We start from the raw sequence: 52,228 nt of genomic DNA, 5'->3' as shown, positions 1-52,228 counted from the left end.
GCCGCGACGAGATGGGCCTCCTCGGGCGGATGCTCGGCGAGGTGATCGCGGCGAACCTCGGGCAGCCGCGGGGCGCGGCGCTCGCGCAGAAGCTGCGGGGCGCCGTCGCCGTCCGGGCCGGCGGCATGGCCGTGACGATCCGTTTCGATCGCGGGCGGGTCACGGTGGCGCGGGGGAGCGATCCGCGGGTCACGGCACGCGTCAAGGGGAGCCTCGACGCGCTCCTGCAGGTCGCCCTCGGCCGCGGCGCGATCAAGTCGTTCCTCGCGGGCGAGATCGGCTTCGGCGGGAACCCGTTCTTCCTGCTCAAGGCGCTGCCGCTCTTGCGCGTCGCATCGGCCGGCGAGCGGGGCCGGAGGTAGGGGATGGACGCAGAGCGCCTGATCCACCTGTTCCAGGCCGCGGTCCCCCGCGAGCGGCTCGACGTCGATCCGGCGGCGCTCGAGGGCGCCGCCCGGGACCAGACCGAGTGCCCGGCGGGCCGCCCCGACATCGTCGTGCACATCGAGAGCGCCGAGGAGCTCGAGCGGGCGGCGCGGATCGCCATCGAGCACGGGATCCCGCTGACCCCCCGCGTCGCGGGAACGAACCTGGCCGGGCTCGCGATCCCTGCGCGGGGCGGCGCGCTCCTCGATCTCACCGGGATGAAGAGGATCCTGGCGATCAACGAGACCGACATGCTCGCCGTGATCGAGCCGGGCGTCACCTTCCAGCAGCTCGTGGACGAGCTCGCCGCGCGCGAGCTGCCGCTCACGATCGGCATTCCGCTGTCGCCGCCGGAGACCTCCGTCCTGGCCAACTGCCTGCTCGACGGGCTCGGCAACCTGTCGCTCCTGCACGGGACGATGGGCGAGTGGATCGCCGGGCTCGAGGTGATCCTCGGCACGGGGGAGGTGATCCGGACGGGCGCGTGGGCGCTGTCGGACGTCCCGTTCTCGCGGGCGCCTCTTCCGGATCTCACCGGGCTGTTCGTTTCCTGGCAGGGCGCGACCGGGATCGTGACGAAGATGGCGGTCCAGCTCAAGCCGAGACCGCCTCTGCGCAAGCGCCTGTTCATCCTCACCTACGAGCGGCGCACGACCTACGAGCTGATGCGGCGCCTCGCGAGGATGAAGCTGTTCGACGATATCGGCGGGCTCTCCTGGCCCACGGGCAAGATGCTGTACGGCGTGGCGAAGCCGCGCGCGAAGGATCCCGACGAGCCGGAGTTCTTCACCTACCTCGACGTGTCCGCCTTCTCGTCCGTGGAGCTCAGGCTCAAGCTCGAGACGGTGCTCGCCGAGCTGCGCGAGCTGCGCGAGCGGGGCGCCGCGATCGAGGATCCGTTCGACATCGAGACGCTCTGCGCGCTCAGCCCCCGCTTCGAGAAGTTTGCGGTGTTCCCGACGCGGCTCGAGTTCCTGGTCGACAACCCCGGCGGCGGGCTGACGTGGGTGGGCACCTACGGGCCGATGAGCCGTTTCGACAAGGCCGCGGATCTCGGCATCGAGATCATGGAGCGCCACGACTTCCCGCCCGTGATCGTGTCGCGGCCGATGAAGGGCGGGCACTTCGGTGTGCTCCGGTTCATCTCCACCTTCGCGCGGGACGATGCTGGCGACGTGGCGCGCGTCAGGCGGTGCAACGGCGAGCTGCTCGACATGGTGCTCGACCAGGGGTTCATCCCCTACAAGACGCCGGCGTGGGCCGTGGAGAAGATCCTCCCGCGGCTGTGGCCGGGGACCCACGATCTCATGCGCAGGATCCACGCGCTGCTCGATCCGAAGGGCGTCATGAACCCCGGTCGCTGGCGGCTCGATCCGTGAGCGGAAGGGGGGCGGGTGCGATGAGCCGGGCGCGGCCTGTCGGGATCGGCGACCCGGCCCCCGCCGCCGAGGGGCGCACGGACGAGGGCACGCCCATCTCGATCGCGGACTTCAAGGGACGAGCGCTCGCGGTGTTCCTGCTCGGGCGGGAGCTCAACCGCGCGGCGCGGGCGCTCCTCGCGCAGCTCGCGAAGCGCACGCCCGACTTCCTCGCCGCGGAGTGCAGCCCGCTCGCGATCTCCGCCGAGCCCGCCGAGATGCTGGCGGAGCTCCGTGACGCCTCGGCGCTGCCGTTCCTCCTGGTCTCGGACACCGAGCTCGGCATCCACCGCGCGCTCGCGGGAACCGTGCCGCCCGGCCCGTCCGGCGCGTGGCTGTTCGACCGAACGGGCGCCCTCATCGCCACGGTGCCGGCGCTCGGCGCCAAGGAGCAGGTCCCGGCGGTGCTGGCGGCGCTCGCGCGCCTTCGCGGGCGACAGGCGCCCTGATCGTTCGTCAGATGAAAAACGTGCCGGCCACGCCGAGGCCGAAGTAGAAGGGGAAGCTGTCCGCGCTGATGGTCGCGCACTGTTTTGTGGCTTCCTGCTCGGGGACCCCCGTGGCCGTGTTGCCCGACTGGTAGGCGAACTCCGTGCACTCCGCGACCCAGAACGGCTCGAAAACGTCGAGTGCGACGCCGAGCGAAAAGGCCGGCGCCACGTTGAAGTCCAGCCCCACGGTATAGGCGAGGTGCACCGCGTGCATGGAGGCGCTCGCGACCGTCGTGTTTTCGCTCTCTTGGTTCTTCGTCCAAGAGAAAAAGTACCCGACGTGCAGGCCGAGGACCGGATCGACGAGGTGTCTTCTCGCGAGCGGAAGGAACCGCGCGCCCAGGCTCGCGGCGAAGAGGAGCGCCTTGTCCACGAGCGGGTCGTCCTTCATGAAGAGCGGCGAGAAGGAGAGATCCAGATCCGCTTCGAGCCAGGAGAGGAAGAGGTACCCGCCGCGCAGCCCGGCGTAGACGCCGGTGTCGCCGTCGGTCGTGTGACAGCCCCAGCTCTCGGCCGACGCGCACAGGAGCGCTCCCGCGGTCAGGCCGAGGACTCCCCCCTTCGGCCGGTACGGCGGTTTCTGCGCCTCGGGCGCCGGGGCCGGCTCTGGCGTCGCGCCGGCTGGCGCCTTGAGCACGCACTCGCCTTCGGCCGTGCACCTCTCGTCGTCCGCGCACACCGGGTTGCAGCTCGAGACGCAGGCGCCCTCGTGGCAGAGGAACCCGGATCGGCACTTGGGGAAGCACTCGGCGGCCGGCGCCTCCTGCGCGCGCGCGCCGAGCGACGCCAGCGCGACGGCGACGGCGAAAGCGAGCGAGGGTCCGAGTCGATGGTTCCGCATGTGCGAGCCGCCTTTCACTCGTTGACGCGGCCGGGGTTCAGCTTCTTCTCGGCGTCGGCAGCCGCCTCGGGGGTGAGCGCCCACCGCGGCCGCACCGCCTTCTCGCCCTCGGTCCAGTCTAGGAACCTGAGCGAGTCGAACGCGCTCGCCGTCGGCTCCGCCCCCGGCCGCAGGAGCGCGAGGTAGTCCGCGAGGCTGGTCGTCGTCGGCCCGAACCCGTGGTTGAACAGGTACCCGCCGAGGTCCTGGAGCGCGCGGTCGGCCGAGGCGTAGCGATCCTCGGGGGCGCGCGCGAGCAGCCTGAGGGTGATCCGCGAGATCTCCTCGTCGATCCCGGCGACGAGCTCGTGCGGCGGCCGGAGGGGCTTTTCGAGCGCCAGCATCACCTCGGTGATCGCGCCGATGACGCTCCCCGAGAACGCGGGCCGCATGTTCGGGTTGAAACCGGTAAGCAGCTCGTACATGACGAGCCCGAGCGCGTAGAGATCGGATCGGGCATCGACCGGATCCCCGGTGAGCACCTCGGGCGCCATGTACGGCACCTTGCCCGCGATCTGGCCCGCGCCCTCCACGTCGCCGAGCACCGCGGCGATCCCGAAGTCGGACAGCTTCACGAAGCCGCGCTTCTCGTCGAGCAGGATGTTACCGGGGGAAACGTCCCGGTGCACGAGCCCGACGACGCCCCCTCCGAAATCGTAGTTGTGCGCGTAGCTGAGCGCGCGGAGCGTCATGAACGCGACGAACCCGACGATCTGCTCCGGGAGGCGGTGCTCGACCTGCCCCTTGAACGCGCGGTCCGTGCCGACGCCGCATAACTCCCGCAGCCCGTCGAGATCGAGCCCCTCGACGAACGCCATCGCGACGAACACGCGGCCCGCCTCGTCGACGCCCGAGTCGAGGTACTGGACGATGTTGTCGTGGGTGAGCCGCGACATGCGCAGCGCCTCGGCCGCGAGCGAGGCCTGGCCGGTCGTCGTCTCGGTGAGGAACTTCACGGCCACGGTCTGCGTGTGGCCGCCTGCGCTCGTGCGCTCGGCCTTCCAGACCTCGCCCATGCCGCCGCGCCCGATCCGGGAGAGGAGCTTGTAAGTCGACTTCGACGCGAACGTCGTGTCCTTCTCGAGCTTCGGCGGATCTCCGAACAGTCGTTTCATGAAAGGCATGACGATGTTTATGGCACAGTTTGAGGAAAGTGGCGACGGGCGGCGGTCACCCTACCACCCCTCTCCCCACCCGCACCCGGAGCCCGCCGTGGGAGAAGGTGAGGGCGGTGTCGAGGTCGAGGCGGGTGCGGCGGAGCAGATAGAGATCGGAGCACAGGATCGTGACGCGCCACCCGGCGCAGCGCTCGCGCAGCACGTCGCCGAGCCGCGTGTAGAGATCGCGCAGATCCCGATCCGCGCCCAGGCGGCGGCCGTACGGCGGGTTCGTGACGATCCAGCCGGGGCCGGCGGGCGGCTCGATTGCAGACACGGCGCGGTGCGCGAAGCGGACGAGCCCATCGACCTCGGCGCGCGCGGAGTTCTCCCCGGCCGCTCGGATCGCGCCCGCGTCCCGATCCGAGCCGACGATGAACGGCGCTGGTGCCGCCCTTCGGATCGCCGCCTCCGCTGAAACCGCTCGCCACAGCGCCTCGTCGAAGCACGGCCAATCCATGAACGCGAACCGCCGGTTGCGTCCGGGCGCGAGACCCTGCGCGAGCAGCGCGGCCTCGATCGGGATGGTGCCGGAGCCGCAGAACGGATCGAACAGCGGCGAGGCGCGATCCCAGCCCGACGCGAGGATCGCCCCGGCCGCGAGCGTCTCGCGCAGGGGCGCCTTGGCCACCGCGAGCCTGTAGCCGCGGCGGTGGAGCAGGGCGCCCGAGGAGTCGACGCTCGCCTCGCAGAGGTCGTCGACGATCCGCACGAGGACGAGCTGCGCGGGATCCTCGGCGTCGTCACCCGCCGGCTTGACCCGGGGCGACGCGATCCCGAGCCGATCCCCGACGGCCGCCGCCACGCGCTCCGCGACCGCGTCCGAGTGGTAGAGCTTCGATCCGCGGCACGTCGCGCGCACCGCCAAGGCTCTACCAGGCGGGAGGAAGCGCTCCCAGGGCAGGCGCGCCGCCTTCTTGCGCAGCTCCGAGAACGCAGCCGCGTGGAACGCGGGGAGGCGCACGAGCACGCGGCTCGCGGTGCGCGACAGGAGGTTCGCGCGGTACAGCGCGGCCGTGTCACCCTCGAACGCGGCGCCGCCCGCGAGGGTCAGAACGGCCCGATCCTCCGGCACGACAGCTGCGGTGCGCAGCTCGTCGGCGGCCAGGCGCTCGAGGCCCGGTGCGGTGACGGCGAAGAGCGTTTCCATGCAACAAAAGCCGGGCGGGCGATCGACAGGTGCGGAATCGGCCTACTGCTCCGGAGCCTCCTGCGCCTCGCCCTCACCCTCCTCCTCCTCCTCTGGCTGCTCCCCCGGCTGTTCCTCTGGCTGCTCCCCCGGCTGCTCCTCGACGCGCTCCGGTTCGGGCTCGAGCAGCGGCTCCTCGACCTCCTCGGCGGGCGGCTCCGGCAGCGCGCGGGCTTCGGCGTCGAACCGCCGCCCTTCGTCGGGCTGGTTCTGGGGTCGATCGGTGGCGGTCGGCAGCGGCACCGGATCGACTCCGTACGGGCCGCTGCCGGAAGGCGGCTTGAGATCGGGAAACCGCTCCTCGCGCGTCATCCCCGAAGGATCGACGTCGCCCGCTCCAGCGGCTCTCTCGTCCAACGCCGTGCCGCGTCCTGCCGTCCGATCCCCTGCGCGTGCGCTCGGTGTGGCGGCCGTGCGCTTCGCCCTGCGCTCCGCCCGCTCCGCTTCGCGGGTGCCCTTGCCGCGATATACCTTCGCCGGCGTGAACTGCGCCGACCCCAAGACGCCGCGATACCTGAAGCCGAAGTACCCGTCCGAGCGCAGCGCGCGCCTGAAATCGCTGCTCAGCTCCGGGAGCGTCGATACCACCATCTGCGCGGTCGGGCTCCTCTTGGCGTAGCCCTCGAGGAGCTTGAACGTGAGGTAGAGGTCCAGGCGGCTGCGCGAGAACGGATCCGCAAAAGAGATCGTGCCCTCAATCTTGGCGTCGAAGTCGGCCGACGCGACGGTGAACTTCTCCACCGCGCCGACGCCCTTCTTCACGTCGATCTCCCACGCCAGCTCCGAGACCAGCACCTCGTCGACGGTCATCGGCATGCCGCCGATGGTCGCGGGGTTCTTGCTGTCGCCGACCTTCAGCTGCCTCGCCGCGACGGAGATCCGCCCGTCGAAGTCCGCGAGCCGGCCGGTCTCCGATGTCAGCTCGACGCGGACATCGAGCGCGCCGCCGACCGCCACGGGGACCTTTCGCCGCAGATCGTGGATCTGGCGGAGCTGGATGCCGGTGGCCTGGACGGACAGGGCGACCGGCTCTCCGCCCTCGGCCTCCGCCTCGGCTTCCGCGTCCGGCGTCTCGCCGTCGGGCGCCGCAACGGGAGGCGCCGCCTGGCTGCGCCGTGCGATCTCCGCCGCGCGCCGCGCCGCGCCGGTTCTCGGCGGGAGCACCTCGTCCTCGCCGCCGAGGGGCCCCTCGTACGAGATCGCGATCTCCCCGCCGAGCAGCTCCGCCTCCACCTCCACGTCGAGCTGGCCAAAAAGGAAATCGATGAATCCGACGTCGATCTCGATCTCCTCGATGAGGTACTTCGGCTTGGGCGCCGGCTTCTCGGCGGGCTTGCCGTCCTCGTCGGTGTCCCCGCCGGCGGCGATCCGCTCGAACTCGGCCATCGCCGCGGCCTCCCTGTCCACCTCGCCCGCCTCGGACGCCGTCCCGATCTCGACCGCCTCGAGCGTGAAGGAGCCGGTGAGCGACATCGACACCTCGCCGATGCCCACCTCGCGCCCGAGCGTCGCCGCGAGCTTCTCCTCGATCTGCGGCTTGAACCTGTCGACCGGGAAGGTCCAGAACATGAACACCGCGAAGCACAGGAGGAAGAACGCCGGGTAGCCGACGAGCTTGACGATGCGCCACTGTGTGGAGGAGAGCATCATCGGCGCGCCTCCGGGGCTTGCTTCTCGTCCTCGTCGTCCTCGGGAGCGGGGGCCTCCGTGGTGTTTTCGTACGTCGAAATCGCGATGGTCACGTCGAACGCGTTCTCGCCGGGCCGGCGCTTGCGGACCTCGAGGTGCGTGACGGCGATCGGGAACCTCCGCCGGTTGCCCTCCACCTCCTCCATGAACTCGGTCAGCTGCTCGAGGGAGACCTCGCGCCATGCGACCTCGACGCCGTGCTCGGTCCACGCGTTGTCGCGGCTCTGATCGGGCAGCTCCTTGGTGTCCGGATCCGGCATGCCGATCTTCTTCACGACGCCGTCGACCAAGGTCCGCAGCGGGGGCGGCTTCTCCTTTCCGCGCGCCTCGGCCCGCTGATCCGCCGCCGCCGCCAGGCGCTCGGGCCCCTTGAGGGCGACGTAGCGCAGCGTCGTGGCGCGGCTCGCGTTCTCCTCCTCGATGTCGTCGATCGCGGATTGGACGAAGAAGGCGACGAGAAAAACCGCGACGAGAACCATGGCGGCGACCATGCCCGCGGCCATCTTCCGCTCTCGGGCGGACATCCCGGCAATCATGTTTCGCACGGACAAAGCCATCGGCTCACACTCCTAAGGGCACTTGCTGTCGATGTCCATCTGGTAGCTGCGTCGTTCGCCGTGGGTCTGCACCTTCCCTATGCGGATCGCCGTGAAGCACTCCTTGAACTCGGACAGCTTCTGCTGGATGAGGTCTGTCGGCGAGAGCTGCAGCTCCTCGCCGGCGGCTTCCCTGTCCTCGTCGCTGTCGCCCGGCTCGGAGGTGTCGTCCGCGTCCGCCGGCCGGAGCTCCGCGTCGACGAGCGCGCGGATGGTGACCCGCTTCGGCTTGATGTCGAGCAGCTCGATATCGTGCACGACGGTCGTCGGGATGCGCTTCGACAGCTCCACGAGCACCTCGAACGCGTCCCGGATCGGGATGGGCGCCTCCGCCGCCTGATTCCCGCCGGCGAGCTTCTTGATCTGCTCCTCGTCGACGAGCTCCCTTCCGAAGTAGCGGAGCGTCTCCTGCTTGAGCCGTTCCTCCTGCGCCTCGGCCGCGCCGACGAGCACGCGGTACTCGGCGTAGCTCGAGAAGATCCACGCCCCTGTCACTGCGAGCAGGAACACCGCGGCGAGGATGAGGCGGCGCCGCATGTGCGCGGTGTCGCCACGGAACGCGAGCGCTCCGCGCCGGAGGTTCAGGCGCTTCGACCGATCCTGGCTCTCGCGCCGCGCGAGGGAGTGGGCGAGCACCAGCGCCTCGGCCGCTATGGATCCGGAGGCCGCCGCGGTCGCAGGGAGCGCCACGCCCCACCTCTCGACCTGGAGGCCGAGCTCGTTCGAGAGGTACTGGTCGAAGCCGACCATCGCCGCGCCGCCGCCGCACAGGAGGACCCGCCGGACGCGCTTGCCGCCAGCGGCCACGTGCCCTGCGAGCGTGTTCCGGATCTCGCGGACGAGGGGCTTCAGCGCCTCGGCGAGGATCTGACCGACCCGTCCGGACAGCCCTTCGCGGTGCTTGTTCTGCTCCGCGAGGTGGAACGGCAGGTGCCCGGCCTCGGCGAGGCGCGTCGTGAGATCGCGGCCTCCGCGGAGGATCGTGCGCGACGTCGTCACCTCTTCACCGGCGACGAGGACGTTGGTCCGCAGGTGGCCGACGTCGACCACCGCCGTCGGCTCCGTGCCTTCGCCTTGCGCGAGGTCGACGGCGTACGCCAGCGGGGCCACGCCGATCTCCCGCGGGTCGAAGCCAGCTGCGGTCACGCCGTCCACGATCGCCTTGACCCGCTCCGTGCGAGCGACCGCCGTGAGGAGCGACACCCCCTCCGCCGATCGCCCGCGCTCGACCCAGTCGAAAACCGCGTCCTCGATGTCGAAAGGCAGCGCCTCGTCGAGCTCGAACTTGAGGACCTGCTCGATGCGCCGCACCGCGCCCGCGGGGAGGACGACCGTGCGGAGGGTCGCCGCATCCCCCGGCACCGCGCAGTGCAGCGATTCGGCCCCGAGCTCGAGCCGCGCGATGAGCCGCCCGGCCGCCGCGAAAACCTCCGCCTCGGACGCCGAGCCGTCGTCGCCGAGGAGCACCGGCTCGACCTGTGCCGCGACGACCTCGCTGCCGCGCAGCCCGAGCTTCAGCGCGACCGCCTTCACGCTGTGGCTGCCCAGATCGAGCCCTATGACGTTCTGGCCCATCCCTAGTCCATCCTCCAGTACAGCACCTTGCCGCCCGAAGCGGAGACCGACTTCGTCGGATCGAGCATGTCGAGCCCCTCCATGTCCACGACTACGTGAATGCGCCGGCGCGCGTTGCCCACGTTCCCTTCCGAGTAGATGGAGAACACGGTGCTCTGCGCCGTGAGCACCTGCCGCGCGCGCTTCTTGTTGGCAAGCGGCACGCCGGAGGTCGGGACGAGCCCGAACAGCGCCTCCTGCGGGTTCTCGATCGCCTTGACGAAATCTCCCGCGCTGCCGAACGGCATGAGCGTCCGGACGAAGAGTATGCCCTGGATGATCTGCATGAGGTTGAGCTGGACGGTGAAATCGCCGCAGGGACTCACGCCGGACTCGTCCGACGCGAGGTAGCACGCCTCGGCGAGCAGGGTCTGCGACGAGGCGGTGTTGACGTTCACGCGCCCCTTGCCCCAGACGGTCATGACGCGGCGTTCCGGATCCGTGGAGTCCGGGTCGACGAACGCGGACCAGAAGTCGTCGCCGATCCCCTCGACGAGGTGCAGCTCCTCGAGGCTGTCGTACGGCGCGTTCTTCCGCAGGTACGGCGCGTCCGGGTTGTCGTAGTACGTGGCGTCCTCGCCGCCGGACAGATCGCACAGCTCCTCGTCCGGATCCGCCCAGTCAATCACCTCGCAGACGATGTCCTCCCGGCCGAAGAACCTGTCGGAGCCCGTGTTGCGGTCGAACATCTCGTCGTACTGCGGCGGCGACATGAGCATGAGGAGCTGCTGCACGGCGAGGTCGCGGGCGTGCGGAACGGCCTGGCTGAGGTTGACCTGGATCTTGCTGTCCTCGTCCGTGATCTTCACGGCGAGCTCCTCGCCGGCGGGCAGCCCGAGCCCCTCCGCGCCCGAAAGATCGATCCCGGTCATGTCCGTCAGCATGCTCCCGCCCTCATCCTCGGCGCCATGCTCGCCGTCCTCGTCGCCTCGGCCCTCGTCCGGCGACGAGGTGAACGGCTCGAGGATGACGTCCGCGAACTGCCAGAACGGGAAGTTGAACTGTTCGCCGAGCAGCGGCTGCACGGACAGCATGAGCCGGCTCAGGTTCACGCCGGATCGAGCGATGTACTCGGCCTTGAGCGCGTCCCGCGCGTTCACCGTCGACATGACGGACACGCTGTTGTCCTCCATGAGGTCGACGGTCATCGCGCCGAGCACCGTGAGCGCGATGAGCACGAGCACGAGCGCCATGCCGCGCTGGCGGCGCATTTGGGTCGCGCGCCTCAATGCGACACCACCAGGGGCGCGCCCGGCACGTAGCCCTCCTTCAGGATAGGCGTGCGCATCGGGATCGGGATCTGCGTGGCGTAGGCGACGTCCTGGCCGCGACGGTCGCGGGCGACGATCCGGATGCGCACCTGCATCGGGAGCACTCCCGCCTCGCCGGTCGCCTCCGTCGTGTCCCAGGCGTCCTGCCACTCGTTCATCACGAAATCGAAGTACTGCAGGTCGAACGCGGTTACGTCCTCGATGAGCACGAGGAGCTGTCCGCCCTCGAGCGGCTCGGTGTCGAGCACCGGCGACTCCCGGCGCACGAGGTTCATCCGCTCGGGCTCCTCCCTGTCGGGCGCGAGGAAGTACCCGACCTCGCATTGATCCGATTCCTTGACGTCGAAATAGCGCCGCTCGTGGGTGAACGCCGCGAAGTCCACGCGATCCGTGTCGCCGTGATCCTCGCCGATGAACACCGTGTCGTGGGTGGGATCGAGCTGCGCGCGGTGCAGGGAGAGGAACGAGGACGTGAGGTCGCGCGTCAGCATGTCGAAGGCCACCCGCACCTGGTGGTGCTTGTCGTGCGCCTCCTGCACGAGCTCTCGCGTGCGCGCCGTCTGGCTCGACGCCGCCCAGATCGCGATGGCGATCATGCTCGTCACCGACAGGGCGATGAGCACCTCGATCAGCGTGAAGCCGCCTTCTGAGCCTCGTCTCTCCACCTACATCCCCTTCGCCCCGCGCTCACCGTCGAGGTTCTCCGTCTGCTCGCCAAGACCCAATTGCTCCGCCAAGTCGCCGGCCGCCTTCGCCCCCTGCGCCATCCCCAGCACCCCCTGCGTGGGGTGCGTGACGAACTGGACCACCGAGAGCTCGCGCTCCGCGCCGCCAGAGAGTTGCCACTCCACGGTCACGGTCACGCGCCGGATCGCCTGCTCGAGCAGATCGGCGACCATGGGGAGGAACGACGACACCATGTCCAGCCCCATCGCGCCCGCCGCCTCGTCGCCGCTCGCCTCGTCACCCATGCCGCCGCCGATCATGTCCCCGAACATCCCGCCGCCAAGGCCGCCGTCCGCGCCGCCCGCCATGAGCTGGCTCGCGTCCGGGAGCACGATCGTCTTGATCTCCCACCGGCAGGTGTAGTCCGCGGCGCTCGGGTCGTTCTCGAGCGCCTCGCAGCACGTGCCGGACTGCGTGACGTCACCCTCCTCGAACCCGCCGTTCTGCACGAACTCGAGCTCGAGCTCGCTCATGCGGCAGCGCGCGAGCTCGGTCGCCATCGTCGTGTGGCGCGCGAACTCGGTCGTGGAGATCGCCGAGAACTGGGCACCGAAGATCGACACGATCGCGACCGCGAAGATCAGCATCGCGACCATCACCTCGATGATGGTGAAGCCGTGACCCATCCCCCGGCCCCTTCCCGTTGCGGGAAAGGGAGCAGCCCGGGTGCCTCCCCCTCCCGGCTCGGGAGGGGGAACGAGGGGGCAGGTTCTCATTCCTCCGCCTCCTGCAGCTTGTCGAGCTCCTCCTCGGGCTCGAGCGCGAAGTCGTGGATCTGGGCGCGGCCGCTCAACGGGTGGATCTCGACCGAGTAGACGTGCGGGTTCTCCTCGTCGCCGTCCGCGAGCTGCACGATCGTGTGCTCCGTGACCCCGCCCGGGAAGTAGTAGACGTACGCCTTGCCGTCCTCGCGCGGCTGCCGCTCGTGGGGCGAGAACACCTTGAGGAAGCCCGAGTCGCCCGAGAGCTCCCGGGGCTCGCCGCTCTTGCCCTCCGCGGGCTGGAATTTCGGGCCGCGGTAGCCCGCCTTGCCGCCGGTCACGTCGCCCGACGCGCCCCGCGCGAGTGCCGCGAGGAACGGGTCCGTGATCTGGCCGCTCGTCATGCCGCCCATTAGCCCGCCGAGCAGCCCGCCACCGGTCGAGGTCGTGCCACCCGCGCTCATGTCGCCGCTCAGGCCGAGCGCGTCACCTGCCGCGTTCCCGGAGCCCGCGGGCATCATCACGGGCGCCGCGACGTCGTCGGTCCCGGCGTCAGGATCGAGGTCCGGCGCGTCCTCCCGGTGGAGCCCGGAGCCCGTCGCGTCGTCGCGCTGGAGCACGACGCGCCCGGTCGTTTCCTGCACCTGTATGGTCCGCGCGTCGAAGTCGAGCACGATGCGCGTCGTCAGCCCCTGCGTGACCGATCGGGAGTAGGCGAACCGCGAGGCCGCGACGAGCGTCGAGGCCGATGAGCGCAGGTCGGCCCGCGTGACCGCGCCCGCTCCGAGCGCGATCCCCGTCGTGGCGAGCGCGACGATCACGATGACGACCATCACCTCGATCAGCGTCAGCCCGCTCTGCCTCGTCCGTCCCATGGTGTCCCTAGTCCTTGCTCTTCTCTTTCTCGCAACGTATCGGTTCGCCGCTCTGGCCGTCCGGGCCGAGGGAGTACACGTCCGGATCCTTCGCGTTGCCGGCGCAGTCGACGACGTAGTCCTGTTCCCAAGGATCCTGCGCGCCCTTCGCGGCGTCGAGGTAGCCGTCCTTCAGATCCTCCAGCGACGGGCACTTGCGCGGGTGTTCGGCGATGTACATCTGCACCGCGGAGCGGATGGTGCACGCGCCGATGCGCGCGTCCTTCTCCTGTGCCGCGTTGAGCCGCGACACCACCGCGAGGGAGACGCCCGTTGCGATCATCGCCATGATGAGGATGACGATCATGATCTCGATGAGCGTCATGCCGCGCTCGGCCGCCCGTCGCACCGCGACGTTCCGAATTCCCGTGCTCCTGTCGTCCATTTTCTGTCCCTCCTTTGGGAAGTCCTATTCGAGTCCGTCCTACAGGCTCGAGATGTTGTCAGCCGCGGTCACGTCCCCGTCCGGCCCGCCCGAGACGACGTCCACCTCGGTCGGATCGCTGCGCGCGGGACAATCCAGGCGGTACGGCCTGTCCCACGGATCGTTCTCCACCCGCAGGTACGGTGCGATTCCGTCCGGCGGCGTCTCGGGCTCCGCGAGGCCGGACGGGCATCGGTTCGCGTCGGCGCGGAAGAGGCGCACCGCGTGGCCGATCCGCGAGACGTCGAGCTCGGCCTGCCGCACGCGCATCTCCTCGTCGATGCTGCTCACCGACAGCCCGGCGCAGCTCAGAACGCCGAACGCCACGACCGCCCACTTGAGGCGCCTCCCCCACTGGCCGAGTGCCTGCGGTCGGCGGTCCTTGTCCCCGAGCACGATGCCCCCCTTTTTCCTCATTGCACGAACTCGCTCATCTGCATCAGCGGCATCAGGATCGCCGCGGCGATGCTGCCTGCGCCGATCCCCATGAAGACGATCATCAGCGGCTCGAGGAGCGACGTCAGGGTCGCGACGCTGTTGTCCACCTGGGTGTCGTACGACAGCGCCACGTTCTCGAGCATCTCCTCGAGCTGCCCCGATCTCTCGCCGACCGCTATCATGTGCGTCACCATCGGCGGGAACCGCCCGGACGCCTTGAGCGGCTCGGCGATGCTCTCACCCTCGCGGATCGACGAGCTCGCGTCCACGATGACCTGCTGGAGCACGGAGTTGCCGAGCACGCCCTTCGTGATGTCCATGGCGGTGAGCAGCGGCACGCCGGAGGACAGGAGCGTTGCGAGCGTCTTCGAGAAGCGCGATACCGCGACCATCATGCTCAGCTTCCCGAACAGGGGCGCCCAGAGCACGAACTTATGCCACTTGATCTCCCCGGACCTGGTCTTCTTCCACTTCCTGAAGCCGACGATCGCGATCACGAAGAGCGCGAGCAGGAGCCACCAGAAGCCCTGTATGAAATCGCTCGTCGCGATGAGCGCCCGCGTCGGCAACGGCAGCATCTCCTCGCCGAAGGTCTGGAAGATGGAGGTCATCTTCGGGACGACGACCACCATCATGACCGATATGATGATGACCCCCATGACGCCCATGACCGCCGGGTAGGCCATGGCGGACATCACCTTCCCCTTCAGGCGGTTCTGCGCGCTCATGAAGTCCGCGAGCCGTCCGAGCACCTGCTCGATGGTCCCCGATTGCTCGCCCGCGTTCACCATGTTGCAGTACAGCGTGTCGAAGTACTTGGGGTGGCGGCCGAACGCATCGGCGAGGCTCATGCCCTGGTTGACCTGATCGCGCACGTCTATGAGCGCGGTCTTGAGATCCGGCTTGTCGCTCTGATCGATGATCGCGTTGAGCGCTTCCACGAGCGAGATCCCGGAGCGCGTCAGCGTGGCGAGCTGGCGGGTGGCGAGCTCCACGTCCGTCTTCTTCACGCGCTTGAAGAGGAGCTTCCTGAAATCCACCGCGCGCCGGTCTTCGGCCGTGCCCTTCTCGGAGAGCTCCGAGATGAGGATCCCGTCGCGCTTGAGCGCGGTGCGCAGGGCCTTCTCGTTGTCGGCGTCGCGCGTCCCATGGACGTTGCGGCCGTCGGCCCTGCGGATCCCCTGGTACTGGTAGAGTGGCACTGCCCTTGCCCCGCCTTCAGTTCTCGTCCACGTGCGTCACGCGCAGCACTTCCTCGATGGTCGTCGTCCCGGTGAGCACCTTGCGCGCGCCGTCGTCGCGCAGGTTCACCATTCCCTCCGCCTTGGCGACCCGCTTGATCGTGTTCGAGTCGGAGTTGCGCAGAATGTTCGTCCTGATGTCGTCGGTGATCATCACGAGCTCGTACAGGCCGGTCCGGCCGACGTAGCCCGTGCCGAGGCACTCGTCGCACCCGACGGCCCGGTAGAGAGAGACCCTGCCGGGTCGGAGCGGGCGGATGGGGGGCACCTTGGCCGCCGCCGCCTGGTATACGGGCGTCTTCGGGGCGGACGACGGTTCGTACGGGTTGTCGGGATTCACGCCCAGCTCGATGAGCTGATCACGCGTCACGTCGTACAGCTCCTTGCAGGACGGGCACAGCACGCGCACGAGCCGCTGCGCCTGGATGCCGATGATCGAAGAGGCGACGAGGAACGGCTCGATGTCCATCTCCACGAGCCGTGTGAGCGCGCCGGGCGCATCGTTCGTGTGGATCGTGGACAGCACGAGGTGGCCGGTGAGCGACGACTGGATCGCGATCTCTGCGGTCTCGCGATCGCGGATCTCGCCGACCATGATGACATCCGGATCCTGACGGAGGAATGCGCGCAGCCCGTTCGAGAACGTGAGGTCGATCTTCGGGTTGACGTGCATCTGCCCGATCCCCTCGATGTCGTACTCGACCGGATCCTCGACCGTGAGGATGTTCTTGTCGGGCGTGTTGATCTGCTGGAGGCCCGCGTACAGCGTCGTCGTCTTCCCCGAGCCCGTCGGGCCGGTGACGAGGATGATGCCGTGGGGCCTCCGGATGAGGCTGTGAAACAGGTGGTAGTGATCCGGCCAGAACCCGAGATCCTCGACGTCGTGGAGCACCGACTGCTTGTCGAGCAGACGCATCACGACGCGCTCTCCCTGGCTCGTCGGGATGGTGGACACGCGGACGTCGATGCTCTTGCCCGCGATCTTGAGCCCGATGCGGCCGTCCTGCGGAAGCCGCTTCTCGGCGATGTTCAGCTTCGCGAGGATCTTCACGCGGGAGATGATGGACGGGAGGAACGCCTTCTTCGCGGTCTTTGCGACGTACATGACGCCGTCGACGCGGAAACGGACGCCGACCTCCCGCTCGAGCGGCTCGATGTGGATATCGCTCGCGCGCTTCTTCACCGCTTCAAAAAACAGCGTGTTGACCCAGCGGATGATCGGCGCCTCGTCTTCGACGTCGATGAGATCGGTGAGCTCCTCTTCGTCGGCCACGCCTTCGCCGTCGAGATCCGCGCCCTTGGCCGAGCGCTCGTAGACCGTGTTGATGGCCTCTACGATGGCGTCGCCGGGTGCAACGACCGCCTCGATCGGGCGGCCGAGAATCGCCTGCACCGCGTCGAGCGACGGGATGTCGAACGGGTTGGCGCACGCGACGCGCACGCCGTCGGCGGACTCCTTGAGCGGCAGGACCCGGTTTGCCTTGGCGAAGCCGATGGGCAGATCCGCGATGAGAGTGCTGTCGACGTCCTCGTTGCGGATCGCCTCGAGGTGGTCCAGCCCCATCGCCGCGGCGACGGCCCGCCACAGCTGCTTCTCCTCCATGATCTGTGAGGAGACGAGGTGCTCGACGAGCGTGCCGCCCTTCTCTGCGAGCGCCCCGTGCGCCGTCTCGAGTTGAGCGGCGGTCAGCGCCCCCTGCTCGACGAGCATCTCGCCGATGAACATGTCGCGCGGCGCGGTCAAGGCACGTTTCTCCCCTGCTCGCGGACGAACCCGGGTGGCGTCATCACCTCGACCGGCTCCGACGGCGCCCCGCTCGTTTCGTCGCCCTCGCCGACGCCCTCGCCGATGCGCATCCCCGGCGGCAACTCGATGGGAGACTTCGGGTTGTGGCCGTCCGCGGGGACGCCGGTGCTCATCTGCCGCAGCTCCTCGTCCTTCTGGGCCTGGCCAATCACCTGATCGACCACGGCGATGGCGCCGTTCGTCCGCGACCAGTCGAGATGCGGATCGTACCTGTGGTACTCGAACGCGGTGTACCTTTCGATGAACTCCCGCCGCTCGGCCATCTTGCGGCTGAAGATCTCCCTGAAGTCCTCCGCGCTTCGCACGATGTACGGCGTCAGGAAGATGAGGAGGTTGCGCTTCTTCGTCAGGCTGCTCTTGTGCCGGAAAAGCATCCCCAGGATCGGGATGTCGCCGAGCACCGGGACCTTCGTGGTCGTCTCGACCTGGTTGTCCGTGATGAGGCCGCCGATGACGATTGTCTGTTGATCCGCCACAACCGATGTCGTGACCGCGTTCTGCTTGGAGATCGTAGGGCCCGTGATCGGATCGATCGATTTCACCTCACTGATTTCGAGATCGATCTCGAGTCGCACCTGGTTGTCGTCGTTGATGTGTGGCGTCACCTTGAGCGTGATGCCGACGTTCTGCCGGCCGATGGAGCTGCCGAGCCCGCCGTAACCGCTGAGCGCGGCGAGCCCGGTCAACGCGCTGGTCGAGTCGGTGTTCGTTCGGCCGCCCAAGGAGCCCAGGAGCGACGACGCGTTCATTCCCTGCTGGACCGGGACGTTCTCGCCGACCTGGATCGACGCCTCGATGTTGTCCGTCGCGAGGATGTGCGGCGTGGAGAGGACGTTGACATCCGAGTTCGTCTGAAGCGCGTGCAGGGCGACGCCGAACGCCGGCACCGACACGCCGACGATGTCCTCCGAGCCGTCGATCTCCGGACCGACGACCCCCGCGGCGAGGCCGGTCAGCGCTGGCACGCTCAGCACCTGTGAGAAAGAGTTGGACGAATCGCCGGTCTGGGACGAACCGTAAACCAGCGACTGGTCGTTGCCCGAACCGACTGTATTGCCGCCGTGCACACCGAGCCCGATGTCTCGGTTCTTGTCGAGGCTAACCTCCATGATTACGGCTTCAACGAACACTTGGCGCTGCATCGTGTCGAGGATCTCGATGACTGTTTTCAGGCTCAGGTAGTCCCGAAGCGACGAAACGATGACGAGAGAGTTCGTCGCCTTGTCGGCCGAGATCTGCATCTCGCCCTCGAACAGCGCCGCGCCTTCGCCGATCGCCGCCGCCGCCGGCGCCGCGGCCTTGCCGCCCTCCTTCTTGCGCCCCGCAGTGGAGCCGCCCGCTTGGCGCGACAGGTTGCTCAGCGTCTTGGCGAGCTCGGTGGCGTCCGCGTGCTGGAGCTTGTGGACGTGCAGCGTGCCCTCGCCCGCGATCGGGACGTCGAGCATCTTCACGAGCTCGAGGATGCGCAGGTAGGCGTGCTCCGACGCGACGATGATGAGCGAGTTCGTCCTCTCGTCGGGAATGATCTTGGAGATCTTGGTTTCGCCGTCGCGCTCTCCGAAGACGCCGCCGCTTTCCGCCGCCGCGGCCTTGCCTTTCTTCGGGCGAGTCGTCGTGCCTGCCGCAGACGCGCCGGCCGCCTTGCCGGAACCACCGCCCGCCTGATCGAAGATCTGCATGATCCTATCGGCGAGCTCGGTCGCCGACGCATAGTTGACCGGCTCGATCCAGATCTTCTCGCCCGTGCCGGGCACGTCGAGGAGCGCGACGAACTTGAGCAGCCTGCGGATGGACGTGCCGTAGTCCGTGATGATGAGCGTATTGGTCGGCGCGTATACCGTGATGTCGCCGTCCTGCGACTTGAACCGGTCGAGCACCGGGGCGAGATCCTCGGCGGCGACGTTCTGGAGCGGGTACAACTGCGTGACGATCTGGTCGCGCGCCGGAGCGGTTCCGGTGAGGACCGGCGTGTTCTGCTGCGTCGAGCCGCCCACGGGAAGGATCTTGAGGTAGCGCCCGGCCGGCACGACGACGAGGCCGTTGACCTGGAGCACGCTGAGGAACGCCTGGTAGGCTTCCTCGGCCGTGATCTTCGTCGGCGCGTAGATCGTCGCCTTGATGTTCGGCGCCTTGCCGCCGAGGATGAAGCTCTTCCCGGTGATGTTGCCGATGATCTTGATGAGCTCGATGAGATCCGCATCGACGAGGTTGAACGCGAACCGCGTCCCGGGCTTCGGCTTCTGGTAGTCGATCCCGATGGCCATTTCGCCCGCGTCTTTGACGTTGCCCCAGGGATCGGTTGGATCGCCGATCGCGCCGCCGGACCCTCCTGCCGGGGTGGCGCCGGTCGCGCCGCCGGACCCCCCTGCCGGATCGCCTCCGCTCGCCGCGCCTGCACCCTTCTTGCCGGCCGCGCTCCCGGTCTTTCCGGGGGCCGACTGGGCCGACGCCGCGGCTCCGGGGACCTTCTTCTTGATGTCGCGGGCGCGCAGAACGCCTGGCGTCGGGCGGACGTTCGTTCCCGGCACGGCGCCGTTGTCGTCGACCTCCACGCCGTCCGCGGCACCACCCTTCGGCTTGGTCTGCGCGGCCGCCGCGAAGCCCGCCTGCCCGACGAACAGGAAGACGGCCAAGGCGAGGATGAGACCGATTCCAGATGGATTTCGTTTCATAGTGTTTGAGAAATCTGCAAGTCTCGTGCCGCCTGGGCCATCGAAAAACTAAAACGATTTCTAATGGTTGAAACGCGTAGTCGCAGCGCGACATCCCTTTTGGGACAAAATGTCAAATGCCGGCCGCCGGCCATGACCGGTTGTCACGCCCGCGCCCGGCGGTTGACACTGCGTCGGTCGAACCCGTAGGCTGGGCGCCTCAAGAAAGGCGAATGCGATGGAGCTCAAGAGACTCGACCCGGCGGATCTGGAGATCATCCTCGGCACGCTCAAGGAGTTCGCCGAGCGCGAGATGCCGTTCGACAAGCGGCACGAGTGGGATCGGACGGACGTGTGCCCGGCGGAGGTGGTTCGCAGCATGCTGAGCGAGGAGGTCGGGCTCCACCTCGTGTTCATCCCGGCCGAGTACGACGGCATGGGTGGCGGCGCGTACGACGTGTACCGGCTGTCCTGCGAGTTCGCGAAGATCGATCTCGGCGTGGCCACGTCGATGCTCGCGGTCGCGCTCGGCACGGATCCGATCCGCGTCGGGTGCACGCACGAGCAGAAGCAGAAGTGGATGACGCGCATCGCGAACGAGGGGTTGATCGTGGCGTACGGCGTCACCGAGCCCGAGGCCGGATCCAACGTGGAGAACCTGAAGACCAAGGCCGAGCGGATCTGCGACGCGGGCGGGAACGTCACGCACTACAAGCTGAACGGCGTCAAGCAGTTCATCTCGAACGGGGCGATCGCCGATCTGTACACGATCCTGGCGAAGGCCGAGGGCGGCCCGACGTTCTTCGTCGTGGAGCGCAACACCCCCGGCCTTTCGCCCGGCAAGCAGGAGGAGAAGCACGGAATCCGCCTGTCCAATACCTCGCAGGTCGTGCTCGAGGACGTCGTCGTCCCGGCCGCGAACATCGTCGGCACCAAGGAGGGGGAGGGGATCAAACAGTCGAACGAGGTGTTCGGCTTCACCCGGCTCATGGTGGCGGCGTTCGGCCTGGGCGGCGGCCTGTCCGCGCTCGGGAAGGCGATCGCCTACTCCAAGGAGCGCAAGCAGTTCGGCACGTACCTGTGCGAGAAGCAGGGGTACACGCACAAGCTGCTCGTGCCGCACAGCGTGAAGCTCGCGGCGGCGCAGGCGTACATCGAGTACGTCGCGGGGTTGCTCGATTCGAGCGAGACGGATCGGCAAGTCGAGGGCTCGGTCGCGAAGCTGTTTGCCACCGAGGCGGGAAACGCGGCGGCCGAGGCGGCGATCCAGGCGCACGGCGGCTACGGCTACTGCGCCGAGTACGAGGTCGAGAAGATCAAGCGCGACACGCGCATCCTCACGATCTACGAGGGCACCTCCGAGATCCAGCAGAACATCATCGGCGTGTTCAGGATGCGCGAGAACGTCAAGTCCAAGGGCGGCTTCTACAACGGGCTCGCGGAGCGCGTCGCCGGCCTCGAGGCGGTGAACGGCCACCTGGTGGCCAAGGCCGCGCGCTTCCTGTCCGAGTGCACGATCGCCGCGTTCCACGGCAAGCTGACGCGGCAGCAGCACGGCGTGTTCGAGCTCGCGCTCGCCATGGCGGACGCGGAGACCGCGGTCGCCCTGTGCGAGGCCGCCTCCAAGGGTGACGATCTCCTGCGCGCCCAGGCCCGCGTGTGGGCCGCCGAGGTCGCTGTGAGCGTACCGGTGCGCCTGCTCGAGCTGTTCGCGGGCTCCGGGCTCTTCGACGCGGCCAAGATCGCGGCGCTCATCGAGAAGGCGGATCTGCCGGGCGCCATCGTCGCGCAGGCCGGCGCGCTCAACGACATGGACCTCATCGCGAAGACGATCACGGCGTAATCGCCGGCGGCGGGGATGGCGTTCGACTGAAAAAGGAGTGTGAAATGTTGGAACGATACGCTCTCGGTTTCGCGCTGGCAACCGCGCTGGCCGCCCTCGCCGCGGCGTGCGGCGCCACGCAGAAGGACGCGACCTTCCGGATCCAGAACCCGGACGCGGATCTGCTCGTCGGCGCCGCGGTGCTCGGAATGATGCAGGAGGGGCACGATTTCACGTTCGATCCGGCCACCGGCACCGTGACCAGCGCCATGCTGGCCTCGGGCTCCGCGAACGAGGTCCAGTACAACATCGTAGCGATCCCCGCCCAGGACGGGCTCGAGATCACGACGACCGCCCTGGACGCGGAAGGCAAGATCGATAGGCACGTCCCCGCCTACACGGCGGCGTTCAAGTCGCTCGTGGACGACATCATCCACTTCATGGACGCCTCGGCGCTCGCCCTGGTCGCGCAGATGAACCGCAACGGCTCCTGGACCATGATGGACGGGATGGTGCGCGTCGGTCCGAACGTCGAGGCCGGCTGCGAATCGGTCGGAACGGTCACCGTGCCAGTGGTCAAGGTGATCGCCGCGCCGATGTACTTCAAGCAGATCAACTTCACCGGCATCGCCGACAAGCTGGCGCGCGTCATGACCCTCCAGAAGGGCGGCAACTTCTTCCAGCCGACCGCCTCGAACGTCAGTTACGCGCCGGGAGGCTTCTCGGCGGCCGCGGACCAGAAGCTGCACGGCACCGCGTACCGGTGCCCGGCGGGATCCGCCGCCCCGCCGCCGCCGGCCTCCACCGCGACGCCGATCTGAAGCGATCCGCCCGCCCGAGCCGAGCTCCGGATCTGCTGGAACCCTCTGCTCGAGGGGAGCGTGGGCCGGGCGCTAGGCCGGCGGGCCGCAGTGGAGGGTGACGAGCCTCTCTGCGAACGTCGCGAAGCTCTCCGAGCTCCATATGCAGTCGTCGATGGAGACGGCCAGGTCGGCGGAGCAGGTCGCCCAAGCGGTCTGGTACGGGGCGCAGTCCCCCGCGATTGCTTGGTAGATGCAGGTGTTGAACATCGCGAGGTCCGCGCCGAACGTCTCCGTCGAGTCGAGCGAGCAGTTCTCCTTGCACGCATCGATGCCGCACTGCTTGGCCGCCTCGTAGGCGGCGCCGCAGCTGTCGGCGCTGTCGTCGCCCTCGAGCGCCGAGATGCACTGGCCGACGTTGCCGTCGATGACCTGAACGCTGCCCCAGTCGTCGTGCAGGCCGAGCGGGCCCTGTATCGCGTCCTCGTACGGGGTCAGGGCACACGCGAAGCATGCGGCGTTCGCCTCGTCTCCGGTCCACTCGTCGCATGCGCTCGTCGTCGCCGCGGTGTCGAGGCACGCGTCGATGTAGGCCGCGATCTGATCGACCGTGCACAGCCCTTGCTCGAATCCCGACGGCGGCTTCCAATCCGGGGTGTAGCCGGACACGTCGCCCGGCTCGCACTCCTGCTCCTCGGTGTCCGTGTCGGTCTCGGAATCGGTGTCCGCATCGGAGTCGGTATCGGAGTCGATGTCGGAGTCGGTGTCCGCGTCTGTCCCGCCGGCCGCGCCGGCGTCATCGTCACCACATCCGCCGCTAGCGAGCGCGAGCACCGCAGCCAAGATCCAGATCCAGTTCGTGTGCTTCATGGGTTTCTCCTTTTTCGAGGTTGAGATGGAAGACGCCAACCCACCATCATTGGCGGGCCCGACATCGGCCGTAACTATACTGCGTTCTTGCCGCGAGGGTAGAACTCGAGTCGCAGTGTCACTTCTTCGCCTGCATCGAGACGACGATCTCCTGATCCGCGTTGGGCGTGACGACGGCGATGAACGGCTCGAAGCCGGGCGCCTGCACGCGCATTGTCGCGCTCGCGGGCGCCGCCTTGACGCGGAACGGGTTCACGGTGACGAGCACGTCGTCGAAGAACACGAGGGCGTCCGCCGGCGCGCCCTTCACCGTGATCGAGACCGAGGTCGGCGCCGCGGGTGGTTGCGCGGGGATCGCCGCCGCGAGCTGAGGCGTTCCCGTGCCCGCCGATCCGCTCCACAGGACCGCCGCCGTGATGCCGCCACCCACGGTGATCGCCGCGGCGATCGCCACGACGATCACGAGTGCCCGGTTGGCGCCCTTGGGCTTGGTCGCGGTGCCGGTCCAGCCGGCAGGCGTGCGCGCGTGCGCGACCTGCGACAGGACGTTCTTCGCCACGTCGGTGCCGCTCGCGCTCGACGGCTTCTCGCCGAGGCTGCCGCCCGCGAACGTCGTCTTGCGCGCGTCCGCGGCGATCCGCGTGAGGCGCTCCTGGCGGCCGCTGTACGCCGTGAGCACCGCCAACTCGGCGATCATCGCCTCCGCGCTCTCGAACCTGTCGGCGGGGTTCTTGGCGAGCGCGCGCATCACGATCCCCGTCGCCTCCGCCGGGAAGCCCGGGTACGCCTGGGCCGGCGGGATCGGATCGTTCGTGAGGATGTTGATGATCAGCTCGGTGAAGTTGCCGCCGGCGAACGGCAGCTTCTGGGTCAGCATCTCGTACAGGATGACGCCCATGGAGTAGAGGTCGGCGCGGTGGTCGAGCGCGCTCGCGCCCCGAGCCTGCTCGGGCGCCATGTACGCCGGGGTGCCCATGACCGAGCCGGTCTGGGTCAGCTTCTCGCCGCCGCCCTCCGCGAACTTCGAGATGCCGAAGTCGATCAGCTTGATCTTCGGCGGGCCGCTCGATTGGCGGACGACGAAGATGTTGTCCGGCTTGAGATCCCTGTGGACGATCCCCTTCGCGTGCGCGGCGGCGAGCGCCCGGAGCGCGGGCTCCATGACCCCGAGCGCCGCCGAGAGATCGATGGGTCCGGTGCGCGCGAGCATGTCGCCGAGGCTCTCGCCCTCGAGGTACTCCATGACGAGGTACGGTTCGCCGTTCGGCGAGACCCCCACGTCCATCACGTCGATGATGCTGTCGTGGCCGATCGCCGCCGCGGCCTGGGCCTCGCGGTAGAACCGCTTCACCACCTCCTCGTTGCCCGCGAGATCCGCGTGGAGGAACTTGACCGCCACCTTCTTGCCGATGACGACGTGCTCGCCGCGGTACACGGCGCCCATGCCGCCCTGTCCGAGCAGCGTGGTCAGGTGGTACTTGTCCGCGAGCGTCAGGCCGCTGTAGTCGTTCGAGCCCATGTTCCGTGGCGCTCCTTGCGCGATATCCGTTTGACCCCCGAGGACCACCATCCTAACACAGGTTGTGATAAACTCACCGCCGTGATGAGACTCGTAGAGCTCGCGCTTTTGATCGCGGTCGCCGGCTGCTCGCCGGATCAGGACGACTACTGGGCGTCGCTCGGGATGGACGCCGCGGCCCAGGATGGGGACGCCGACACGGACGGGGACACGGATACGGACGGGGACACCGACACGGACGGGGATACGGACACGGACGGGGACACCGACAGCGAGTGCGCGGACACCGGCAACACGTGCGGCGATGGCGGTGGCGCCGTGGTCGATGCCGACGCAGGCCCCTCGTTCTGCGACTCCGAGGAGTTCGCCGACTTCATGGCGAAGACGCCCGTGGCGTTCGACAACACCGGTGCGCCGTTCCGCGGCAACGGCGTCGATCCGGAGGTCGTCGTGACCGGCTTCTCGTACTTCCTGTGCGTCCACTGTCGCGACGCGGCGATCCTGCTCGAGGAGATCTACGCGGATCCGGCGTACGCGGAGCGCTCGGCGTACTACTTCCGCCACTTCCCGTTTTCCACGGATGAGACCTCGATCTCCGTGAAGGACCACCGCGCGTCAGAGGCGGCGCACCTGCAGGGCGACTTCTTCGCGATGCACGACGCGCTGTTCGACAACTTCCCAGTCCTCGACGAGGCGACGATGCTCGATCTCGCCGCCAGCGCCGGGCTCGACATGGACCAGCTCGGCGTGGACTACGCTTCGGAGGAGTCGCTCGACCGCGTGCTCGCGGATCGGTCGGCCGGGCTCGCCGCGGGTGTGACCGGCACGCCGTCGGTCTTCGTGGACGGCCGCAAGCTCGGGGCTCCTTTGTCGTGGACTATGCTGCCCGACGTGCTCGACTGCCTGCTCGGCTACGCGCCGTGGGATCCGCCGGACGGCGGGACCTGATCTACTCCAACAGCACCGGCCCGATGTAGCGCGTGGCGAGCACGATGTTGTCCGTCCACCGCACCATCGTCTGCGGGAACTGCTCGGTCGTGCGGTGCAGGTTGAGCTGCATGTTCGTGGGCATGAGCCAACCGACATCGCGGTACCGGATGTTCGTCACGCGCGACTGTAGCACGCCGTCGATCCAGAAGCGCGCCTCGCCGTCGAACCCGCCCGGCGTGTTCAGGTACATGCCGACCTCGTAGCAGTGCCAGCCGCCGAAATCGACGTAGAAGAACGGGTCCGCGTACGAGGAGAATCGATACGGCTCGTCCCCGGTCGCGGGCTCCGTGGCCTCGACAGTTCCGACCTCGGCGACCGCGTCCTCGGGGTAGGGGTTGTAGCTGTACTGGTGCCCGACCCACAGGTACCCGTCGTTCGCCTCGGGCTTCTGGCTCGGGCCCCAGCCGACGAACTGGACCTGGGCGTTGAACCAGTTCGTGCCGTCGCACGGGGTGTTCACGCTCGCCTCGTCGTACGGATCGGCCTCCACGCCGAAACCCTTCACGCCGACGCCCGCCTCGAGGTTGTCCGCGCCCGGGTGGAAGCTGTCGTCGTAGTCGAAGCACATGCGCACGAAGTAGGTGGAGCGCTCTCCCTCGTGCGCCGACTCGGGGATGAGGAAGCGCGAGGTCGGGCCGTTCTCCCCCTCGGGCCAGCTCCGCTCGGCGCAGTAGCCGCCGGTGAACGAGATCGTGTCCACCACCGTGACGTTCTGCGCGTACACGTCGTCCTCGGTCGGGATCTGGACCGCGCCGGTTTCGAAGTCCTCGGCGGCGAGGACGTGCGGGTCCTCGGCGATCCCCACGTCGTTCGGGTACCCCTGCGCGAGGCCCCAGTTCACCCCCGGATCGAGGCCGTCGGCCCAGTGCGCGGGCGGCGCCGGAGCACCCTCGCCGGCGCAGGCGGCCGCGAGAACGGCCGCGAGGATTGCGGGGCCACGGATGAAAAGAGGCGACGTCATGCGGAGCTCCTCCCCGGAGGTTGTAGCGCGATCGCCGGGCTCCCGCCAACCGACGCCCGTCTGGACAACCGGCCGCAACTCTCCGACAATGTCGCGTCACTTTTTTTCGCGGCTGGGGGCGGCGATCGGTTGGAGAGACCGTGCAGATCGATTTCGAGAAACGCGAGATCCAGCTCAAGATCGTGTATTACGGCCCGGGCTTGAGCGGCAAGACGACGAACCTCGTCGCGATCCACAGGATCGCCGCGCCGTCGAGCCGCGGGCGCCTCATGACGCTCGACACCAAGGACGACCGCACGCTCTTCTTCGACCTCCTGCCCATGCACTTCGCCACCGACTCGGGCCTGTCGATCGCGATCAAGCTGTTCACGGTCCCGGGGCAGGTGATCCATGACGCGACGAGGCGGCTCGTGCTCCAGGGCGCGGACTCCGTCGCGTTCATCGCCGACTCGCAGGTCTCGGAGACGCAGGCGAACAAGGAGTCGTTCCTGAACCTGCGAAAGAACCTCGAGGAGAACGGGCTCGACATCAAGTCGATGCCGCTCGTCATCCAGTTCAACAAGCGCGACCTCCCGGGCGTGCGCACGGACGCCGAGATCGATCTGCTGGCCGCCAAGAGCCGCGAGCCGGTGTTCAAGGCGGTCGCGACCGACGGCACGGGGGTCGTGGAGACGTTCATGGGGCTCGTCGAGCTGACCTGGAAGCGCCTCGACGCCTGGCACGATCTCTCGGGCAAGTTCCAGGTGCGCGGCGAGGTGCTCTTCGAGAGCCTGCGGCGACAGCTCGGGCAGGATCCCGCGGCGCCTACGAGGCGGCAATGGACACGGTAGAACCCAGCCTCAAGCTTGCGCTCAAGGATCTCGTCGATCAGGCGACGTTCGGCGAGGTCGCGGCGAGCTTCTCGCGCCTGTTCGATCTCCCGGTTCGGATCTTCGACGCGGACGGGAACCTCCTCGTCGAGGCGGACAAGCAGAACGCGCTGTGCCGCTTCCTCGAGTCGCGCGAGCGCACGCGCCAGAGGTGCACGGTCCACCGCTCGCGGATCAAGGCGTTTCGGCCGTCTCCGGACGCGCGGATCGAGAATCTCCCGTGCTTCTGCGGGTGCGACTACGCGGTGACGCCGATCGTGCAGCAGGCCGAGGTCGTCGGCAAGATCGTGATCGGGCCGTACCTCCCGGCCGAGCTCGAGCGCGTCCCGCAGGCCGTCTTCGAGATCGACCCGGACATCGACGTCAAGCGGCTGCGCGAAGGCCTCACGGCGGTGCGGAGGCTCACCTCGCCGACGATCCAGAGGCTGACGGAGACCGTGGCGTCGGTGGTGGGCTCGCTCGTATTCGTGTCGCGCAAGTCGCACGTCATGAACGAGATGCACATCGCCGCGGTGCGCGAGTCGTTCCGCGAGCTTGAGGAGAAAAACCGGCGGCTCGAGGACATGCGCGAGGCGCAGCGCGAGTTCGAGAGGAACAAGTCGAACTTCCTCGCCATGGTGAGCCACGAGCTGCGCACGCCGCTGACCTCGATCATCGGCTACAGCGACATGCTCGTCGAGGGGATCGCCGGCCCGCTCGCGCCCGAGCAGAAGCAGTTCGTCGGGACCATCAAGACCAAGGGCGACGAGCTGCTGAAGCTGATCTCGTCGATCCTCGACTTCACGCAGATGGACTCGGGCCGGCTGACGCTCCGGATGGCCGACACGGACGTGGCCGCGCTCGTCGCCGAGGTCGCGGCGCGGGCGAAGGAGCAGGCGGATCGGCGCGGCATCCGGCTCGTGACCGACGTGGCGCAGGATCTGCCCACGGCGTCGCTCGACCCGGACAAGATCGCGACTGTGCTCGTGCACCTCCTCGACAATGCGATCAAGTTCTCGCCGCCCGGCGGGGTCGTGAAGATCTCCGCGCGCGTCGCGCCGGCGGAGGAGGACGACGGCGCCGAGGACGGCGTGGGGTTCGCGCTCATGGCGACCGTCGACATGCTCGAGATCCGCGTCGAGGACTTCGGCATCGGCATCGCGGACGGCGAGCAGGAGCGGGTCTTCGCGCCGTTCACGCAGATCGACAACTCGTCCACGCGCGAGCACGGCGGCGCCGGGCTTGGCCTCGCGATCGTGAAGCACTATGTCGAGGCGCACGGCGGCCGCGTCCTCGTGCGCAGCCGCCAGGACGAGGGGAGCGCGTTCACGATCCGGCTGCCGTGGGTGGGGGGATAGGGCCCTCACCCGCCGGGAGAGGGCCGCCCCGCCGGTGTTGCGTCGCAACCGCCTCGATGTTAATGAACAAGGCCGAAAAATAATTCGACATTTCGTCGAGTTGGGGCGGTCGACACCCCGGAACCACGATGCCCAGGACCACGAACGAGATCCGCAGCGCCTTCCTCGACTACTTCGCGCGCCACGACCACAAGGTGCTCCCCTCGGGGCCGCTCGTGCCGGCCGGCGATCCGACGCTCATGTTCGCGAACGCGGGCATGGTGCAGTTCAAGAACGTGTTCACCGGCCTCCAGGCGAGGCCCGCGCCGCGCGCGACGACGTCGCAGAAGTGCATCCGCATCTCGGGCAAGCACAACGACCTCGAGAACGTCGGGCGCACGAGCCGCCACCACACGTTCTTCGAGATGCTCGGCAACTTCTCGTTCGGCGACTACTTCAAGCGCGGCGCCTGCGGCCACGCTTGGGAGCTGCTGACCTCGGCGCTCGGCCTCGACCGCGACAGGCTGTGGGTCTCCGTGTTCGCGGGCGACGACAGCGCGCCGGCGGACGAGGAGGCGGCGGGCATCTGGCGCGACGAGCTCGGCGTTCCGCCCGAGCGGATCCTGCGCGGCACGGCCAAGGACAACTTCTGGGCCATGGGCGACACCGGGCCGTGCGGCCCGTGCTCGGAGATCATGTACGACCGCGGCGCGGCGTTCGGCGAGGCGAGCCTCGAGAACGGCGAGCGGTTCTTCGAGCTGTGGAACCTCGTGTTCATGCAGTACGCGGTCGACGAGCCGGGCGGCGCGATGCGACCGCTCCCCGCGCCCTGCATCGACACCGGCGCCGGGCTCGAGCGGATCGCGTCCGTGCTCCAGGGCGTCGACTCGAACTACGACACGGACGTGCTCCGGCCGCTCGTGGATCTCGCGGCGCGCATCTCGAAGAAGAGGTACGGCGCGGCCGCGGACGACGACGTGTCGATGCGCGTGATCGCGGACCACTCGCGGATGGCCGCGCACCTCATCACCGAGGGCGTGTTTCCGGAGAAGACCGGCCGCGAGTACGTCCTCAGGCGCGTCATGCGGCGCGCGATCCGGCACGCGCACCGGCTCGGCATCTCGGATCTCTTCCTCCACGAGACCGCGGGCGCGGTCGCGGACGTCATGGGCGACGCGTACCCGGAGCTCGTCAAGCGGCGCGAGCTCATCGAGCGCGTCTGCATGCAGGAGGAGGAGCGGTTCCGCGCGACGCTGAGCCACGGGCTCGAGCTCCTCAACGGCAACTCGGAATGGATCGCGGGGCCGGACGGCGGGAAGCTCCTGCCCGGAGCGATCGCGTTCGATCTCTCCGCGACGTACGGCTTCCCGCTCGACCTCATCGAGGTGATAGGTCTCGAGGACGGGTTCGCGATCGACCGCGCGGGCTGGGACGCGGCCGAGGGGCGCCACAAGGCGGTCTCGGGCGCGGGCAAGATCGGCGAGAAGGCCGTGGCGCCCGTGTACGCCGAGCTGCACCGCTCGCTCGGCTCGACCGAGTTCGTCGGCTACGGCGCGTCGAAGGCGGCGACGCAGGTGCTCGCCGTGATCCGCGGCGGGGCCACGGTGGAGGAGGGAAATACAGGGGAGGAGGTTGAAGTCGTGCTCGCGGCGACGCCGTTCTACGGCGAGGCGGGCGGGCAGGTCGGTGACACGGGGGAGATCCGCTCGCCCGGCGGCCGCATGGAGGTCGCGGACGCGCAGCGGCCGATCGCGGGGCTGTGGGTCCACCGCGGCACGGTGCGCGAGGGCCGGATCCGGGTGGGCGACGCCGTCGACGCGACGATCGACGCCGAGCGGCGCAGGGCGGTGAGCCGGCACCACACGGCGACGCACCTCTTGCACCTCGGCCTCAGGCGGCTGCTCGGCCAGCACGCGACGCAGAAGGGGTCGCGCGTCGCGCCCGACGGTCTCCGCTTCGACTTCTCCCACTTCGAGCCGCTCACCGGGGAACAGCTCGCGGCACTCGAGCGGTTCGTGACCGACCGCGTCCTCGAGAACGCGCCGGTGACGACCAACGAGACGACCTACGACGCCGCGCGCGCGACCGGCGCCATGGCGATCTTCGAGGAGACCTACGGCGACGTCGTGCGGCTCGTGCAGGTCGGGTCCGAGAGCCTCGAGCTGTGCGGCGGCATCCACGTCGGTGCGAGCGGCGAGATCGGCCCGTTCTTCATCACCGCCGAGTCGGGGATCGCGGCGGGCGTGCGGCGCATCGAGGCCGTGGCCGGGCGGCCGGCGCTCGACTACGCGATCGCGGCGCGCGGCGCGCTCGAGGGTGCGGCGCGGCTCGTCAAGGCGCAGCCGCAGGCGCTGCCCGAGAAGATGGAGAAGCTGCTCGCGAAGGAGAGGGAGCTGCGCGCCGAGGTGGACGCGCTGAAGCGGCGGCTCGCGAGCGGCGGCGCCGCGGACGTCACGTCGTCCATGCGCGAGATCGCGGGCGTGAAGGTGCTCGCGTCGGTGCTCGGCGTGGGCGATCCGGCGACGCTCCGCGACACGGCCGATCAGCTCCGCACGAAGCTCGGCTCGGCCGCGATCTGCCTCGGCGGGGAGAACGGGGGCAAGGCGGCGGTGCTCGTCGCGCTCACGCAGGATCTCCTGCCCCGCCTGGACGCGAACCAGCTCATCCGCGTGGTCGCCGCGCACGTCGGCGGCCGCGGCGGCGGGCGGCCGGATCTCGCGCAGGCGGGCGGGCCGGACGCGGACAAGCTCGAGACGGCGGTCAACGCGTTCTACGACGCGGTCGCCCGATCACTGGGCGGGAAGGGAAGCTGAAGGCGATGGCGAACCCGATAGACAAGGGCTCCTCGATCCGCGCGAAGCTGAAGTTTCCGGACGTCGCGAGCTTCGTCGAAAGGTACGCGCCGAACGTCTCGACCGCCGGGATCTTCGTGAAGACGCCGTCGCCCAAGCCCGTCGGCACGCGCGTAAAGTTCGAGTTTCTCATCGCGGACGGCACGGTCGTGATGCGCGGCCTCGGCCAGGTGGCGTGGGTGCGGGAGTCCGCGGCCGACGATCGGCCGGTCGGGATGGGGATCAAGTTCGTCAAGCTCGACGCCGCGAGCCGAGGCGTGCTCGATCGGATCATCGACTTCAAGCACTCGCTCGACGGGCCGCCCGTCCCCTCGCGCTACTCCGAGGTGCCGCCGCCGTACGTGCCCGAGGGCACTGACGTCGACGAGGGAGGGGGTGCCGAGGCTTTGCCCGAGCCCGCGGAGGAAGCCCCGCGCGAGTCGCCCCCGCCGCCGCCCCCGCCGCCGCCGGCGCCTGAGCCGGAGCCCGTGAAGGCGATCGTGCCGCCGCCGGCCGAGGAGCAGCCGCCCGAGGCCGCCGCCGCGCCGAGGAAGAAGCACCGGCAAAGGCCCTCGAGCGTGGATCTGAGCGCGATCGACTCGATGCTCGCCGACATCGCGGCGCCGTCCGTCGACGCGGCGCGGAAGCGACGCAAGACGGGCGAGCAAGCCGCCGTCGCCCCGCGGCCGGTCCCCGCACCGGCGGCCCCGATCACGGAGCCCGCGCCGTCGCCGGTCGTGTCACGGGAGCCGGAACCCGCGCCGTCGCCGGTCGTACCGCGGGAGCCGGAGCCCGAACCGGAGCGCTTCGAGCCGTCGCGCGACGCGCCGAGCGAGCCGCCCGAGACGGCGGGCGAGCCCGACGACGACGCCCCGATCCGATTCACCCCCGGAAGCCTGGTGTCGTTCATGCCCCCGCCGCCGCGCGAGAGCGACTCGCTCGAGGAGGACTTCGAGTCCGTGCTCGGCGGCGCGGACGCGAACGGCGACGGGGAGACGAGCGCGCCGATCGCGGCGCTCTCGGAGGACAGCGGCGTCACCGAGCTCGGCGAGGACGCGGTGATCGCGGGCGACCTCGAGGAGGAGATCGACGGGGATGGCGACTTCGAGGTGCTCAACGAGGGCATCCCCGGCGACGCGGTGGACGAGCTGATGGCCGAGATGGCCCGGAGCAGCAACGAGCCGGAGGCGCCCGCGGATCTGCAGCTGCTCGAGGACGAGGTCGTCAGCGACGCGCTCGACGGCCTGTTCGACGAGGCGAGCGACGGGGATCGCGCTTCGGCGCTGCCGAGCGCGGACGCGCCGGACACGCTGCCCGACGACGCGGTCCCGCCGGGGCTCGTGCGCGAGCGACCGCTCAGGCAGCGCGGCGCCCCGCCGCCGCCGCCGGACGAAGATGCGGCCTCGAAGAAGAAGGGGTTTTTCGGTAAGCTGTTCGGGAAATAGGTCGACCCGGTCGGGTCGTTGGGATGAACAACGGAGGAGTCATGAGCGTAGCGGCGATGGTGTTGGCGATTCTGGGGCTGGTGATCTGCTGGATCCCGTACGTGGGCTTTCTCGGCGTTCTTCTCGGGATCGTCGCCTTGATCCTCGGCATCGTGTCGATGAAGAGCCCCTCGGGCAACAAGGGGCTCGGTATCGTCGGGCTGGTGATAGGCGCGATCGTGCTGATCGTCGGCGGCATCGTGCAGACGCTCACCGTGATAGGCACCGTCGCGGTCGTTGAAAACGCCCCGGGAATCACCGAAGGGATCCTCGGCTCGCAGCCCGAGGAGCTCCCGCCCGAGGCCCCGTTCCAGCAGAAGCCGTAGCGAAGGCCTGCGAGAGGCACGATGAACGACAGCCAGCCGACCCTGGTCATCGCGGACGACGACAAGAACAACGTCCTGGCGCTCGAGAAGGTCTTCCAGCGGGAGGGGTTCTTCGTGATCACCGCGCCCGGCGGCGCCGAGGCGCTCGACGCCGTGCGCGCCGGGCAGGTGGACGTCGTCATCACCGATCTCATGATGCCCGGCATGGGCGGGGTCGATCTCCTCGACGCGATCAAGGCCGCGCAGCCCGAGGTCGAGGTCGTGCTCATGACCGCGTACGGGACGGTCGAGGCCGCGGTCACGGCGATGAAGCGCGGCGCGTACGACTTCGTCGAGAAGCCGGTGAAGCGGCAGGTCATCGTGAAGACCGTGCGCAAGGCGCTCGAGAAGCGCTCGCTCGTCGTCGAGAACCGCGCGCTCAAGACCAGGCTGCTCAAGTTCGAGAAGCGTTCGATCATCGGCAACGCGCCGGCGTTCCGGCGGACCATGGACGTCGCGCTGCAGGCCGCGCCGTCGGTCGCGAACATCCTCGTAACGGGCGAGTCGGGCACGGGCAAGGAGCTCGTGGCGCGCGCGATCCACGAGGCGTCGAGCCGGGCCGACCGGCCGTTCATCGCCGTGAACTGCGCCGCGCTCCCGGAGACGATCATGGAGGCCGAGCTGTTTGGCGCCGAGCGGGGCGCGTTCACCGGCGCGGTGCAGCGGCGCGACGGGAGGTTCAAGCTCGCCGACGGCGGCACGATCTTCCTCGACGAGGTCGGCGAGATGAGCCTGGCCGTGCAGGTGAAGCTCCTGCGCGTGCTCCAGGAGGGCGAGTTCGAGCCGCTCGGCGGCAAGACGTGCCGCGTCGACGTCCGCGTCCTCGCGGCGACCAACCGGGATCTCGAGGAGGAGGTCAAGCGGGGGGGGTTCCGCGAGGATCTCTTCTACCGGCTGAACGTCATCGTCGTGCACCTGCCGCCGCTCAGGCACCGGCTCGAGGACGTGCCGCTCCTCGCCGAGCACTTCCTCGTCCTGCACGCCGCGCGCAACGGCAAGCAGGTGGACGGGATCGCGCCCGAGGCGATGGAACTCCTCGCCGCGTACTACTGGCCGGGCAACGTCCGCGAGCTCGAGAACGTGATCGAGCGCGCCGTCGTCCTCAGCCGCGGCCGCGTCCTCACGCCGCAGGATCTCCCGCCGCGCGTCGCCGAGGAGGCGCGGGTGGAGTCGAACCTCACGATCGCCGTCGGCACGCCGCTCGAGGAGGTCGAGCGGCGCCTGATCCGCGAGACCTTGCGCCAGACCAAGGGCGACAAGAAGCAGGCGGCGCAGCTCCTCGGGATCGCCACGCGCACCATCTACCGCAAGCTGGACACGCTCGAGTAGGGGCGGACCTGCGTGTCCGCCCTGATGATCCCGAATCGTCCGACACCACAATAGGGCGAACACGAACCCCGGGGGCGAACACGAACCCCGGGGGCGAACACATAGGTTCGCCCCTACGACGAAACGCGGGGAACGTGCCCCTGGACTGTGACCACCAATTGCGAAAGAGTTCGACCTCGGGTTGCCAATTCTCTCGGGCTGACGTCATCATCGCCGAAGCAGGGAGGGAACGTTCGTGGCCACCGACGCGGAGTTCATGATCTACGTCGCCGATCAGGTCGAGGGCGCCGGCGCCATCACCTATCGCAAGATGTTCGGCGAGTACGCGCTCTACTGCGACGGCAAGGTGGTCGCGCTCGTCTGCGACGACCGGCTCTACGTGAAGCCCACGGAGGAGGGGCGGCGGTTCGCCGGGGAGATCGATGAGGCGCCCCCGTACCCCGGGGCGAAGCCGCACCTCCTTCTGCAGGATCGGATAGATGATCGGGATTGGCTCTGCGAGCTGGTCCGGATCACGGCGCGCGCCTTGCCGCCGCCGAAGCCGAAGAAGAAGCGGTAACCGCCGGCGGACCCCCAGCTGCGGCGGTGGCGGCCGCACGACGGATCCGCGCAGTGCTATCGAGGCGCGGCGGCGAGCGCCTCGAGCTCGGGGAGGAGCCGCTCCGCGGCGGCGAACAGCGCGAGCACCTGGGAGCGGAACGCCTTCCTGTCGAAGGTTGAGTCGGTGCCGACGACGGTGGAGATCCGGATCGAGCCCGCAAGCGGATCCCACTCGAGCTTGGCCGTGACGAGCCGCCGGTTCAGTTCGAGCAGCCGGCGGGCGAGCGCGAGGGAGGGGCCGTCGCCCCCGGCGAGAGGCAGAAACCGCGGGATCGCGACGTACACGGTGTTCGTCCTGTCGCTGCACGCGACGGTCGCGTCGACGTCGATGCCGATGCCGCCCAGCCGCCGGCGGAAGGAGCAGATCCCCGCCTCAGCCTCGCACGTCGCTTCGATCCCGATCCGCGCGAGCTCCTGGCGCACGGCGTCGAGGTAGCGGGGCTGCGGCTTCGGCTCCGCGTTCGCGCCCGCCGCCGAGGCGAGCACGACGGCGGCGACGATGACGGCGCGCCTCATAGCTTCGACGCCAGCCGATCCGTGCGTTTCAGATCGCCGCTGTCTTCTCCGGGCCAGAGGAGGAAGACCGCCTTCCCGACGCAGCTGTCGATGGGGATCGTGCCGAAGTTCCGGCTGTCGACCGCCAGGTTCCTGTTGTCGCCCGCGACGAAGAAGTGGTCCTCCGGCACGACCGTCTTCCGGTGCTCCTTGCCGCCCGCGCGATCCATGAGGGCGACGTGGTAGAGCCTGCCGCCGACGAGCTCCTCGGCGATCCGGACCGCGTACTGCATCTCCTCCCCGGAGGTGCGGTCCACGTAGAAGATCGGGTCCTCGACGCTGTGCTGGATCATCTCGCCGCTGATGACGACATGGTTGCGGTGGAACTCGATCTCGTCGCCCGGGACCCCGAGGACGCGGAGCGCGACGAGCTCCGACGAGTCGTCGGGGTTCTCGCACACGGCGATGTCGCCCTGGCCGAGGAGGCTGATCGTGGAGACGACGAAGATGTCCCCGGGAACCAGCGTCGGCACCATGGAGTACGACCGGGTCTTCCCGAGCTCGAAGAAGAAGACGCGGCCGACGACCGCGACGATCGCGATGACGACGATGAGGCCAAACAGGAATTTCAGCAGCTTCCCCACGTCGCCCGCCTGCCCTCCGTCGTTCGGATTCGGCCATTGTCGCGGCGCGGCGGCGCGCGTGTCAAGGGAACAAAGGGCCCGCGCCCGATCGGGCGGCCCCGAGGCGGCGGGCGGGTGCGCGGCCGCGGATCAGCAGTCCCAAGCCAGGGGCGAAGCGGCCCTCTCGTAGCTCAGGATCGGCCTGCCGCCGAACGCGAAGTGCCTGCATCCCAGGCAGGAGAACGACGGCCACAGAAGGGCCGACGCCTCCTCCAGGCAACCCATGTAGTGGGTGCAGTCTTCGCGGCGGTTCTCCTCGACCCGCGTGATCTCTAAGGGTTGTTCGATGCGCTTCATATCGAGCCTCCAAGTAAAAAAACGCCTGCAAAAAAGGGCTCTCTATGCGGGTTAGTTGATCCATTCCGGTTGAAATTCCAGGTCGGGTCGGAGATTTGGCGAAAACGGCGGGTTTCAGCCCCGGCGAAGCGCCTCGAGGACGGCGGCGCCCGCCTTGTGCACGTCGCCCGCCCCGACGGACAGGAGCACGTCGCCCGGCCCGAGCCCGTCGAGCGCCGCGCGGGCCGCGTCGTCGAGGTCGGGCGCGTGGGCCGCCTCCGCTCCGAGCTCGCGGATCGCCTCGGCTAAGGAGGCCGCGCTCCGCTCCTCGGGGGTCGCGGCCGCGTCGCGCGCGGCGTAGATGTCCGTCAGGACGACGGCGTCCGCGCCCGCGAGCGCCGCCGCGAGCTCGCCGAACAAAGATCGTGTCCGTGCGATCTGGTGCGGCTGGAACAGGACGACGATGCGCCGGCCCGCGAACCGCTCCCGCGCGCCTTCGAGCAGGGCGCGGATCTCCGTGGGGTGGTGCGCGTAGTCGTCGACGACCGCCACGCCGCGCGCCTCGCCGAGCAGCTGGAACCGCCGGGCCGCGCCGTCGAACCCCGCGATCCCCGCCGCGAGATCCGCGATCGGCAGGCCGAGATCGTGCGTCACCGCGAGCGCCGCGAGCGCGTTCCCCACGTTGTGCCGTCCGGGGACGCGGAGCGACATCTCGATCGCGAAAGCGCCGCCGCGATAGACGCCGAAGCGGGTCTCGCCGCCGACGACCCGGACGTCGCGCGCCTCCCAGTCCGCGGGTGCGCCGGTCGCCGAGTACGACAGCGGACGGGCCGCCGCGCCGCGCGCGATCTCGCGGAGGTCGGGCCAGTCCGCGCAGTAGACGATCGCGCCGTCCCGCGCGACGCGCGCCGAGAACTCGGCGAACGCGCGGCGGACGCCGTCGAGGTTCCCGTAGACGTCGAGGTGGTCGTTGTCGATGTTCGTGATCACGGCGCTGCTCGGGTTGAGCTGCAGGAACGACCTGTCGTACTCGCACGCCTCGGCGACGAAGAACCGCGAGGCGCCGGCGTCCGCGCTTGCGCCGAGCTGCGGGACGTGCCCGCCCACGACGAAGCCGGGGCGCTCGCCCGCCGCGCGGAGCGCGCAGACGACCATCGCCGTGGTCGTGGTCTTCCCGTGCGTCCCGGCGATCGCCACGCCCTGCGCCGCGTTGAGGAGGGCGCCGAGCACGGCCGCGTACTTGACGACCGGGACGCCGCGCGCCCGCGCCGCCTCGAGCTCCGGGTGATCCGCGCGCAGCGCCGCCGACGCGACGACGAGCTGGGCGCGCTCGGGGATGGCAAAGCCGTCCTGCCGGCGCACGACCTCGACGCCGATCGCCGCGAGCCGCGCTCGGACCGAGTCGTCCGGGTGCGGATCCGTCCCGGTGACCGTGTAGCCCTTCTGCGCGAGCAGCGCGGCGAGCCCGCTCATCGCGCTGCCGCCGATCCCCGCGAGGTGGATCGGGCGATCGGGCGCGAGGACCCCTAGCTCCGGAAGCGACAACGCTCTGGGCGCGGGCGGCACGGCGCGCGGGGTGCTCAACCGAGCTTGGCGCCGCCGTCGGCGTCGGTGTCGGTGTCGGAATCGGTGTCGGAATCGGTGTCGCTGTCGGAATCGGTATCGGAATCCGAGTCGGCGTCGGTGTCCGTGTCGCCGCCGCCGTCCCACACGAACGGGTCCGTGTCGGAAAAGTCGCACTCGCACACGTCGTCGACGCACGTGCCGCCCGGGAACCCGAGGCTCACGCAGGACGACGCGCAGTCCTCGGCCGCGCAGCCCACGTTGTTGTCGTTTTCCGCTTTGCACGAGGCGAAGGCGAGGAAGGCGAGCACCGGCGCCGCATGGCGCGCCGCGAACCTGAGAGGCATGTCAGACTCCTTGGGCCGGCCGCAGCCGGAAGCGCCCGGATGATAGCACGAAAATTGGCGTAGGCAGACGATTCTGAATCCACTAGATTTGGTACGCCATGGAACACAAGAGCGCAGAGTCACCGGGCGCCGGCGTCCTCGGGACGCGCGAGGATCAGCTCGTCGAGCAGGTCGAGCGGATGCGGGCGCGCCTGACGCACGAGATCGAACAGCGGATCGTCGGGCAACGCGACGTCGTCGAGCTCCTCCTCGTGGCGCTCCTCGCCGGCGGCCACGTGCTGCTCGTCGGCGTCCCGGGGCTCGCCAAGACGCTCATCGTCAAGACGGTCGCGGACGCGCTCTCGCTCGTCTTCGGCCGGATCCAGTTCACGCCGGATCTCATGCCGACCGACATCACCGGCACCGACATCCTCGAGGAGACCGAGGGCGGCAAGCGCGCGTTCCGCTTCATGAAGGGCCCGCTGTTCTGCAACCTCCTGCTCGCCGACGAGATCAACAGGACGCCGCCGAAGACGCAGGCGGCGCTGCTCCAGGCGATGCAGGAGCGCGCCGTGACGGCTGGCGGCACGACGTTCGAGCTGGTGCGGCCGTTCGTCGTCTTCGCGACGCAGAACCCTATCGAGCTCTCCGGCACCTACCCGTTGCCGGAGGCGCAGCTCGACAGGTTCATGCTGCACATCGACGTGGACTACCCGAACGCCGCGGACGAGGTCGAGATCGTGCGCCGCACGACCGTCGGCGAGCTCAAGCCGGTGACGCGCCTGCTCGACGCGCGCGAGATCCTCGAGGTCCAGGATCTCGTGCCGCGCGTGCCGGCGGCGGATCACGTGCTCGAGTACGCGGTGCGCCTCGTCCGGCGCTCGCGCCCGGCGGACGCCGAGGCGCCGGAGGAGATCCGGCGGTTCGTCTCCTGGGGCGCCGGGCCGCGGGCGGCGCAGATGCTCGTGCTCGCCGCCAAGGCGCGCGCCCTCCTCCGCGGCCGGTTCGCCGTCGATCTGGGCGACGTGGCGGCGCTCGCGCCGGCGGTCCTGCGCCATCGGCTCGTGCTCAGCTTCGAGGCCGAGGCCGAGGGCGTGAAGGCGAAGGCGCTCATCGCCCGCATCATCGAGACCACGCCGCGATGACCCGCCCGCCCGATCGGGGCGAGAGGCCCGTCGACGCGCAGATCCTCGATTCCGTCGCGACTTTGACCATCGAGGTGCGCCGCGTGGTCCAGGGGTTCCTCGGCGGATCGCACTCGTCGCTGCACCTGAGCTCGTCGGTCGAGTTCGCGGAGCACAAGAAGTACTCGCCGGGAGACGACGTCCGGCACATCGACTGGCGCGCCTTCGCGCGGACCGATCGGCACTTCGTCAAGACGCGCGAGCGGGAGGTGATCCTGCGCGGGCTCGTCCTCGTCGACTGCTCGGCCTCCATGGGCTACACGGGATCGCGGGCGCAGCTCTCGAAGCTCGACTACGCCCGGGTGCTCGCGGGGGCGCTCGCGCACATCCTCGTCCGGCAGGGCGACGCGGCCGGGCTGATGCCGTTCGCGGCGAAGGTGGAGCCGCACATCCCGCCTCTGGGGAACCCGGAGCACCTCTCGGCGCTGCTCGCGCACCTCTCGCGCGTGAGCGTGCAGCCGGGCCCGACCGCGTACGTCGAGGCGATCCACGCCGCCGCGGATCTGCTGCGGAACCGCGCGCTCGTCATCGCGATCAGCGACCTGTGGGCCGCGGGGCGCGAGACCGAGATCGCGCTGTCGAGCCTCTCGGCGCGCGGGCACGACGTCGCGGTACTGCGCGTGCTGTCGCCCGACGAGATCGACCTGCCGTTCTCGCGCGTCGCCGAGTTCGTCGATCCCGAGGACGGCGCCAAGATCGAGGTCGATCCGGCGCTCGTCCGTGAGGACTACAGGCGCGCCCTCGCCGAGGACCGGGGGCGCTGGCGCCGAGTGGCCGTCGAGGCCGACCTCGACCTGATGAACGTGGTCACGTCCGCTCCGCCCGAGGCGACGCTCGCGGACTTCGCGGCGCGCCGCCACCGCGTCGGGAGGCGGGGATGACCTTCGACGCCCCCTGGATGCTGGCCGGGCTGCTCGGGGTAGCGGTCGTGCTGTGGCTGCACCTCCGCAGGCCGAGCGATCAGGTGATCCGCTTCCCGGCCGTGGGGATCCTCGCCGAGGTGTCGCGGCGGCGCGCGCCCAGGCTGAGGCTCCGCCGCATCGTCCTGCTCGCGCTGCGCTGTCTCGCGGTCGCCGCCTTGGCGCTCTCGATGGCGAGGCCGGGGATCGCGGTGCGGCGGCCGGGCGGCCTGCGCTCCGGCATGGCGCTCGCGCAGGTGATCGTCATCGACGACTCGCTCAGCATGCGCCAGAAGGGCGCCGACGGCGTGACGGCCTTCGAGCGGGCCAAGGGGCTCGCCCTCGCGGAGCTGCGGCGGCTGCGCCCCGGAGACGCGTCCGCGGTCGCGCTCTCCGGCTACCCGGCGCGGGCGGCGTTCCGCGAGCCGTCGTTCGATCTGGACAAGGTCGCGGAGGCGATCCGGCGCCTCGAGCCGGGCTTCCGCAGCGGGGACATCGAGACGGCGCTCCACCTCGCGTCGCGCCAGCTCGAGGAGAGCCCGCTCGCGGAGCGCGAGGTGGTCCTGGTCACCGACCTCGCCGAGAGCGGCTGGCTGGATCGCGAGCTCGCGTGGTCGAAGGACGCCGGGTTCGGGTTCCGCGTGATCGCCGCCGTCGACGGCCCGCCGCCGGAGAACGCGGCGGTCGACGGCGTCCGGGTCGAGCCGACCGGCGAGGGCGCCGTGCGCGAGGTGGTCGTCGAGGCGCAGGTCACGAACCACGGCGAGCGCGATCTCGAGGCGGTGGAGATTTTGCTCGAGATCAACGGCGTGGAGGAGGCGCGCGCGAGCCTCGACGTCCCGGCCCGCGGCCAGGCGGTGAAGCGGTTCAACCACAGGTTCAAGGAGGACGGCGTCCGGCGCGGGCTCGTGCGGATCGGGGGAGACGCGCTCGTCGAGGACGGCGTGCGGCACTTCACGTTCAACGTGCGGCCCGTCCTCAGGGCGCTGGTCGTCGACGGCGACTACCGCCCGGGATCGTTCCGCGACGAGGTGTTCTACCTCATGCGCGCGCTCGCTGCGCCGATGCCCCACGAGATGCCGATCACCGCGATCGCAGCGGATCTCGAGACCGCCGCGGCCGGCCCGATCGCGGGCTACGACGTCGTCGTGCTCGCGGGGGTGGACGAGCTGCCGCCCGCGTTCGCCGCGCGGATCGTCGAGTTCGTCCGCGGCGGCGGCGGCCTCCTCGCCGCGCCCGGCGCAGGCCGGGATCAGCTGTCCGGGATCGAGGCGATCCTGCCGGGCGAGGTGCGCTCGGTGTCGAGCGTCCGATCCGGGGACAAGGCGCACCGCCTCGGCGCCGTGAACCGCGTCCACCCGATCTTCAGCGCGTTCGCCGAGGGGCCGACCGGGCTCGAGGAGACGCGCGTGTTCTCGCACGTCCTCGTCGAGCCGGATCCCGCGCTCGACAGGACCGTGATAGCGGAGCTCGCCGGCGGCGCGCCGCTCCTCCTCGAGCGGCGCTCGGGGCGGGGCACGGCGCTCCTCCTCACGACGACGCTCGACCGGGACTGGACCGACCTGCCGATCCGGCCGGGCTTCCTGCCGCTCGTGCAGCGATCGGTGCGCTACCTCGCGAACCGGCTCGGCGAGAGGAACGCGCGCCGCGTCCCGGTCGGCGGGAGCATCGACCTCGAGGTGAGCGGCGGCATGCGGCGGCTCCTCGTCGTGGATCCGGGAGGCGAGGAGACGACGTTCTCGGCCGGCGATCTCGCGGACAAGTCGCGCGTCGGGTTCGGCGGCACGGAGGTGCCCGGATCCTACCGCGTGTTCGCCGAGCTGCCGTCGCAGGGCGGGCTCGCGGAGCTGCCGGCGCTCGCGTTCGCGGTCGAGACCGACCCGAAGGAGTCCGAGCTCTCCCGCAAGGTCTCGGCCGAGCGCGTCGACGCCGCCGCGGGCGGGACCAAGGGCGCCGCCGCGTCGGTCGCGGTGGTGGGGAGGCTCCCGATCTGGCCGTACCTCCTCGTGGCGGCCGTGCTGCTCCTCATCCTGGAGACGCTGATCGCGGGGCTCGGCTTCCGGCGATCGCACGCCCGCTCCTGAGGCCGGAGGACTGGCGCGAAGATTGCACGCCCTTCGAGCAAAAGGGAGGGAGGGCACCATGGGGAGATCCGCTCGCGCTTTGTGTTTTACCTTCGTAGCCGCCGCCGCGATTTTCGCCGGCTGCTCCGACAGGACGCCCGTGCAGGTGTGCCCGGTGCCGTTCGAGCTCCGGGTCGACTCCTTGCCCGTCGGCGGCTTCGAGGGCGTGGATCTCCTGTTCGTGATCGACGACTCCGCGTCCATGAAAGAGGAGCAGGCGGTCCTCGCCACGTCGTTCTTTCCTCTCGTCGACGCGCTCGCCAACCCGATCCGCACCGAATTCCCTGAGACGAACTGGCCGTACCCCGCTGCCGAGTCGCTCCGCCTCGCGGTGATCACGTCGAACATGGGCCTCTCCTCCAACGGCGAGAGCAACGACGATCTGTGGCCGGGCGGTGACGCGCCGGCCGGGTGCCACGATCTCGGCGACAACGGCGCGTTCCAGGAGATCGACGTAGCGACCGTCGAAGTGCGGAACGACGTCATCCCGTGCGACGAGTCCGCGGCCCAGTGCCCGGCGGATTGGACGTGCGAGAACATCGGCGCGGACACCGGCGTGGGAGCTTGCCACGCGGACGGGACGACGGAGGTCGCATGCCCGGATCTCGGCGCGGCCTTTGCCGAGACGTCCCAGAGCGATCCGAACGCCGCGTTCCCGATCGAGACGGCGTGCCTCGGGCAGCAGGGGATAAGAGGTTGCGGCTTCGAACAGACCCTCGCCGCGGCGGCGACCGCGCTCGTCCGGCCGGATCAGCGGGAGTTCGTGGATCCCATGCATCTCCTCGCCGTAGTCGTCGTGAGCGACGAGGACGACTGCTCGATTGAGGACGCTCAGGGGCTCTTCTCGGAGATCGAGCTTACGGATCCGGTGTCGAAAACACGCGATTTCGCATGCGCGGACCACGCCGAGCATCTGTTCGACATGGGGCGCTTCTACGACGCGCTCACGGACGCGAAGAGCCCGAACGGCATGGTGTTCATCGCGATCGCCGGCGTGCCGTACGAGGAGCAGGATCCGGAGGGCGCGGCCGCGTGCCAGGGCCGGGGCGACACGCTCGGCTCCTGCCTCGCGCAGGACGCGATGCAGCCCGTAGCCGAAGAGCCCGGAGAGGACATACGACACTCTCGTCCGGTGTGTACGCGCTCCGAGGACGAGGGTGAAGTGACGCGCGCGTACCCTGGCCGCCGCTACGTGGAGCTCGCCTACGAGCACTTCGGCAACATGAGCTTCGCGTACTCGATTTGCAGCCCGGACTGGAGCCCGGCGCTCGAGGAAGCCTCCCGGCTCATCGCGGCGTGGATGTGTGGCCCCTGCTACCAGAAACCGCTTCCCTGGAACCCCGCGACCCGGACCGCGGAGTGCAACGTGGTGGTCGAGTACGTCAACCAGGGCGAGGAGTGCGACGAGGATCTCTACGGCGAGGACGCGGTGCCGGTCATCAAGAAGGAGACCTCGTCCGAGGGCGAGGAGAAAGTGCTCATGTACTGCGCGGTCCCCAAGCTCCCGTCCGAGCTGGAGTGCGCCGACAGGACCGCCGCGCAGGAGGCGGCGTTCGAGGCCGGCTTCGGCTGGTACTACTGCGAGAACGCGCACTCCGAGGACTTCCCGTGGGCGTGCGCCGATGCGATCGACAACGACGAGGACGGCGAAGTCGACTGCGACGACTCGGAGTGCGCCGACTGCCTGCCGTGCCCGGGCGCCACGGGCAACGACTGCTCCCATACGTGCATGTATGTCGTCGACCTGACCGACGCGGCCAAGGAGGCGGTCGGCGGACGCCACGTGGCGGTCCAGTGCCTGCGGCAGTTCTCGAACGAGGATCGCAACTGCCAGGAGAACACCCGGAGCGCCTGCAACGACGACACGGACAACGACGGGGACGGACGCGTCGACTGCGCCGGCGACGCGAATCACGGCGCGGATCCCCGCTGCTGCCCCATGGGTGTCGGCGAGTGGGGCGTCTGCGATCTCGAACCGCTCGGCGTCGACGAGACGTGGAACGAGATCTGCCCCGCCGGCGAGGTGAGCTACTCGGACGGCTACCCCGAAGCGTGTCACGAGGCCGCGGCGCGCCTCGGCTGCACGTTCCCCTGATCGATCCGGCGCTGCGGAGGAAATTTTTCCCGCGCTGCAGAGGCGCCGCGTCTGAAGGTGCGGAAGGGCGCTCGCCCTTCGAGAGAACCACGAGAACCGGACTTCCGGGGCTCGGGCCCGGCTCCCAAAGGGGCCGGGATCGAGGCGGACACGTGCGTCCGCCGCAAGGAGGCTGCGATGAAGAACCGACGACACATAGCGACCGCGATCGCGATCCTCGGCCCGGCCGCCGCGCTCCTCGCGTGCATGGATCGCCAGCCCGCGCCGGTCTGCCCCGTGCCGACGGAGCTCAAGGCCGACAGGATGCAGACCAACGGCTTCGACGGCGTGGATCTGCTCGTCATGGTCGACGACTCCGGATCCATGAGGCAGGAGCAGGCGATCCTCGCCACGTCGTTCTTCCCGCTCGTCAACTCGCTCGCGAACCCGATCCACACCGAGTTCCCGGAGACGGACTGGCCGTACCCCGCGGCCGAGTCGCTCCGCCTCGCGGTGATCACGTCGAACATGGGCTTCTCCTCGAACGGCGAGAGCAACGACGACGAGTGGCCCCTCCCGCTGCCCACCGAGTGCATGGAGCTCGGCGACGACGGCGAGTTCCAGGGCATCGAGGTGCCCGTCGTGACGATCGGGAGCGGCGTGATCCCGTGCGACGCGACCGCGGCCCAGTGCCCGCAGGGCTGGAGCTGCGACGGCGCCGGCGACGCGGACGGCACCCCGGGCCAGGGCGTGTGCGTCGGCGCGGATCCGAGCGTCGCCTGCCCGGGCCTCGAGGCGCTCTGGGCCGAGACGTCGACAGGAGATCCGGACGCGGAGTTCGCCCTCCGGGCCGCGTGCCTCGGGCAGCAGGGGACCGACGGCTGCGGGTTCGAGCAGCAGCTCGCCTCCACCGCCAGGGCGCTCAGCCGCGACGATCAGGAGGAGTTCATCGTCGAGTCGCACCTCCTCGCGATCCTGCTCGTGACCGACGAGGAGGACTGCTCCATGAAGGACGGCGCCGGGCTGTTCGCGACGCCGGAGGTCGCGGAGGACGCGTCGAAGCTGAACATCGCGTGCGGCGAGCACCCGGAGTTCCTGTTCGATCCGGCCGACTTCTACAGGAGCTTCGTGGACGTCAAGCGCCCGGACTCCGTCGTGTTCGCCGCGATCGCCGGCGTGCCGTGGGCGGAGGAGGATCCCGCGGGCGCGGCCGCGTGCCAGGGTCCGGGCCACGAGCTCGGCGACTGCCTCGCGCAGGGCTCGATGCAGCTCGTGCCGGAGATCCCCGAGGGGTCGACGACCGGGAACTGGTTCTACCGCCCGGCGTGCACGCGCTACGAAGGGGTGGAGGAGGTCACGCGCGCGTCTCCCGGCCGGCGCTACGTCGAGCTCGCCCACGGGAGCTTCGGCAACATGAGCTACGTCTATTCGATCTGCAACCCGGACTGGAGCCCGGCGATGACCGACATCGCGGGCCTCATCGCGGCCCACATGGTCAAGACCTGCTACGAGAAGCCGCTCGACTGGGATCCCGTCGAGAAGGTCGCCAAGTGCAACGTGGTCGTGGAGTTCGAGGACGAGGGCGAGGAGTGCCCGGCCGCCTTCGGCCCGGACGCGGAGCCGATCATCGAGAAGGCGACCTCGGACGACGGCGAGGAGGTCACGCTCATGTACTGCCCGATCCCGAAGATCCCGTTCGAGCAGGAGTGCGGCGATCAGGAGGCGGACGACGACGAGCTCGGCTGGTACTACTGCGAGAACCTCCGCGCCGAGGACTTCGCGGAGGCGTGCGCGGACGGGATCGACAACGACGGCGACGGGCAGGCGGACTGCGACGACGGTGGGTGCGCGGGCTGCGGGAGCTGCCCGGGCGCGGCGGGCGTCGAGTGCGCGCCGGACTGCAAGTACGTCGTCAACCTGACCGGCCGGGCGCGGGAGATCGTCGGGGGCCGCCAGGTGGCGGTCCAGTGCCTGCAGCAGTTCTCGTTCGAGGACCGCAACTGCCAGGAGGACTCGCGCGAGGCGTGCACGGACGGCCTCGACGGCGACGGCAACGGCCTCTGGGACTGCGCGGACGAGGAGGACCACCTGGCCGATCCGAGCTGCTGCCCGATGGCCGTCGGCGCCGGCAAGATCTGCCTTCTCGCGCCGGCCGGCGCGGCCCTGGGCTGGAAGGAGATCTGCCCCGCGGGCGAGGTCGAGTACGACGACCCGGGCGACCCGGCCGACGCCCCTGCCTACCCGAGCGCCTGCGAGGCGGCCGCGGTGCGCCTCGGCTGCACCCTGCCGTAGCCGGGCGCGAATTTTTTCCCGCGCGACGGCCCTTCCGCGTCCATGGGAGCGTGGAACGGCGCGAGCGAAGAAATGCCAATCGAGTTGGCGGCAAACGGCAATCCGGTTGCCAAATGGCGGGAGACGGACGGCCGCGAGATTCGGATACCATCTCGATATCATTGTCCATCGTGTCGTTTCGGCGGGCTGGATCGATGTTTGCACGACGACGATCCACGCGCCGCCGCGCTCGCCGCGCTCGCGGGGCGTCAGAGGTAGGCCATTTTGGAAATGGGTTTGATTTCGAGACGAGAGGATCGTAAAATCCGTGTCCGAATCACGACGGACAACATAACTCCAAGAAGGAGATCGCCATGAAAAGAATCGCGCTCGCCACGATGGTTGTGATCGTCGCCTATGCCGCCGTACAGCTCGGCTGCATGGATCGGGAGCCGGCGCCGGTCTGCCCCGTGCCGACGGAGCTCAAGGCCGACAACATGAAGCCCGGCGGGTTCGACGGCGTGGATCTGCTCGTCATGGTCGACAACTCTGGGTCCATGAACCAGGAGCAGGCGATCCTCGCGACGTCGTTCTTCCCGCTCGTCAACTCGCTCGCGAACCCGCTTCCTGGTTGGTCGTACCCGCCGGCCGAGGCGCTCCGCCTCGCGGTGATCACCTCGAACATGGGCTTCTCGTCGGACGGCGTGGAGAACGACGAATTCTGGCCGGAACCCGTTTCTGAGTCCTGCGCCGGGAAGGGCGACAACGGCAAGTTCCAGGACATCGGCGTGGGCAGTGTCACCATCCAGTCCAACGTCATCCCGTGTGACGTGTCCGCGGCCCAGTGCCCGGCGGGCTGGACCTGCGAGGGCATCGACGCCGAAACGGGCGTGGGCGTGTGCACCTCCGCGTCCACGAGCGTCTCGTGCCCGGATCTCTCCATGGCGTGGGCCGAGACCTCGGAGGACGATCCGAACGCGAGCTTCGCGATCCAGGCGGCGTGCCTCGCGGATCAGGGCACGGGCGGCTGCGGCTTCGAGCAGCAGCTCGCCTCCGTGGCGAAGGCGCTGACCCGCGAAGACCAGGAGGCGTTCCTCGTCTCTTCGCACCTCCTCACGATCCTGATCGTGAGCGACGAGGAGGACTGCTCCATGAAGGACGGCGAGGGGCTCTTCGCGCAGCCCGAGGTGGCCGACGACTTCAACAAGTGGAACGTCGCCTGCGGCGAGAACGGCGACCCGGAAGATGGATTCCTGTTCGCTCCGGGCGATTTCTACCAGACCTTCATCGACAAGAAGAAAGTGGGCGGCGTCGTGTTCGCCGTGATCGCGGGCGTTCCGTACGGGACCCAGGACGGCGCGGAAGAGTGCCAGGGCCCGGGCGACGAGCTCGGCGACTGCCTCGATCAGGCCGCGATGCAGCTCGACATGGAGCAGCCGTCCGGCACCACCTGGTACTACCACCCGGCGTGCACGCGCTCCGTGGACTCGGTCGAGGTGACGAAGGCGTACCCGGGGCGGCGGTACGTGGAGCTCGCCGCGAACAACTTCGGTGAAATGAGCTACGTCTATTCGATCTGCAACGAGGACTGGAGCCCCGCGATGGCCGACATCGCGCGCATCATCGCGGAGCAGATGGCCGGCACCTGCTACGAGAAGCCGCTCGACTGGGATCCGGCGCTCAAGGTCGCGAAGTGCAACGTGGTGCTCGAGTACGTCGACGAGGGCGAGGAGTGCCCGGACATCTTCGGCGACGACGCGGAGCCGATCGTCAAGAAGGAGACCGACGACGACGGCGAGGAGAGGGTGTACATGTACTGCCCGATCCCCAAGATCCCGTACGAGCAGGACTGCAACGACCTGGATCAGGTCGAGATCTCCGAGGACGAGTTCGGCTGGTACTACTGCGAGAACCTCACGGACGAGAACTTCTCCGAGGCGTGCAGCGACGGCCTCGACAACGACAGCGACGGGCAGGCGGACTGCGACGACGACGAGTGCGCGGACTGCATGCCGTGCCCGGACGCCACGGGCAACGACTGCTCCCAGACCTGCAAGTACAAGGTCGAGCTGACCGAGGCGGCCAAGAGCGCGGTCGGCGGGCGCGTGGTGGCGGTCCAGTGCCTGCAGCAGTTCTCGTTCGAGGATCGCAACTGCCAGGAGGACTCGCGGGCCGCGTGCACGGACAGCATCGACAACGACGGCAACGGCATCTGGGACTGCTCCTTCGAGGCCGAGGGCAGCACCGACCAGTCGGGCGAGAAGGGCCACAACGCGGATCCGAACTGCTGCCCGATGGTCAAGGACGGAGACGTCTGCGACCTCGAGCCCGAGGGCGTCACCCAGTTCTTCGAGGACATCTGCCCGGAGAGCGAGGTCGACTACAACAACGGCTACCCGGACGCGTGCTGGGAAGCCGCGTCGCGCCTCGGCTGCACCCTCCCGTAGCCCCTCCCCCGCAGTAATGAGTCCCTCTTCAATGAGCCCCGCTTCGTCATGAGGACCCGTCCTTCGACCTGCGACGTCGTCGTCGTCGGCGCCGGCCCGTCCGGGCTCGCCGCGGCCGAGGCGCTCGCCGCGGGCGGGGCCAGGGTCGTGCTGCTCGACCGGCACGCGCGCCCGGGCGGCAAGGCGTGCGGCGGCGGGCTCACGGCCGGCGCGTGGGAGCGGGCCGGGGTCGATCCGCTCGCCCCGCCTCCCTACGGCAGGGCGTTCGACGCGCTCGAGGTGCGAAGCCCGCTGGGCGCGCGGCGCCTCGGCGCGAAGGGGCCGCTCCTCGTGGTGGTCGACCGGCGGGCGTGGCAGGCGGAGCGCATCGAGCGGCTCGCGGCGCGAAACGTCGAGGTGCGGCTCGGCGAGCGCGCGCTCGGGCTCGAGCGGCGCGGCGTGCGGACCGAGCGCGGCGCCATCGCGTGCGACCACGTCGTCGGCGCGGACGGCGCGTCGTCCCGCGTGCGGCGCCTCCTCGGGCTCGGGCCGGGCCCCGCGATCCGCGCGCTGCAGATCGCCGTCGAGGCGACACGGCTCCGGCCCGCCCTTCCGGACCTGCCCGCGGTCTGGTTCGATCCGAAGCGGCTGGGGCTCGGGTACGCGTGGGCGTTCCCCGCCGCCGACGGGACGGTCCGCCTCGGCGCGGGCGCGGACGCGCGCTCCGTCTCCGCCCCGCGGCTCGCCCGGGGGTTTCGCGGGTGGCTCCGCTCCCTCGGCGTCGACGCCGTCGGCGCCGACCTCGCCTCCGGCACGATCCTTTGCGGGTACGCGGGCCACAGGTTCGGCCGCGTGCGGCTCGCGGGGGACGCCGCCGGGCTCGCCTCGCCGGTCACGGGCGAGGGGATCGCCCAGGCGCTCGCGTCCGGCGCCGAGGTGGCGCGCGAGATCCTGGAGCCGGGCTACCGCTCCCCGATCCTCATGGCGCTCGCCGTGCGCCACCGCCGCACGCACGCGCTCCTCGCGACGAGGTTCCTCGGGGCCGCGCTCTTCGCGCTCGCGCCGTCGCTGCTCGGGATCCGCGCCGTCCGTGAGGCGGCGCTCCGCCGCTACGCGTGAGGCCCGCTCCCTTCCGAGCCGCCGCGCCGCCACTCCTCGTATCGCGCCTCGACGACCGCGGCCGCCCGCCGCAGGCCACGCTGCTCGAGCGCGTGAGAGAGCCGCTCGAGCCTGCGGCCGTCGTTCACCGCGGCGAGGAAGGCGGACACGATCCGCTCGTCCTCACCCGCCGCGAGCCTTGCGCTCCGCGCGTCCGCGAGCAGCTCTCCCCAGAACACGCCCGCGAGCGCCGTGGGCGAGCCCGGCCGGATGCGCCGCGCCTCGCGGTACTGGGCCGACGACTCCTCCGGCTCCCCGGCCTCGCGGAGCGTCTCCCCGGCCTTGAGCCGCGCGAAGAAGGCGTCCGGCTGGCGCGCGACGGCGTGGGTCCAGAGGTCGACGGAGCCGCGCCAGGCGCGCGCCTCGCGCGCGGCCGCGGCGCCGAACGCGACGAGCACGGCGACGGCGAGCGCCGCGACGGCGATCCGCGCCCCTCGGCCCCGGAGCGCGACCGCCCACCGCGCGAGCGCCGCGGCGCCCAGCGCGCAGCCGAGGGAGGGCAGGAGCAGGTAGCGATCGGACACGACGTAGTAGATCGGGACGAGGTTCAGGTAGGGCGCGAGGCCGACGAGGAAGATCGCGAGCGCCGCCGCCGAGGGTCGCCACGCGAGGCCGCGGGACCGCGCGGCGAGGACGAGGGCGATCGCGACGACGAGAGACGCCGCGCCGGCGACCGCCGGGCCGCGGAGCGCCTCCGCCGCGGGCTCGGCGTACAAGGGCGAGAGCGCGAACGGCCAGGCCGCGGTCCGGAGGTAGTGCGCGAGGCTCCACCCCACGAGCGCCGCGCGGCCGAGCGGGCTCGGGTCCACAGGGCGCGCGAGCAGATCCGCCTCGGCAAAGAGGACGGGCGCGGCGATCGCCGCGAGCGCGGCCGGGATCGCGTAGGGCAGGGCGCCGAGGAGCGAGCGCCGCACGCCCCGCCGCAGGACGAGGAGGTCCGCCACGAGCATCATGAAGGGCACGACGACCGCGCCGGACTTCGCGAGGAGCGCGGCGCAGAAGGCGAGCGCCGCGAGCGCCCGCCACGCGATCGCCTTGCGCCGGGAGGCGCCCTCGACGGAGTGCAGGTGCCACGCGACGAGCGCGAAGAGCAGCATGAGGAGATCCTTGCGCGACGAGATCCACGCGACCGACTCGATCCTGTACGGCGCCACGGTGAAGAGGAGCGCGCCCATCGCGGCGGGGAGGCGCGCGAAGCCGAACCGCCTGAGCAGCGCGTAGAGGAGGAGCGCGCACGCCGCGAACAGGGCGAGGTTGTGCAGCCTGTAGCCGAGCGGCCGGCCGCCCCAGAGCGAGCCGTCGACCATGAACGAGACGAGGTAGAGCGGCTGGTACAGCTCGAACCGGACGCCCGAGAACGC

44 protein-coding genes (1 of these 44 running past the window's edge) are annotated in these 52,228 nt (G+C 69.7%); 20 read left to right on the top strand and 24 right to left on the bottom strand.

The window, feature by feature from the left end:
- The 3 genes from M0R80_06495 to M0R80_06485 form a co-directional block, all read left to right on the top strand.
- Positions 1 to 362, top strand: a 362-nt coding sequence (locus M0R80_06495) for an SCP2 sterol-binding domain-containing protein (GenBank protein MCK9459271.1), incomplete at its 5' end; no start/stop codon positions are given.
- A gap of 3 nt (positions 363 to 365) precedes the next feature.
- Positions 366 to 1,805 carry an FAD-binding oxidoreductase gene (locus M0R80_06490; protein MCK9459270.1) on the top strand — a complete coding sequence of 480 codons (1,440 nt, stop codon included), beginning with the start codon at positions 366 to 368 and terminating at the stop codon, positions 1,803 to 1,805.
- A gap of 20 nt (positions 1,806 to 1,825) precedes the next feature.
- Positions 1,826 to 2,293: a redoxin domain-containing protein gene (locus tag M0R80_06485; protein MCK9459269.1), complete on the top strand. Its 468-nt coding sequence runs from the start codon at positions 1,826 to 1,828 to the stop codon at positions 2,291 to 2,293.
- A gap of 7 nt (positions 2,294 to 2,300) precedes the next feature.
- On the opposite strand, the gene M0R80_06480 is transcribed toward M0R80_06485, so the two are convergent.
- The 15 genes from M0R80_06480 to gspD form a co-directional block, all read right to left on the bottom strand.
- Entirely contained in the window at positions 2,301 to 3,176 is an 876-nt protein-coding gene (locus M0R80_06480; GenBank protein MCK9459268.1) for a hypothetical protein, read from the bottom strand.
- A 14-nt stretch (positions 3,177 to 3,190) separates the two neighbouring features.
- Complete coding sequence (locus M0R80_06475; GenBank protein MCK9459267.1) at positions 3,191 to 4,330, bottom strand: serine/threonine protein kinase; 1,140 nt, start codon at positions 4,328 to 4,330, stop codon at positions 3,191 to 3,193.
- Positions 4,331 to 4,385: 55 nt separating this feature from the next.
- Positions 4,386 to 5,522: a THUMP domain-containing protein gene (locus M0R80_06470; protein MCK9459266.1), complete on the bottom strand. Its 1,137-nt coding sequence runs from the start codon at positions 5,520 to 5,522 to the stop codon at positions 4,386 to 4,388.
- 42 nt (positions 5,523 to 5,564) lie between these two features.
- Positions 5,565 to 7,211: a type II secretion system protein GspN gene (gene gspN, locus M0R80_06465; GenBank protein ID MCK9459265.1), complete on the bottom strand. Its 1,647-nt coding sequence runs from the start codon at positions 7,209 to 7,211 to the stop codon at positions 5,565 to 5,567.
- The gene (locus M0R80_06460; protein ID MCK9459264.1) at positions 7,208 to 7,795 is read right to left on the bottom strand and encodes a hypothetical protein; all 588 of its coding nucleotides are present in this window, start codon (positions 7,793 to 7,795) and stop codon (positions 7,208 to 7,210) included. Before M0R80_06460 ends, gspN begins: the two co-directional genes overlap by 4 nt.
- A 24-nt stretch (positions 7,796 to 7,819) precedes the next feature.
- Positions 7,820 to 9,421, bottom strand: a complete 1,602-nt coding sequence (gene pilM, locus M0R80_06455; GenBank protein MCK9459263.1) for a pilus assembly protein PilM — start codon at positions 9,419 to 9,421, stop codon at positions 7,820 to 7,822.
- Positions 9,422 to 9,423: 2 nt separating this feature from the next.
- On the bottom strand, positions 9,424 to 10,671 hold the full coding sequence (locus M0R80_06450; GenBank protein MCK9459262.1) for a type II secretion system protein GspK: 1,248 nt from the start codon (positions 10,669 to 10,671) through the stop codon (positions 9,424 to 9,426).
- Positions 10,672 to 10,685: 14 nt separating this feature from the next.
- Entirely contained in the window at positions 10,686 to 11,396 is a 711-nt protein-coding gene (locus M0R80_06445; GenBank protein ID MCK9459261.1) for a prepilin-type N-terminal cleavage/methylation domain-containing protein, read from the bottom strand.
- Positions 11,397 to 12,083: a prepilin-type N-terminal cleavage/methylation domain-containing protein gene (locus tag M0R80_06440; GenBank protein ID MCK9459260.1), complete on the bottom strand. Its 687-nt coding sequence runs from the start codon at positions 12,081 to 12,083 to the stop codon at positions 11,397 to 11,399.
- 86 nt (positions 12,084 to 12,169) lie between these two features.
- Positions 12,170 to 13,033 (bottom strand): prepilin-type N-terminal cleavage/methylation domain-containing protein, encoded by an 864-nt coding sequence (locus tag M0R80_06435; protein MCK9459259.1) that lies wholly within the window; start codon positions 13,031 to 13,033, stop codon positions 12,170 to 12,172.
- A gap of 7 nt (positions 13,034 to 13,040) precedes the next feature.
- Positions 13,041 to 13,457 (bottom strand): type II secretion system protein GspG, encoded by a 417-nt coding sequence (locus M0R80_06430; GenBank protein MCK9459258.1) that lies wholly within the window; start codon positions 13,455 to 13,457, stop codon positions 13,041 to 13,043.
- 39 nt (positions 13,458 to 13,496) lie between these two features.
- The gene (locus M0R80_06425; GenBank protein MCK9459257.1) at positions 13,497 to 13,913 is read right to left on the bottom strand and encodes a type II secretion system protein GspG; all 417 of its coding nucleotides are present in this window, start codon (positions 13,911 to 13,913) and stop codon (positions 13,497 to 13,499) included.
- Positions 13,910 to 15,136, bottom strand: coding sequence for a type II secretion system inner membrane protein GspF (gspF, locus tag M0R80_06420; protein MCK9459256.1), 1,227 nt, complete (start codon positions 15,134 to 15,136; stop codon positions 13,910 to 13,912). The genes M0R80_06425 and gspF overlap by 4 nt, the downstream gene beginning before the upstream one ends.
- Positions 15,137 to 15,152: 16 nt before the next feature.
- A complete protein-coding gene (gspE, locus tag M0R80_06415; protein MCK9459255.1) occupies positions 15,153 to 16,919 on the bottom strand; it encodes a type II secretion system ATPase GspE in 1,767 nt (588 codons plus the stop codon).
- Positions 16,916 to 19,654, bottom strand: a complete 2,739-nt coding sequence (gene gspD, locus M0R80_06410; protein ID MCK9459254.1) for a type II secretion system secretin GspD — start codon at positions 19,652 to 19,654, stop codon at positions 16,916 to 16,918. Before gspD ends, gspE begins: the two co-directional genes overlap by 4 nt.
- Positions 19,655 to 19,871: 217 nt before the next feature.
- Here gspD and M0R80_06405 point away from each other — a divergent pair, with 217 nt between their 5' ends.
- On the top strand, positions 19,872 to 21,476 hold the full coding sequence (locus M0R80_06405; protein MCK9459253.1) for an acyl-CoA dehydrogenase family protein: 1,605 nt from the start codon (positions 19,872 to 19,874) through the stop codon (positions 21,474 to 21,476).
- Between the two features lie 44 nt (positions 21,477 to 21,520).
- Positions 21,521 to 22,276 carry a hypothetical protein gene (locus M0R80_06400; GenBank protein MCK9459252.1) on the top strand — a complete coding sequence of 252 codons (756 nt, stop codon included), beginning with the start codon at positions 21,521 to 21,523 and terminating at the stop codon, positions 22,274 to 22,276.
- 72 nt (positions 22,277 to 22,348) lie between these two features.
- On the opposite strand, the gene M0R80_06395 is transcribed toward M0R80_06400, so the two are convergent.
- Together M0R80_06395 and M0R80_06390 are read right to left on the bottom strand one after the other, a co-directional pair.
- Positions 22,349 to 23,125 carry a hypothetical protein gene (locus tag M0R80_06395; protein ID MCK9459251.1) on the bottom strand — a complete coding sequence of 259 codons (777 nt, stop codon included), beginning with the start codon at positions 23,123 to 23,125 and terminating at the stop codon, positions 22,349 to 22,351.
- 118 nt (positions 23,126 to 23,243) lie between these two features.
- Positions 23,244 to 24,644: a serine/threonine protein kinase gene (locus M0R80_06390; GenBank protein MCK9459250.1), complete on the bottom strand. Its 1,401-nt coding sequence runs from the start codon at positions 24,642 to 24,644 to the stop codon at positions 23,244 to 23,246.
- A gap of 84 nt (positions 24,645 to 24,728) precedes the next feature.
- Here M0R80_06390 and M0R80_06385 point away from each other — a divergent pair, with 84 nt between their 5' ends.
- On the top strand, positions 24,729 to 25,592 hold the full coding sequence (locus M0R80_06385) for a thioredoxin domain-containing protein (protein MCK9459249.1): 864 nt from the start codon (positions 24,729 to 24,731) through the stop codon (positions 25,590 to 25,592).
- 1 nt (position 25,593) lies between these two features.
- Here the strand turns inward: M0R80_06385 and M0R80_06380 are convergent, their stop codons facing one another.
- Positions 25,594 to 26,595 (bottom strand): hypothetical protein, encoded by a 1,002-nt coding sequence (locus tag M0R80_06380; protein MCK9459248.1) that lies wholly within the window; start codon positions 26,593 to 26,595, stop codon positions 25,594 to 25,596.
- A 140-nt stretch (positions 26,596 to 26,735) separates the two neighbouring features.
- Between M0R80_06380 and M0R80_06375 the strand changes: the two genes are divergently transcribed.
- The 7 genes from M0R80_06375 (at position 26,736) to M0R80_06345 (ending at position 35,348) form a co-directional block, all read left to right on the top strand.
- Positions 26,736 to 27,425 (top strand): gliding motility protein, encoded by a 690-nt coding sequence (locus M0R80_06375; GenBank protein ID MCK9459247.1) that lies wholly within the window; start codon positions 26,736 to 26,738, stop codon positions 27,423 to 27,425.
- The gene (locus M0R80_06370) at positions 27,413 to 28,801 is read left to right on the top strand and encodes an ATP-binding protein (protein MCK9459246.1); all 1,389 of its coding nucleotides are present in this window, start codon (positions 27,413 to 27,415) and stop codon (positions 28,799 to 28,801) included. Before M0R80_06375 ends, M0R80_06370 begins: the two co-directional genes overlap by 13 nt.
- 128 nt (positions 28,802 to 28,929) lie before the next feature.
- Positions 28,930 to 31,593, top strand: a complete 2,664-nt coding sequence (alaS, locus tag M0R80_06365; protein MCK9459245.1) for an alanine--tRNA ligase — start codon at positions 28,930 to 28,932, stop codon at positions 31,591 to 31,593.
- A gap of 5 nt (positions 31,594 to 31,598) precedes the next feature.
- On the top strand, positions 31,599 to 33,056 hold the full coding sequence (locus tag M0R80_06360) for a TIGR02266 family protein (protein MCK9459244.1): 1,458 nt from the start codon (positions 31,599 to 31,601) through the stop codon (positions 33,054 to 33,056).
- Positions 33,057 to 33,097: 41 nt separating this feature from the next.
- Positions 33,098 to 33,421, top strand: a complete 324-nt coding sequence (locus M0R80_06355; protein ID MCK9459243.1) for a hypothetical protein — start codon at positions 33,098 to 33,100, stop codon at positions 33,419 to 33,421.
- 21 nt (positions 33,422 to 33,442) lie between these two features.
- The gene (locus M0R80_06350; GenBank protein ID MCK9459242.1) at positions 33,443 to 34,789 is read left to right on the top strand and encodes a sigma-54 dependent transcriptional regulator; all 1,347 of its coding nucleotides are present in this window, start codon (positions 33,443 to 33,445) and stop codon (positions 34,787 to 34,789) included.
- Between the two features lie 235 nt (positions 34,790 to 35,024).
- A complete protein-coding gene (locus M0R80_06345) occupies positions 35,025 to 35,348 on the top strand; it encodes a TfoX/Sxy family protein (protein MCK9459241.1) in 324 nt (107 codons plus the stop codon).
- 56 nt (positions 35,349 to 35,404) lie between these two features.
- Here the strand turns inward: M0R80_06345 and M0R80_06340 are convergent, their stop codons facing one another.
- The 5 genes from M0R80_06340 to M0R80_06320 all read right to left on the bottom strand — a co-directional run bounded on the left by M0R80_06340 (position 35,405) and on the right by M0R80_06320 (position 38,753).
- On the bottom strand, positions 35,405 to 35,905 hold the full coding sequence (locus M0R80_06340; GenBank protein ID MCK9459240.1) for a hypothetical protein: 501 nt from the start codon (positions 35,903 to 35,905) through the stop codon (positions 35,405 to 35,407).
- Positions 35,902 to 36,528, bottom strand: coding sequence for a signal peptidase I (gene lepB / locus M0R80_06335; protein MCK9459239.1), 627 nt, complete (start codon positions 36,526 to 36,528; stop codon positions 35,902 to 35,904). Before lepB ends, M0R80_06340 begins: the two co-directional genes overlap by 4 nt.
- A gap of 129 nt (positions 36,529 to 36,657) precedes the next feature.
- Complete coding sequence (locus M0R80_06330; GenBank protein MCK9459238.1) at positions 36,658 to 36,864, bottom strand: hypothetical protein; 207 nt, start codon at positions 36,862 to 36,864, stop codon at positions 36,658 to 36,660.
- Positions 36,865 to 36,978: 114 nt separating this feature from the next.
- On the bottom strand, positions 36,979 to 38,427 hold the full coding sequence (murC, locus tag M0R80_06325; GenBank protein MCK9459237.1) for a UDP-N-acetylmuramate--L-alanine ligase: 1,449 nt from the start codon (positions 38,425 to 38,427) through the stop codon (positions 36,979 to 36,981).
- Positions 38,424 to 38,753: a hypothetical protein gene (locus M0R80_06320; protein MCK9459236.1), complete on the bottom strand. Its 330-nt coding sequence runs from the start codon at positions 38,751 to 38,753 to the stop codon at positions 38,424 to 38,426. The genes murC and M0R80_06320 overlap by 4 nt, the downstream gene beginning before the upstream one ends.
- Before the next feature lie 98 nt (positions 38,754 to 38,851).
- Between M0R80_06320 and M0R80_06315 the strand changes: the two genes are divergently transcribed.
- From M0R80_06315 to M0R80_06285, 7 genes are all read left to right on the top strand, one after another.
- Positions 38,852 to 39,877 (top strand): MoxR family ATPase, encoded by a 1,026-nt coding sequence (locus M0R80_06315; GenBank protein ID MCK9459235.1) that lies wholly within the window; start codon positions 38,852 to 38,854, stop codon positions 39,875 to 39,877.
- On the top strand, positions 39,874 to 40,797 hold the full coding sequence (locus tag M0R80_06310) for a DUF58 domain-containing protein (protein ID MCK9459234.1): 924 nt from the start codon (positions 39,874 to 39,876) through the stop codon (positions 40,795 to 40,797). The genes M0R80_06315 and M0R80_06310 overlap by 4 nt, the downstream gene beginning before the upstream one ends.
- Positions 40,794 to 42,899 (top strand): BatA and WFA domain-containing protein, encoded by a 2,106-nt coding sequence (locus tag M0R80_06305; protein ID MCK9459233.1) that lies wholly within the window; start codon positions 40,794 to 40,796, stop codon positions 42,897 to 42,899. The genes M0R80_06310 and M0R80_06305 overlap by 4 nt, the downstream gene beginning before the upstream one ends.
- A 58-nt stretch (positions 42,900 to 42,957) precedes the next feature.
- Entirely contained in the window at positions 42,958 to 45,033 is a 2,076-nt protein-coding gene (locus M0R80_06300; protein ID MCK9459232.1) for a hypothetical protein, read from the top strand.
- 177 nt (positions 45,034 to 45,210) lie between these two features.
- Entirely contained in the window at positions 45,211 to 47,304 is a 2,094-nt protein-coding gene (locus tag M0R80_06295; protein ID MCK9459231.1) for a hypothetical protein, read from the top strand.
- Between the two features lie 353 nt (positions 47,305 to 47,657).
- On the top strand, positions 47,658 to 49,730 hold the full coding sequence (locus tag M0R80_06290; GenBank protein MCK9459230.1) for a hypothetical protein: 2,073 nt from the start codon (positions 47,658 to 47,660) through the stop codon (positions 49,728 to 49,730).
- Positions 49,731 to 49,778: 48 nt separating this feature from the next.
- Positions 49,779 to 50,828 (top strand): NAD(P)/FAD-dependent oxidoreductase, encoded by a 1,050-nt coding sequence (locus M0R80_06285; protein ID MCK9459229.1) that lies wholly within the window; start codon positions 49,779 to 49,781, stop codon positions 50,826 to 50,828.
- Here the strand turns inward: M0R80_06285 and M0R80_06280 are convergent.
- Positions 50,819 to 52,228, bottom strand: partial view of a hypothetical protein gene (locus M0R80_06280; protein ID MCK9459228.1) — the 3' portion only. 189 nt of this gene lie beyond the right edge of the window; the window shows 1,410 of its 1,599 coding nt (coding positions 190–1,599); its start codon lies off the right edge, out of view; its stop codon occupies positions 50,819 to 50,821. The two genes, M0R80_06285 and M0R80_06280, sit on opposite strands and share 10 nt — an antisense overlap.

The sequence above is a fragment of the Pseudomonadota bacterium genome, from assembly GCA_023229365.1.
In the GTDB taxonomy this organism is placed as follows: domain Bacteria; phylum Myxococcota_A; class Polyangia; order JAAYKL01; family JAAYKL01; genus JALNZK01.
This window is presented reverse-complemented; position numbering and strand designations above follow the sequence as displayed.

What these genes read in the sequence shown, in the direction of transcription:
- M0R80_06395 (MCK9459251.1), bottom strand. Translation starts at nt 23,125, where the DNA reads ATGAAGCACACGAACTGGATCTGGATCTTGGCTGCGGTGCTCGCGCTC.
- gspN (MCK9459265.1), bottom strand. Translation starts at nt 7,211, where the DNA reads ATGATGCTCTCCTCCACACAGTGGCGCATCGTCAAGCTCGTCGGCTAC.
- M0R80_06480 (MCK9459268.1), bottom strand. Translation starts at nt 3,176, where the DNA reads ATGCGGAACCATCGACTCGGACCCTCGCTCGCTTTCGCCGTCGCCGTC.
- M0R80_06430 (MCK9459258.1), bottom strand. Translation starts at nt 13,457, where the DNA reads ATGGACGACAGGAGCACGGGAATTCGGAACGTCGCGGTGCGACGGGCG.
- M0R80_06425 (MCK9459257.1), bottom strand. Translation starts at nt 13,913, where the DNA reads ATGAGGAAAAAGGGGGGCATCGTGCTCGGGGACAAGGACCGCCGACCG.
- M0R80_06435 (MCK9459259.1), bottom strand. Translation starts at nt 13,033, where the DNA reads ATGGGACGGACGAGGCAGAGCGGGCTGACGCTGATCGAGGTGATGGTC.
- M0R80_06290 (MCK9459230.1), top strand. Translation starts at nt 47,658, where the DNA reads ATGAAAAGAATCGCGCTCGCCACGATGGTTGTGATCGTCGCCTATGCC.
- pilM (MCK9459263.1), bottom strand. Translation starts at nt 9,421, where the DNA reads ATGGGCCAGAACGTCATAGGGCTCGATCTGGGCAGCCACAGCGTGAAG.
- M0R80_06470 (MCK9459266.1), bottom strand. Translation starts at nt 5,522, where the DNA reads ATGGAAACGCTCTTCGCCGTCACCGCACCGGGCCTCGAGCGCCTGGCC.
- M0R80_06310 (MCK9459234.1), top strand. Translation starts at nt 39,874, where the DNA reads ATGACCCGCCCGCCCGATCGGGGCGAGAGGCCCGTCGACGCGCAGATC.
- M0R80_06440 (MCK9459260.1), bottom strand. Translation starts at nt 12,083, where the DNA reads ATGGGTCACGGCTTCACCATCATCGAGGTGATGGTCGCGATGCTGATC.
- M0R80_06330 (MCK9459238.1), bottom strand. Translation starts at nt 36,864, where the DNA reads ATGAAGCGCATCGAACAACCCTTAGAGATCACGCGGGTCGAGGAGAAC.
- M0R80_06485 (MCK9459269.1), top strand. Translation starts at nt 1,826, where the DNA reads ATGAGCCGGGCGCGGCCTGTCGGGATCGGCGACCCGGCCCCCGCCGCC.
- M0R80_06370 (MCK9459246.1), top strand. Translation starts at nt 27,413, where the DNA reads ATGGACACGGTAGAACCCAGCCTCAAGCTTGCGCTCAAGGATCTCGTC.
- alaS (MCK9459245.1), top strand. Translation starts at nt 28,930, where the DNA reads ATGCCCAGGACCACGAACGAGATCCGCAGCGCCTTCCTCGACTACTTC.
- M0R80_06305 (MCK9459233.1), top strand. Translation starts at nt 40,794, where the DNA reads ATGACCTTCGACGCCCCCTGGATGCTGGCCGGGCTGCTCGGGGTAGCG.
- M0R80_06475 (MCK9459267.1), bottom strand. Translation starts at nt 4,330, where the DNA reads ATGAAACGACTGTTCGGAGATCCGCCGAAGCTCGAGAAGGACACGACG.
- M0R80_06490 (MCK9459270.1), top strand. Translation starts at nt 366, where the DNA reads ATGGACGCAGAGCGCCTGATCCACCTGTTCCAGGCCGCGGTCCCCCGC.
- M0R80_06450 (MCK9459262.1), bottom strand. Translation starts at nt 10,671, where the DNA reads ATGCGCCGCCAGCGCGGCATGGCGCTCGTGCTCGTGCTCATCGCGCTC.
- M0R80_06350 (MCK9459242.1), top strand. Translation starts at nt 33,443, where the DNA reads ATGAACGACAGCCAGCCGACCCTGGTCATCGCGGACGACGACAAGAAC.
- M0R80_06320 (MCK9459236.1), bottom strand. Translation starts at nt 38,753, where the DNA reads ATGCCTCTCAGGTTCGCGGCGCGCCATGCGGCGCCGGTGCTCGCCTTC.
- gspD (MCK9459254.1), bottom strand. Translation starts at nt 19,654, where the DNA reads ATGAAACGAAATCCATCTGGAATCGGTCTCATCCTCGCCTTGGCCGTC.
- M0R80_06300 (MCK9459232.1), top strand. Translation starts at nt 42,958, where the DNA reads ATGGGGAGATCCGCTCGCGCTTTGTGTTTTACCTTCGTAGCCGCCGCC.
- M0R80_06360 (MCK9459244.1), top strand. Translation starts at nt 31,599, where the DNA reads ATGGCGAACCCGATAGACAAGGGCTCCTCGATCCGCGCGAAGCTGAAG.
- M0R80_06400 (MCK9459252.1), top strand. Translation starts at nt 21,521, where the DNA reads ATGTTGGAACGATACGCTCTCGGTTTCGCGCTGGCAACCGCGCTGGCC.
- M0R80_06355 (MCK9459243.1), top strand. Translation starts at nt 33,098, where the DNA reads ATGAGCGTAGCGGCGATGGTGTTGGCGATTCTGGGGCTGGTGATCTGC.
- M0R80_06295 (MCK9459231.1), top strand. Translation starts at nt 45,211, where the DNA reads ATGAAGAACCGACGACACATAGCGACCGCGATCGCGATCCTCGGCCCG.
- M0R80_06385 (MCK9459249.1), top strand. Translation starts at nt 24,729, where the DNA reads ATGAGACTCGTAGAGCTCGCGCTTTTGATCGCGGTCGCCGGCTGCTCG.
- M0R80_06405 (MCK9459253.1), top strand. Translation starts at nt 19,872, where the DNA reads ATGGAGCTCAAGAGACTCGACCCGGCGGATCTGGAGATCATCCTCGGC.
- M0R80_06390 (MCK9459250.1), bottom strand. Translation starts at nt 24,644, where the DNA reads ATGGGCTCGAACGACTACAGCGGCCTGACGCTCGCGGACAAGTACCAC.
- M0R80_06340 (MCK9459240.1), bottom strand. Translation starts at nt 35,905, where the DNA reads ATGAGGCGCGCCGTCATCGTCGCCGCCGTCGTGCTCGCCTCGGCGGCG.
- M0R80_06285 (MCK9459229.1), top strand. Translation starts at nt 49,779, where the DNA reads ATGAGGACCCGTCCTTCGACCTGCGACGTCGTCGTCGTCGGCGCCGGC.
- M0R80_06315 (MCK9459235.1), top strand. Translation starts at nt 38,852, where the DNA reads ATGGAACACAAGAGCGCAGAGTCACCGGGCGCCGGCGTCCTCGGGACG.
- M0R80_06380 (MCK9459248.1), bottom strand. Translation starts at nt 26,595, where the DNA reads ATGACGTCGCCTCTTTTCATCCGTGGCCCCGCAATCCTCGCGGCCGTT.